Origin of the sequence: Aeromonas sp. Prich7-2 (assembly GCF_017939255.1) — a bacterium.
GTDB classification, from domain to species: Bacteria; Pseudomonadota; Gammaproteobacteria; order Enterobacterales; family Aeromonadaceae; genus Aeromonas; species Aeromonas caviae.
This window is the reverse complement of record NZ_JAGKRI010000012.1, coordinates 1-55,573: the sequence shown is the minus strand read 5'-3', so window position 1 is coordinate 55,573 and position 55,573 is coordinate 1. Positions and strand designations below refer to the sequence as shown.

Genomic DNA, 55,573 nt, shown 5'->3' with positions numbered 1-55,573 from the left:
GAGCTGGAGCGTGAAACCGTGCGCTGGTGCCGCGAGATGCTGCAACACAGCCCCATGGCCCTGCGCTGCCTGAAGGCGGCCCTCAACGCCGACTGCGACGGCCAGGCCGGTTTGCAGGAGCTGGCAGGCAATGCCACCATGCTGTTCTACATGACCGAAGAGGGTCAGGAAGGGCGCAACGCATTCAACGAGAAACGCCGTCCCGACTTCTCCAAATACAAGCGGAATCCCTGATGACACTCGCCCTCTACCGCTACCAACTGCCCTTTACCCAGCCCCTGGCCTTTCACGGTCAGTTGCAGGTAGCGCGCGAGGGCCTGCTGGTACGCATCGACGATGGCTGGGGGGAGATAGCCCCCCTGCCAGGATTTTCCAAAGAGACCCTGGCCGACGCCCAGGCCGAGGCCCTCGACTGTCTGGCGCAGCTGGCGCGGGGACAGACCCCGACGCCACAGCTGCCCTCGGTGCAGTTCGGGCTCGACTGCGCCCGTCGTAGCTGGCCCGAGCAGGGTGCCCCCCTGCCCGAGCCCTATCCGCTGATCCAGGGCTCCCCCCAGGAGCTGCTCAAGAACTGGAAGCAGTGGCTGCACGAGACCCCCCTCAAGGCCAAGCTGAAGGTGGCCCGCTACCCCATGCGCGACGAGCTGGCGCTAATCCGGCTACTGCTCGATCGGCGCCCCAACCTCAAGCTGGTCCTGGACGCCAACCAGGGCTGGACCCGCGAGGAGGCCTGGGCCTTTTGCGGCCACCTGGATCCGAATCGCATCGAATACCTCGAAGATCTGTGCGCCGACTTCGAGGACATCGCCTTCGTCGCCAGCCGCACCGGCATGCCGGTGGCGCTGGACGAACTGCTGGCCCAGGGCAAGCCCTGGGAGCCCATCCCGCAACTGCGCGCCCTGGTGCTCAAGCCGACCCTGCTCGGCGCCCTGGCCAACAGCGAGGCCCTGGTGGCCCGCGCTCGCGAACTGAAGCTCAAGGTGATCGTCTCCTCCTGTTTCGAGTCCGGTCTCGGCCTCGGTCAGCTCGCCCGCCTCGCGGGGGAGTGGGCGCCGGATCAGGCCCCTGGCCTCGATACCCGCCGCTGGCTGGCCAGGGATCTGCTGGACAAGCAGGGACAACCCGATCCGAGCAGGATGGACCCCCTGTTTCACCGAGACTGATCCATGGTGACCCGTCAGATCCCACGGCAGGAAACCTGCCCGGTACGACGCTGGGCGACACTGGCCCCTCATCGTATTGCCATCCACAGCGGGGAGCCTCTTAGCTACCAGCGCCTCGACCTGCGCCTCAACAGCCTGTGCAATCAGCTCGCCCGGGCCGGGCTGGAACGGGGAGATCATCTCGCCGCCGTGGTGCGCGGCGCTCTGGAGGATGTGTTGCTGGCCTGGGCCTGCGTGCGCAGCGGTATCGTCTTCTGCCCCCTCAATCCCGCCTTTCCGGCAACCAGACACAGCGAACTGGCGAGCCAGCTCGAGGCCCGGGCATTCTGGTCGGCAGGCGAGATCCCGGCGGGCGACTGGCAAGCCCTCAGCCTCGACTTCACGGGCGAGCTGGCCGCAGATGGGGAGTCCCCGCTGGTACCCGACCAGCCGAACAACATGATCCTCACCTCGGGATCCAGCGGTACCCCCAAGGCGGTGGTCCACCGCCTCGCCAACCACCTCGCCTCGGCCCGGGGTTCCGCCACCCTGATCCCCCTGGACGAAGCCTGCGGCTGGCTGCTCTCCCTGCCACTGTTTCACGTCGGCGGTTACGCTATCCTGTTCCGGGTCTTCCTGGCAGGAGCCGCCCTGGTGCTGGACGATCGCACCCGGCCCCTCAAGGCGCGGCTCGAGGATCAGCCCATCACCCACCTCTCGCTGGTGCCGACCCAGCTCTGGCGCCTGCTGGCACAGGGGTTCGACCCATCCCGCACCCGGGTGCGAGAGCTGCTGCTCGGGGGCGCCGCCATCCCGGCGCCCCTGGTCAACCGGCTGACCGCTCTGGGGCTGGAGCCCAAGGTGAGCTATGGACTCTCCGAGATGGGCAGCCAGGTCTGCACCGGGCAACCCTGCGCCGCCGGCGTGGTGGGTCGCCCGCTGCCGGGGCGGGAGGTCTGCATCCGCCAGGGGGAGATCTGCGTGCGCGGTGAGACCCTGTTTGCCGGCTATTTCAGGGAGGGCGAGCTGGTGCGCCCCCTCGATGAAGAGGGCTGGTTCCACACCCGGGACAAGGGCCGCCTCACTCCGGGGGGCGATCTGGTGGTGGAGGGTCGGCTCGACAACCTCTTCATCTCGGGGGGGGAGAACATCCAGCCCGAGACCATAGAGCAGCGGCTGGTGGATCACCCCGCCGTGGCCCAGGCCCTGGTGGTGCCGGTGCCGAGCGACGAGTGGGGGCATAGGCCCGCCGCCTTCATCGACTGGCATGGCGAACCTGTCCCCCCTGCCGAACTGGCCGCCTGGATCAGGCTGTCGTTACCCGGCTTCATGGTGCCGGACCAGTGGCATCCCTGGCCGGATCTCGGCGGCAATCTGAAACCCTCCCGCACCCTGCTCGCCCGCAGCTTGCGACAAGAGGAGTGACGCCTCCCCCATATGGGGCGGAGTCCTTGCTATCAACACAGCCCCCTTTGGGGCTGTTTTTATGTTGTTTGCTCCCGAATGCATCATTTCGCTGCGCCATCTGGCCAATTGATATTCCTTTGGAGCCCAATACCCTCTCTGGTCCCCACGCCTCTCCATCCACCAAAGGGATCATGATGAAGCACCTCTCTCCCCGGCTGCTGCTCCTGGCAGCCCCAAGCCTGCTCGCCACTTCGGCGCTGGCCAACTACTCCCCCTCCGACTGGCAACAGTATCAACTCAACGGTGAATCCAGCCGTCAGCTGGGGGATCGTCTCACCGAAGTGACCTTTGAACTGAGCGCCCACAGCAGCGACGCCCCTTATCAGCAGTTGAGGGTGTATCGCCGCTTCGACTGGCGCGATGCCAACCTGGCCGCGCTGGCAGAGCAGCAGTGCGGCGAGCCGCAACTCAAGATCGAGCAGGGCTGGCAGATCCGCTACCTCAGCTGTGAAGAGGTGGTACCGGCCGGCAAGGCCGTCCCGGCCAGCAGCTATGACTATGGCTACGGCATGAAGCAGGGCCGCTGGGAGCCGCTGGCGGGCACCCCGACCGCGCCGCGTCAGGATCGTCTGCCGCTGGCTGAACGGGTCATTCTGGGTCACAGCGAGCAGGAGCTGGATCGCTGTGAGCTCAACGCCGAAGGTCGCTGCGCCGAGCAGGCATGGCAGTACCAGCCGCAAAACTGGCAGCAATTGAAGGCGCTGGAAGAGACCCCCAACGAACGGGATGGTCGCCTCGAGCAGATCTTCTTCCGCCTGCAGCCCATCGCGGGCAGCCAGGCCGCCAAACAGGTGAGCGAGCTGCACGTCTGGCGCCAGTACACCTGGCTGCTGGACGAGATCAAGGCCCAGCAGGAGTGCGATGAACCCCAGACCCACCAGGAAGGGGACAAGACCATCAGCTACCGGGTATGCCGTCAGACCCTGCCCGCCGGCAGCGAAGTGCAGGTGGTCTTGAAGGACACAGGCTATCAATACCCGGTGGGGGGCAGCGAATGGCAGACCCTGCCGGAAACAACCGAGTGGCAGGAGAGCCGGGTGCTCAACCGCCCCATCGTGCTGGCCAGCAAGGAAGAGCAGATCGACTGTCGCCGTGCCGACGGCCGCACCTGCTCCGAGCCGGATCTGCCGGGCACCGAACTGCTGGACGCCGAAGCGGCCAAGATAGTGCAGGATGCCAGTGGCCAGCCCGCGCCGGTCTGGCAGGAGAACTATGGTCACGATGACACCAAGCTGCTGGCCGTGTCGCGCGGCATCCAGAGCCTGCTGGCGGCCAATCAGCCGGCCCATCCGGCCATGAAGCTGCTGCTGGAATACGTGCGCGCCCACAACTACCACAACTACGGCAAGCACAAGGAAGACGGCCCGGCCGCCGCCGAGGCGCTGGCCGAGGCGTTGACGGCGCTGGGTGCCCATCCGCTGCTCTTCCCGGAGCAGGCCAGCGACGAGATAGGCGCCGTCATGGGTGCCTGGAGCATCGCCCTGCACGGCCAGTTCAAGAGCCCGGCAGTGCAGAGCCGCTTTGGCACCCTGCTCGGCGAGTTCAACCAGATGCTGGCCTACAGCACCCGCCATGCCAGCGAGATCAACGGTCAGCACGCCTGGGCAACCGGCCTGTTCGATCTGCTCAACTTCCTCGACTTCGCCAGCGACTACAGCGACCCCTTCGCCAACGACTTTCGCCAGCAGGATGGCGAGCTGCGCAAGCAGCTGCACGCCCTCGCCATGAGCGAACTCGCGTTGTGGCAAGGAAGGGATGGCGCCGATCTGTTCCTGCTCAACAACGTGCTGGATGCCTACACCCGTCTCTACCGGGTCGCCCGCTATACCCGCCCGGACGAGCTCGACGGCTACCGCAAGCTGCTGGATGACTCCGTCATCGCCCTTGTTCGCCACCACGACCTGATCCCCGGTGGTCAGCAGAGCCAGGATCTGCTGGAAGACATGTCACTGACCCTCTCCACCTACTACCTGACCTACACGGACCGCACCAGCGAAGCCTGCATCAGCGGCGACTTCGCCGGTCTCTGCACCCCTGTCCGGGTGGAGGACGTGCTGCCGTTCGAGCATACCTGCTCGCCGACCCTGCGCCTGCGGGCCCAGGATCTGACCATGAGCCAGGCCGAGGGGATCTGCCGTGAACTGGGAGCCGAAGAGCAGCAGTTCCACCAGCAGATGGAGACCGGCTGGCAGCCGGTGGCGGACGATCACAACGAGGCGCTGGAACTGGTGATCTTCAACTCCTCCGCCGACTGGAAACGCTACGGCAGTGCTCTGTTTGGCGGCGTCTCCACCGACAACGGCGGTATCTACCTCGAAGGGGATCCGACGCGCCCCGGCAACCAGGCCCGCTTCTTCGCCTACGAGGCGGAGTGGAAGCGCCCAGCATTCCAGGTGTGGAACCTGCGCCACGAGTACGTGCACTACCTGGACGGCCGCTTCAACCAGTACGGCAGCTTCGGCCACTACCCGCTCAACCGCACCACCTGGTGGTCGGAAGGGCTGGCGGAGTTCGTCGCCCACGGCCAGTGCTTCGCCCGCGGTCTGGACAACGTCGCCGGCCGCCCGGCCAACGACCGTCCGACCCTGGCCGACATCCTGCATCTGGATTACGACAAGGGCGGCGAGATGGTCTACTCCTGGTCCTACACTGTGCACCGCTTCCTGAATGAGACCGGTCGCAGCGCCAGCTGGCTGGCCATGGCCCGGGCCCTGCGAGGCCCGGATCGAGAGCAGGCCATGAGCGCCTTCGAAGCCGAGCTGGACCAGCTGATTGCCAATGACAGCGAGGCCTACCAGCAGTGGCTCGGCCGCGAGCTGCTGCCCTGGTGGGAAGCCAACAAGGACTCCGACGAGTGCAAGGCCAACGACTCTTCCCACTGAGAACGAGACGGCTATGACAAGGGGCGGCCATGGCCGCCCCTTGTTTATGGCGCCGTTTGATAAGCCCGGGATCCTGGCGCGCGCTGCGACAACCTCTGCCCGAGTGAGCCCCTGCGCCGCCATCAAACCTGACGCGCCACAACAACTTGTAATAGAATGACCCCCTGTCTTCTCTTACTTCAGACCCGAACCGCACCGCGCATGAAGAAGTTTGCCAAGATCCTGCTCGCCTGCCTCTGCCTGTTGCTGGCCTCCATCGCCGCCCTGCTTGGCTACAGCGAGTGGACCGTCTCGGACGCCCGTCACTACACCTACGACGACGTCAACGCGGTGCCCTACAACCGGGTCGCCCTGGTGCTCGGCACCTCCAAATACCTGATTGGCGGCAGCCCGAACCACTACTTCAAATACCGGATCAAGGCCGCCGCCGAGCTCTACAACAACGGCAAGGTGGACTACATCCTGGTCTCCGGCGACAACGCCACCGTGCAGTACAACGAACCGCGCCAGATGCGGCGAGCCCTGATCCAGGCCGGCATTCCGGCCAACGCCATCTACAGCGACTACGCCGGCTTTCGGACTCTGGACTCCATCGTGCGGGCAAAGGAGGTGTTCGGTCAGGCCCACTTCACCGTGGTCTCCCAGGCCTTTCACAACGAGCGCGCCATCTTCATCGCCCGCCATTTCGGCATCGAGGCGGTCGGCTTCAACGCCGTGGATCCCAGCGCCTATCAGGGCATCAAGACCCGGGTGCGCGAGGTGTTCGCCCGCCTGATGGGGCTGCTGGACCTCTACGTGCTGGACAAGGGTCCCAAGTTCCTCGGCGAGCCCATCGTCATCGGCGGCCCGGTCCCCTGCCAGGCGTTGAGCACCATAGGGGCAAGCCAGCCCTGCCTGCCCATTGCACCGCCCCCTCATCAGCCGAAGGCCAAGCAGGCAACGGCCGTGAGCGCGGCAACAGCCACCAGTGCAGCGGCTGCAACCAGCGGTGCACCAGCCACCAGCGCAGCCGTGCCGAGCGAAGCAACACCCGTGGATAATCCGGCTGCCAGCAGCGCGCCGACCCCTCAATAGCAGAGACCCGCCAACAGGCGGGTCTCTTTCATCAGGTGAAATGGGGCGTCAGGCCAGCGCTGCCACATAACGCCGTGCCACCTCATCCCAGTCGATCACGTTGTAAAACGCGGCTATGTAGTCGGGACGCTTGTTCTGGTACTTGAGGTAGTAGGCATGCTCCCACACATCCAGCCCGAGTATGGGGGTGAGCCCCTCCATCAGGGGGCTGTCCTGGTTCGCGCTGCTCACCACCTGCAACTTGCCGCGCCCATCGACCACCAGCCAGGCCCAGCCGCTACCAAAACGGCTCAGCGCCGCCTGAGTAAAGGCCTGCTTGAAGGCCTCCAGCCCACCCAGATCCCGCTCCATCGCTGCGGCCAGCTCGCCGTCCGGCTCGCCGCCGCCCTGTGGACTCATCACCTGCCAGAACAGGCTGTGGTTGGCGTGGCCGCCGCCGTGATTGCGCACCGCCCCCTGAACCTGGGCCGGCAGGCTGTCGATACGGGCAAGCAGCGCCTCCAGCGGCAGAGCAGCCAGCTCCGGCAGATCGGCCAGGGCTGCATTGAGGTTGGTGACATAGGTCTGATGGTGACGGCTGTGATGGATCTCCATGGTCTTTGCATCGATATGGGGTTCCAGTGCGTCATAGGCGTAAGGAAGGGCTGGCAGGGTATGGCTCATGTTCATTGTCTCTCCTGTTGGGCTCAATGCAGTTGATGGGCAGAGCCGGTCTGACACAGACATTGACCCAGGCTGCGCTGGATGCCGTCGTGATGACCGTGTTTGCCCAGAAAGGCGAGCAGCTCGGTACGGGTGCTGCGGGCGTGGCGAACAGCCGCCTCCCGCAGGGCAGCGGAACTGGTGGGGGACTGGCTGGTGGCTAGCAGGCAGTCGTGGATGTGACACAGCAGGTCGGCGGCCCGATCCGGCAGGGTCATGGCCACTAGCAGATCCGCCAGGTTGTGATGGGCCACCACCAGGGCCGCCACCGCTTCGTCGGCATCGTGCCAGTCGGCAAACTGCTGGCGGGCAAGCCACAGCGCCTGCTGATAGCAGTCGAGCGCCCTGGCGTACTCCCCCGCATCGAAATGACGGTTGCCACTCAGGGTCTGCGCCTTCCAGTGCGCCATGCTGCTGTCCGCTCCGGTGGTACCGACCCACCCCTTCACCCAGGTTCCCGTCATGACTCGATCACTCAAATGATAATAATTATTATTTAACTTATTTAATGAGCAGACACAAGGAATAGTTGGTGCCGCCTTTTTTGCCCATATGGGTAGGGTTTTTCTGCAATCCCCGGTTTAGTGATCCCACCCACAGATACATTTGAGTTCAGCCACCATGCTGCCGGTACTGGCATGAGGCCGGTGGCTGCCCCGGTGACGACCCCCGGTGACGACCAGAGTGCAGCCGGTTTTTTCACAAGGACGGTGAAGATGAAAAGATGGCTATTGATGCTGTTGTGCGCCCTGCCCATGCTGGGTCAGGGCGCCGGTTATACCCAGACCCGCTACCCCATAGTGCTGGTGCACGGTCTGTTCGGTTTCGACAAACTGCTCGGAGTCGATTACTTCTACGGCATCCCCCAGGCCCTGACCCGGGATGGCGCCAAGGTTTACGTGGCCCAGGTCTCCGCCACCCAGAGCTCGGAGCTGCGCGGTGAACAGCTGCTCAAGCAGGTGCAGCAGGTGCTCGCCATCACGGGGGCGGAGAAGGTGAACCTCATCGGCCACTCTCACGGTGGCCCCACCATTCGCTACGTCGCTTCGGTCGCCCCCGAGCTGGTCGCCTCCGCCACCAGCGTGGGCGGGGTCAACCATGGCTCGGAGATCGCCGACCTGGTGCGGGCCAAGGTGACGCCGGGCTCGGCGGCCGAAGGTCTGGCGGTGGCCGCCGCCTCGGCCCTGTCCGGGGTCATCTCGCTGCTCTCCGGGGGCAGCCAGCTGCCGCAGGATCCCCTCGCAGCCCTCGACGCCCTCACCAGCACCGGCGCCCAGCGCTTCAACCAGCGCTATCCGGAAGGGCTGCCGAGCCAGCATTGCGGCGAGGGGCCGCTCCTGGCCGACAACGGCGTCTACTACTTCTCCTGGAGCGGACGCGGCACCATGACCAACATCCTGGATCCGGTGGATCCGGCGCTGGCGCTGACCGGCAGCTTCTTCAAGGAGCCCAGTGACGGCCTGGTCGGGGTGTGCAGCAGCCACCTCGGCAAGGTGATCGGCACCCACTACCGCATGAACCATCTGGACGAGGTGAACCAGTCGTTCGGCATTCGCCACCTGCTCGAGACCGACCCGGTCAACCTCTATCGCCAGCACGCCAACCGCCTGCAGAGGCTGGGACTATGAACAGGGCATGGCTGATGGCCGTTCCGATGGCGGCGGCCCTGCTGCTGGGGGGCTGGCAGTATTGGACCTCCGCTGACGCAACCGCCCCTTCGCCGCAACATGCCGGGCCCGCTTCCCCTCTGGTCAGGCAGGCCGCACCGCCGTCGGACAAGGGCTCGCTGCAGGCCCGCCATAAAGCCTTTCTCGCGGCCGAGGGCAACCTGACGGTGCCGGCGGATCCGGGCCTGGCCAGCTTGCAGAAGCTGTTCGACGAGCGCGAACATTTGCGCAGGCAGCGCTTCACCCCGGTCGAGCAGGAGCAGCTGTTTGCCGAGGACAGGCTGATGGAGCAGTGGACCCTGCGCCGCAAGGCGCTGGCGGAGGCCAGCGATGCCGACAAGCCGCTGCTGGCGAGCGAGCTGGAACTCTGGCTGGCGGAGCAGCCCCAGTGGTTTCGGGAGGCGGAGGCCAACAGCCGCCTGCTCGGCGATCTGCAGGCTCTGGAACAACTCCCCGCAGCCGGGCGTGACGCCGCACTGCGCGAACAGTTGGGACCGGAGGCGGCAGATCGATTGCACCAGCTGGCAGAGAGCCAGCAGGGGTTCGAGCAGCAGCTGGCCGGCTATCTGGCCGAGATCAGGCCCCTGCCTGCCGAGGCCCGTGCCAGCCAGCAGCCGGAGATCCTGGCACGCTGGTTCGAGCCCGGTCAGTGGCGACGGGTGGAGGCCCTCACCCGGCTCACCCTGGGCGAGCAGTAACCGGCATGAAAAAGGGGCCCGCAAGTGGGCCCCCATTCTTTGACGCTGCCGCCCTTACTGCGGCTTGTTGGCACCCGGCAGCGGCTGCCAGGTGAGACGAGTCACCCGGTTGCCCTGCACCTCGCAGGTGAGGCAGAGATCCTGCCACCCCTTCTCCTGGCGCAGGGAGACCTCTCCCTTGATGCCCTCTGCACTCCTCTTGAGTTTGGCCGGCTCGAAGGTCACCTTGTCACCTCCGGCGAGCGCCATCAGCTTGCCATTGCAGAGCCACTGGGCGAGCTCGGCCCCCTTGAGCTTGACGCCCCCCTTGTCAGCCTTCTCCTCGGCGGTGCTCGGTGCAAACAACCCGCCCAGCTCGGCCGCCCGTCTGGTCAGCCAGGCTTCCCGCTGCTGCATGCTCATCTTGCTGACAAACTCCGCAGGCTGCCCCTTGTCGTCCAGCCATTGGGTCAGCTTGCCACTGTCATCGAAGGCGAACTGAGCGGCGGGCTCCTTCACCCCGAACAGCTTGCCGCCCTTGAAGTAGTAACGGCTCTCCCCTTCCTGTTTGCCCTGCTCGTTCAGGATGGGCACGGCGATGATGACGGGCGTGCCGTCGACCCAGGCCTTGATGTCAACGCCATCGTGGCTGAACAAGCGGGTATCGAGGGCGCTGTCGGCCCCCTTCTCCATCAGGGTGAACTGCTCGGCCAGGGAGGCGGCGAATGAAGGCAGGGAGCAGAGTCCCAGTCCCAAGCCGAGGCTCAGGGCGATCGCGGTTGTGCGCATAAGTGTCCTGTGGTGGGCCCGAAGGCCGGATTAACTCTCTACCAGCCAGACCCTCAGTCCCTCCCGGTGAGCCTCGCTCAAAGGGATGGACTGCCGGGTCCGGTAGTCAAAATGGATCAGGGTCGTCTCGGCGGTCACCGCCAGCTCGCCGCCCTGCCAGGCTTCCTGCCAGAGCGTGAAGGAGCTGGTACCGATACGCCGCACGCCGGTCTTGATCGACACCATCTGGCCATACAACAGCTCCCGTTTGAATTGCACCGTGTAGCCCGCGATGATCAGATGCCAGTCATGCACATCCAGCTCAGGCGAGAAGAGGCGAAACAGGGGATCACGGGCCGATTCAAACCAGACCGCCGGCACCGTGTTGTTGATGTGGCCGAGGGCGTCCGTCTCTTGAAAACGGGGTTGGATCTGCATTTCCAGCATGGATGTCGACTCCTTGTCGTAGGACCGCGCACAGGCTAGCGCGCCAACCCGTCCGACTCAAGCGTCCCTGCCTGGGGGTGAGAGCCACCGCCGGTTTCCGGCTCCTGCGCCACCTGCTCGGGCTTTAACCAGGCGCAGCGAAAATCGAACCAGCCAAGGGCCGTCATGCGCACACCGTGCACGCCGACCCGGCTCTCCAGCTCCAGCCAGTGATGAAACAGCGGCACGAACCAGCTCTGGCGCTGCACCTCGGCCAGCAGGGCGCGGGGGCCGGGCTCTTCACCATGGGCGCGCCACTGCGTCAATCCCTGCCACAGGGCCTGCTGGCCGCCCCACACCCGGCGCAGCAAGGGGGTGCCCTGAAGCCAGGCGTAAGGGGCGAAGGCGTGCTCATGCTCCAGGTTGAGGGTGCCGAACCAGAGATCCACATCTTCATCCTCCCCGCTCACCCAGCGCCCGTAGTCCAGGGTACGCACCTCGAGCTGGATCCCCTGCTCTGCCAGCAGGCTGCTCATGGCGCTGGCGCACTCGTTGAACTCCAGATGCTGGTTGAAGCAGGCCAGTACCAGCCGCGCTGGCAGGCTGACCGGGCCGGGCTCGGGAAGAGGCAGGCTCTCGCGCCAGTGGGGCAGGAGACCCAGCGCGCTGGTCCAGCCCCGCTGCAGCTCGGGCGCCACCCGGGCCATCAGGGCGATGGGGTTGAGCAGCCGGGTCAGCCACTGGCGCAGGGCCGGGTCCTGCAGGGGGGCCGATCTGTCGTCCTGCAGCAGGAAGTAGCAACCGGATTCCAGTTCTGACTCCCCGCGCATGGAGCCAAGCTCCGGGGTGTCGCTGCCCAGCCTGACGTGGCTCTCCAGCCGCTCCGCCAGCTCCGGCAGCATCCAGATGTCGATCTCGTCGAGCAGGGCCCGGAGCCCGAAGTAGTCGTCAAATGCTTCGAGGCACAGGTGCAGGGGATCGTTGGCGCTCACCCGATAGGGGCCGGTGCCCACCGGCTGCAGGGCGAAATTCGCCTCCCCCTTGAGCTCCCGTGGCAGGATGGCCGCCACCGGCTCGGCCAGCAGGTGCGGCAGCAGAGGATCCGGGCTGTCGAGATGGATGTCCAGGGTGCGCGGCCAGCGGCTCTCCAGCCGTGCCAGATGGGCGAACAGCGGGCGATCCCGCAAGGCCTGCAGGCTCTCCATCACATCCTCCACCACCAGTTCGCGGCCATGGTGAAAACGCACCACGGGGCGCAGATAGAAGCGCCAGTGACAGGGGGCCAGACACTCCCAGTAGTGGGCGAGATCCCCCTCGATTTCCCCATTTTCCTCGTTTCGCCGGGTCAGACCGTTGAAGATCTGGCGGCTCAGGTGAATTTCGGAGCGACGCAAGGGCGCGGTGGGCAACAGACCGGGCAGGGGCCGGTAGTAGGGCACCCGCAGGATCTGGCGCCCCTCCCGGGTGGCCTGGCCGAGCTGCTCGATGAGCAGCGGGGTGAGCAGATCCAGGCGATCTTCGGCCAGCCGCACCGCCTGCGCCAGCTGGCCCTGACTCAGCAGATCCCGCAATCGGCGCCGGGTCAGGCTCTCCTGGTTGTCCAGCAGGGTGAGGCGGGAGCGCCGCCCCCGCCCTGCCTCCGCCGTCCAGCACAGCCAGCCCTGCCCTTCCATGCGGCGCAGCAGCAGGCGGGCGTTGCGCGGGGTGCAGCAGAGCAGGTCCGCCACCTCGGCGAGGCTGATTTCCCGCTCGTCGCAGCCAAGCTGCTGGGCGAGCCGTTGAAATTGCTGATAAAGGCGGCTAGTAGGCATAAAAGAGGAAATCCTGTCTCTGAAAGTCATCAGTTTTTACTTCCGTATTTTAGCTCAATACTGCTGGCGAACGTGAGAACCACTGCACAGGAGCACCATCATGAGCCACGCCAACCCCCTCAAACCGAACCGGATCCAGCAAACCCTTCGTCGCTACTTCCTGAGGATCCTGCCCCGCCCTCTGACGCTGGTCGAAGATCCCATGGTGCAGCTCAACCGCCTGATGCAGTGGGACATGCACCAGATAGACGACAGGGAGTATCGCCGCCGTCTCTGAGGTCGCCGTCACAGGCTCCATCCGGTCACCGCCATCCCCCGGCATTGCTTTGCCGGATTGGGTGGTTTACATCGGCGCTGGGCCTGATAGATTGGACGTCTATCCATCCATAATGGTGACATCCAACAAGGAGTGTGTGATGAAAGATGCGACCCTGGCCCTGCACCACGGCTTTGCCAACGACCCCACCACCAAGGCCGTTGCCGTGCCCATCTACCAGACGGTGGCCTACGAGTTCGAGAGCGCCCAGCACGGGGCGGACTTGTTCAATCTGGCGGTGCCGGGGAACATCTACACCCGCATCATGAACCCCACCAACGATGTGCTGGAGCAGCGGATGGCCGCGCTGGAAGGGGGCATCGCCGGCCTGGTGGTCTCGGCGGGCTCCGCCGCCATCACCTACGCCATCCAGGCGCTGACCGCCGCCGGTGACAACATCGTCTCCACCCCCCAACTCTATGGCGGCACCTACACCTTGTTCGCCCACATGCTGCCGAGCTTCGGGGTCGAGGTACGCTTCGCCAAGGATGACAGCGCCGAGGCCATCGCCGCCCTCATCGATGACAAAACCAAGGCGGTCTACTGCGAGAGCATCGGCAACCCGGCCGGCAACATCGTCGACATCGCCGCCCTGGCCAAGGCCGCCCACGCCCGCGGCGTGCCGCTCATCGTCGACAACACGGTCGCCACTCCGGTCTTGTGCAAACCCATCGAACACGGCGCCGACATCGTGGTGCACAGCCTGACCAAATATGTCGGCGGCCACGGCAACTCCCTGGGGGGCGTCATCGTCGACTCGGGCAAGTTCCCCTGGGCGGATCACGCCGAGCGCTTCCCCCAACTGACCCAACCCGAGCCTTCTTATCACGGGGTGGTCTACACCGAGGCCTTCGGCCCGGCGGCCTTCATCGGCCGGGTGCGCACCGTGCCGCTGCGCAATACCGGCGCGGCGCTGGCGCCCATGAACGCCTTCCTGCTGCTGCAGGGGCTGGAGACCCTGAGCCTGCGCATGGAGCGCCACGTGGACAACGCCCTGCGGGTCGCCCATCACCTCAGGCATCACCCCAAGGTGGCCTGGGTCAGCTACGCCGGTCTGCCGGGTCACCCCCACTACCCGCTGGCGGAGAAGTACATGGCCGGTCGCCCCTCGGCCATCCTCTCCTTCGGCCTGAAGGACGGCTACGAGGCGGGCGTGCGCTTCTACGATGCCCTCAAGATCTTCAAGCGGCTGGTCAACATCGGCGACGCCAAGTCCCTGGCCTGCCACCCCGCCTCCACCACCCATCGCCAGTTGAGCGAAGAGGAGCAGGCCAAGGCTGGAGTGAAACCTGAGATGATCCGGCTGTCGGTGGGGATCGAAGCCATCGAGGACATACTGGCGGATCTGGATCAGGCGCTGGAGGCCTGAGTCAATCGACGAAGGAGCGGGCACCACGCCCGCTCTTTTTCATCCATAAGTGAACCTGCTGCCGGGGCGCTGCGTATCACCGCCTTCCGTCACTGCGTCGAGGTTTTCATGATAGTCCTGCACCACCTGAACAAATCCCGCTCCCAGCGCATCATCTGGCTGCTTGAAGAGCTGGGCCTGCCCTACCAGATCAAGGCCTACCAGCGCGATGCCGCCACCTTTCTGGCGCCGCCCGAGCTCAAGGCCGTCCACCCCCTCGGCAAGTCGCCGGTCATCGAGTTTGACGGGCGGGTGCTGGCGGAATCCGGTGCCATCACAGAGTACCTGATCGCCCGCCACGCCCCGGACCGGCTGGCACCGGCCGCCGACAGCCCGGAGTATCCCGAATACCTGCAGTGGCTCCACTTCGCCGAGAGCTCCGGCATTCTGCCGCTGCTGCTCGACATGTTCGTGCGCAAGGATGGCAGCCCGATGCGCTTCCTGCCGGACTACGCCAAAGCCGAGTGCGCCAAGGTGCTGGGTTATCTCGATGAGGTGCTGGCAAACCGCCGTTACCTGGTGGCCGATCGCCTCACCGGCGCCGACATCCTGAACTCCTTCCTGGTGGATCTGCTGGCCCAGAGCGGCCAGCTGGCCCAGTTCCCCCACCTTGAGGCCTACTGGCAGCGACTCAACACTCATCCGGCACGCCAGAAGGCGGCGGCGCTGGAGCGCGAGCTGGACCGCAGCGCCGAATAAACGGCGGTGCCCCGGTGACACCCTGCAAAACGCCCCGATGATCGGGGCGTTCTCTTTTCCAGCCGTCAGCCAGATGATCAGAGTGCGTGAGAGAGGATCCTGGCCGCACTTATTGTCCAGATCGCCCCTTGGCCAAGGGCCTCAGGCCTAGAGGGCGTGAGAGAGGATCCGCGCTACCTTGTCGGGGTCGATGTCCTGCTGCTCCCCGAGGGCGGTCAGCCCGAAACGCTTGAGGTTGGAGCAGATACCGGGGATGCAGCCCTCGCTCAGGCCGTAGTCGGCAAGCCGGGTACCCACCCCCATCTGCTGGAAGAACTGCTCGGTGCGGATGATCGCCTCCTCGATGCGCAGCGCCTTGTCCTCCCGGCTGGAGTGCCACACCCGCTCGGCAAACTGGGCCAGCTTCTCCTGCTTCTGGGCCGCTTGCTCCCGCAGCAGGGAGGGCAGCACCACCGCCAGACTCTGGGCATGATCCAGCCCGTGCAGGGCGGTGAGCTGGTGACCGATGGCGTGGGTGGACCAGTCCTGGGGCACGCCGCGACCGATGAGGCCGTTGAGGGCCAGGCTGGCCGCCCACATCAGGTTGGCACGCACCTGGTAGTTGGTGGGCTCCGCCAGCGCCCGCGGACCGTTGTCCACCAGCACCTGCAGCAGCCCTTCCGCCAGCCGGTCCTGCACCTCTCCCCCCACCGGGAAGGTGAGGTACTGCTCGAGGATGTGGACGAAGGCATCCACCACGCCATTGCCCACCTGGCGCGGCGGCAGGCTGTAGGTGGTGGCGGGATCCAGCACCGCAAACACCGGTTGCACCAGCGGATTGTAGAAGGAGAGCTTGGCCTCCCCCCGGCTCACCACGGCGGCGGGGTTGCTCTCCGAACCGGTGGCCGGCAGGGTCAGCACACAGCCGAGCGGCAGCGCTGCCTTGATGGGGGCCTTGTCCCGCAGGATCTCCCAGGGATCGTCCCTCTCGAAGCAGGCCGCGGCGGCCACGAACTTGGTACCATCCACCACGGAACCGCCACCCACCGCCAGCAGGAAGTCGATGCGCTCGCGCTTGACCAGAGCCACCGCCTCCATCAGCTGATCGTACTGGGGGTTGGCGCCGATGCCGGGAAACTCCAGCCACTCCCGGCCCGCCAGCGCCTGGGTCAACTGCTCATAGACCCCGTTCTGCTTGATGCTGCCCCCCCCGTAGAGCACCAGCAGACGGCTGCCGGCCGGGATCAGCTCGGGCAGCCTGGCGATCTGGCCTTCACCAAAACAGATGCGGGTGGGATTGGCATATTGGAAGTTGTACACGGCAGAGCCCTCGGTTGATTGCATGCCGGGGAATTGTGCGCCTGCCGTGCCATCAGGTCAAAAACGGGAGCCTGTCGTCAAAAATACGATGCCAGCCTGCCGATGCCGGGCGCTCCTGCCCGGCTTTGCTATGGTGATAGCGGGCAGACGAGTTCGTCGCCCCCTCAAACCCCTCCCGGGGTCCCTTTCCCACTCACAGGGTCTCTATCATGAAACTGAAGCACGCCTGGATTGCGGGTGCCCTCACCCTCTGTGCCCCTCCCCTGCTCTATGCCGCAGAGGTCACCACCCATGTGGCCGTGGCCCCCGGACAAGCCAGTCTGGCCGAAGAACTGACGGCCAGGGCAACCGTCACCGCCATCGACCTGGCCACCCGCAAGGTCAGCCTGAAAAATGCCGAAGGGCAGACCCTGGATCTGATCGCCGGGGAGGAGGTGACCAACCTTCCCCAGCTCAAGGTGGGAGATGTCGTGGCCTTGAGATATCTGCAACTGCTGGACCTGACCCTGCTCAAGGGCACCGCCGGGGTGAGAAAACGGGTGGTGGAAGTAGAAGGGGGCAAGGCGGCCGCCGGAGAGAAACCCGCTGCCGGCGCCGGCATGCAGGTAACCATCTATGCCGACGTCATCGACGTGGACAAGGCGCACCAGACCATCCGGGTCAAGGGGGTCGACCATACCCTGACCCTCAAGGTGCAGGATCCGGCCCAGTTCGCCCTCATCGCCCAGGGGGACCAGATCAAGGCCGTGCAGACCACCGCCATCGCCATCGGCATCACCCCCCAGAGTCCCTGAGCCCTGACCACGGCCTGCCAGCCCCGTGGCAAGGGGGCAACCCCTTGCCTTTAACGCCAAAAGATTGCCGTTTGAATCACATCATGCCTGGGAGGCGGATTTGCCGGTGAGGCGATCCATGGCCTCCTTGAGCATGGCATCGCGCTGCGCGGCCAGGTCCTTGCTCTGCGTTTCGCGCTCCTCGGCAGAGAGCGTCTTGTCATCCGCTATCCCCTTGAGCTGACGCTCGAGATCGTCAAATTTTTTGCGATCAAAGCCCAGGGCCTTGTCCACCATCTGCTGCACCCGCGCATCCTTGACGCCACCGGTCAGGACTGTGTTCTTGCCGTTCCTGGCCAGATGCTCGTAGGTCAACGCCTGCTGCGCCTTGCCGGTCAGCACCTGACTGGAGAGGCTGACCTGCTGAGACCAGCCGCTCTGCTTGTCGTCGCTGTCGCTGAGGGTCGCCAGGGCACGGTTCTGGGACGCGCTCTGGGCGAGTTGATGACCATAGGGTTTGATATCCATGAAGGCTCCACGCTCACTGCCGGCCTCGCCGGCTCCGGGGATGGTTTCCCCGCCATGGGCCTAAGACAGCAAAATGCAGGCCAACTTGAGTACCCCCCTCTTTCGACGGTTCAGCACGGGGTCACAGCACGCCTCCTTCTGCACTCCATGACGAGTGCGACCAGACCCATCAAAAAAAGGCGCCCGAAGGCGCCTCTTGTGGACAGAAGTCGGCTCGTCATGACATCAGCGACGGCTGATGTGGAGCGGGCCGAAGGTCTGGGCCACCGGCATGATCTCGATGCTGTTGATGTTGACGTGGGCGGGCTGCTCGCTGATCCAGAGTACGGTATTGGCGATGTCTTCCGGCAGGATGGCCTGCACCCCCTGATAGACGGTGGCCGCCTTGGCGTCGTCACCGTGGAAGCGCACGTTGGAGAACTCGGTGCCGCCACACAGGCCGGGCTCCACGTTGGTGACACGCACCGCCGTGCCCGCCAGATCGGCACGCAGGTTGAGGCTGAACTGCTTCACGAACGCCTTGGTCGCGCCGTAGACGTTGCCGCCCGGATAGGGATAGGTCCCTGCGATGGAGCCGATATTGATGACGTGGCCGCAGTTGCGCGCCACCATGCCCGGCAGCAGCAACCGGGTGATCAGGGTCAGGCCGCTGATGTTGGTGGCGATCATCTGCTCCCAGTCCTCAAGGTCTGCCTTGTGGGCAGGCTCCAGCCCCAGTGCCAGGCCGGCGTTGTTGACCAGCAGGTCCACCTGTTGCCATTCGGTCGGCAGCCCCTCGATGGCGGCGCGGGTGGCGGCCTTGTCCTGGACATCGAACACCAGAGGCAGGAACTGCTCGCCCAGCTCCTCGGACAGGGCGGCCAGCCGTTCGCCGCGGCGCCCGGTGCCGATCACCCGGTGGCCAGCGCTCACCAGCAGGCGGCTGATGGCCTCACCAAAGCCGGACGAGGCGCCCGTTACCATTGCAATCATGTGAACCTCCATTGTTATTTGTCTTCTTGAAAAATCAGCACGTTATATGTCGCGTTTGCCCAGCTTTCGCCATGCGAACACCGCCAGATGCAGCAGGAAGAGACCCGAGCCCCCCAGCGCAAACAGCAGGCCGGTCAGGGCGTTGACCGAGGTATCGGCGCCGCACCACCACCAGACCAGCCAGCCGACGATCCCGATGAGAAAGGTCTGGGCGGCGCAGACCGGGCAGCGCCCGAGCTTGGCCCTGATGGCCGTAGCCAGGCAATCTTCGCAACTCATGATGGCTCCTGCCGCTCATTGCCCAGCGCCAGCACCAGGCGGTGGGCATGCTGGCCGGGCCCGTAATAATCGGGCAGCCGTACCCCGGGGCGAAACCCCAGCCCCTGATAGAGGGTCCTGGCTTCTGGGTTGGCGTCGGCGACCTCGAGGCGAATCGCCCCCCAGCCGGCCTCGCGCCCTTCCCGGATCACCTGCTCCAGCAGGCGGCGTGCCCACCCCTGACGGCGGACGGTCCAGCGGATGGCGAGGGTCTGGATGATGAGACGATCCCAGCCTTTGTGCTCCAGCACGCTCACATAGCCCATCACCTGCGCCTTCTCGTCTTGCAGCAGCAGGGTGCGCCCCTTGGCCTGATTGAGCAGATAGTGCCAGCGGCTGCGGCCGAAGGCGACCTCGGGGGGAAAACAGTAGCGTTCCAGCTTCACGATGGCGCCCAAATCATCGGCTCGGGCGGCGCGCACGGTCAACACGGGGAGTCCTTGTTCGGTTATTTATCCTCAGCACCAGAAATGCGACTTGTATCACAAGTTACCAAGGCAGAATATTAGGCACTGTAACCTCTTGTTTCCCCTCGCGCCATTGTCGTGCTTGTCGGTGCATCGAAGCCCACTGGGGATCCTGCCGTTTCTGGCAGTCCTTTCTGTGGAGCCTGAAAATATGAGTACCTATGTCATCGTCGAGGAGCCGGGCGACTGGCCCTGCCATGCCGACTATCTGCTGACCGCCCGCACCTACCTGCAACACGGTCTGCCCACCACAGGGGGGCGTCCGCGCATCATCAACCTCTGCCGCAGCCTGGAACACCTGGGGGCCGGTTATTACTGCTCCCTGCTGGCCCAGGCCCGCGGCCACCACTGCCTGCCGGGATTGCAGGCCATCAGCCGGCTGCAACCCCAGCAGCCCCCCGCCAAACTGTGGCGCAAATTGCAGGGCTGGCTGGCCCAGCAGAGCGAAGACAGGATCCGGGTGCGCGCCATCTTCGGCCAGTGCGAACAGAGCGAGCTGGCGGGACTCGCCCGCTATTACTACGGCCTGAGCCAGTTGCCGCTGCAGGAGCTGACCCTCAAGCGCGGTCGCCACGGCTGGTCGGTGCGCCAGCAGGAGAGCCTGTCACCGCTGGCGCTGAGCCCGAGCGAGAAGGCGCTGATGGTGCAGCACGCCCAGGCGCTGGTGGGCACGGGGGACGAGGAGCAGACGGCACCACGCTACCAGCTCGCCATCCTGGTCGACCCCAACGACGGCCGCGCCAGCAGCGATGCCCTGGCGCTGGAGCGTTTCATCAAGGCGGCCGCTGCCCAGGGGATCCAGGCCGAGATCCTGCCTCCCTCGGCCATCGAACGGTTGCCGGAGTTCGACACCCTCTGGCTGCGCGCCGAGACCGCGGTCGGCCACTACACCTTCGAGTTTGCCCGCCGTGCCGAGCAGCTCAAGATGCCGGTCATCGACAGCTCCCGTGCCATCCTCGCCTGCAGCAACAAGCTCTATCTCTACGAGCTGATGGTGCGCAGCGGCGTGCCCATGCCCCCCACCACCGTCGTGACCCGCCGCGGCCGCCAGCATGTGGACGAACTGGTGCAGCGCCTCGGTCTGCCACTGATGGTGAAAATCCCCGACGGCGCCCAGGGGCGCGACCTCGCCATGGCCGGCGATGACATCCAGCTCGCCCGCCTGCTGGATGAGGGGCTGGCCCGCTCCGCCCTGCTGCTGGTCCAGAGCCGGATCCCTGCCGAGTTCGACTGGCGCATCGGCTTTCTCGACGGCTCGCCGCTGTTCGCCTGCCGCCGTTACCGACCCGAACCCGGCAACCGCATCCGTCGCCGCAAACACCCCCTCGACATGAGCCGCATCGAGGCGCTGCCCCTCAGCGACGTGCCGGAGCGGGTGCTGCAAACCGCCCGCCGCGCCGTGCACCAGCTCGGCAACGGCCTGTTCGGGGTGGATCTGCGCCAGCAGGGTCAGGGCTGCGTGTTGCTGGAAATCATCGACAACCCCTGGATACGTGGCGATATTGAAGACAGGGAGGCAAAGGACCTCTACGAGCGCCTCGCCCGGGCCTTCCGCCAGCGGCTGGAGAACCGGGGGCAGAGCGCGACAGGATAACAAGCATCGCGAGCAGAGGTGGATATGATGACAATGCAGTGGTGGGACATCGCGCCCCTTGGCTGGGAGAACATCCTGGTCTGTCTGGTGTGTGGCACCCTGGTGGGGCTGGAGCGGCAGCTTCGCGGCAAGCCGGTGGGGATCCGCACCTCTTCCCTCATCGTGCTCGGCACCTACTGTTTTCTCGCCATCGGCGCCGCCGTCAGTCCTCAGGGCGCCGATCAGGCGCGGGTGCTGGGTCAGCTCATCACCGGGGTCGGCTTTCTCGGGGCCGGGGTCATGATGACCCGGGATGGTCAGGTGCTGGGGGTGACCTCCGCCGCCGCCATCTGGATGCTGGCCGCCCTCGGCGCCCTCATCGGCATGGACATGCTGCATCAGGCGCTGCTGCTCACCGGCGTCACCCTCTCCATCCTGGTGGGGGTGGACTACTTGGAAGCCAGCTTCAAGAGCCTGCGCCGCGGGGTGCACAATCGGCTGGAACACTGGCGCCACGGGGCCGAGCCCTCGGTCTCTTCCCGCCGGGACGATCTGGGCAGCGGCATCGAGAAGTAAGCCGCCACCATGAAAAAGGGCTCCACTATGGAGCCCTTTCTGTTGTCTGCCTCCCTCAGCGCACCAGCAGGAAGCGGCCGGTGAGGGGCGGCAAGTCCACCGTCACGCTGCTGCCACCGATGGCCAGGTTCTCGCCGCTCTGCAGATCCACCAGGGCGCTGCCGCTGCGCAGCTTGCCGACCGGCACGGCGTAGCTCTGAGGCGTGGTGGAGACATTGAGCAGGTAGACTACTTGCTCGCCCGCCGTCTGCTTGATGTCGCCATAGACGCTCCCCTCGGCCACCAGCTTGACCCGCTCCCCCTGATAGAGGGCGGGGTGGGCGGCGCGCAGGGCCAGCAGAGCGCTCAGCCACTGCTTGAGCTCGGCCTGCTCGCTGCTCGGCACGAAGCCGGTGACACCGGGGACCTTGCCATCGCTGCGGGCCACGTGATCATCGCAGAGCCCCTGGGCCGCACAGTCGCCCCCCACCTGACTGGCAAAGCCAGGCACCTCGTCGCCAAACTCCTCGCCATAGTAGAAGGTAATGGGACCGGAGCGGGCGGCCATGAAGCTGAAGGCCGCCTTGTGGCGCTGCCAGTAGTCCGCCCCATTGAAGTTGCCCCGCTCCAGCAGATCGCCGAAGCGCACCAGATCGTGGTTGCCCAGCATCAGGTTGGGCATGGCATGGTCCGGGTAGTTCTCCACCTTGTTCCAGCTGGCGTCGAGCACGCTGGCCCCCTGCCCGCCCTTGCCGGACTCTTCCACCGCCAGCGCCTGTACCAGGCCGTAGCGCAGGGGGAAGTCGAACGCCGAAGAGAGCGCCGGGTTGTCGCTCGGGCCATAGGCCTGGGCGCGGATCTCGTCGGCGCCCTTCCACACTTCCCCCACCATGTAGCCGAGGGTGCCCCACTGCTGGCCGGCGGCCTTGCGCGCCGCGCTGGCCTGGGCCACCTCGCTGCGAATGGCGCGCCAGTCATCCAGCCCCAACTGATAAGCCTGATCGAGGCGCCAGCCGTCGATGCCGTACTGCTCGACCCAGTAACGGGCCACCTCCTTGAAGTAGGCCAGACTCTCGGGCTGGCCGTAATCCACCAGCTGACCCGGGTAGCCTGCGCCGCCGCTCTTGAGGGCTGGCAGCCGCCCCTCTGGTGAAGGCTTGCTCACCCCCACCTTGTTGACGTGGCCGAACACCCCGTCGAGGAAGACATAGAGCCCGCGCTGGTGCGCCCCGTCCACCAGTTTTTTAAGCTGGGCGTTGCTGCCGAAGTTGGGATCCACGTTGAAGAAGTCACAGGCGAAGTAGCCGGTGGCATCCAGCCGGTCGTCCCCGGCCTGGCCGGCGCAGGAGTCAAACACCGGCGTGAGCCAGATGGCGTTGACGTTGAGGCTCTTGATGTGGTCGAGGCTGTCGATGATCCCCTGCAGATCGCCGTTGTGCCGGGAGGGGCCGTAACCGACGCCGTAGTTGGCGCTGCCATCGCCGTCGACGAAGGACTCCACCATCACCTGGTAGGTGCGCAGGTTGCAGGCTGGCTGATCATTGCCGTAGCAGGCGCGGCTGGCCGACGCGGGGGGCGGATTGACCACCGGGGGCTGGGGGTCACTGCTGCCACCGCCTCCCCCGCTGCCGCAAGCCGTCAGTAACAGGGCGGCCCCGATGAGGCCGCCACGACGCAACGTTCCTTGTTTCATTGTTATGTTCCCGCTGTGGTGGATGGGCGCCCAAAGCGCCGCACTGGGGTCATAATAACGACCTGACCGACGCGGGTCTGTGACTGAAAACGTTACCTGACTCAACGAGTTAGCATGTCAGAAGCGATGCATGTTGCGATCGGGGAAGGCGGCGCGCTCGTCGATGGGCAGGATCAGGTGGTAGACCTCGTGGGCCGCCAGGGTGAAGCCCGAGGGCCACGCCAGTTGATGGCGATCATCGATGAAGACACGGGCGAAGCGACGCTCGGTCTCCATGGCCGCAAACAGCGGCTGGCCGCGCCAGGGGGTGAGATCCAGCACGCCTGTGGTGCCGTCGGAGAGCACCACGAACAGAGACCAGCCCTGCATATATTCCACATCGATGAAGACCGGCATCCCTTCGGCTCCGATTGAGAAATCCGGCGCCATTATAGGCACGACCATTGTCTTGATGTGCCAGCAGGATCACAGTTTCCCCAGCGTTTTATGCTCTCTTCGAACCCTGCATCCCGTCACAAAAAAATCATAAAACGTGCCAGCTTCTCCATTTATACCTCCCCCCCATGCAACCTTTGCCAGGCGCCACTGTCATACTCCTGCACCATAACAACAATGCGTCCGGGGACTGGGCGCAAACAGGTTTGCAGGAACAATATGACCACCATCAGACAATGGCTGGGACCGGTTTGGCCCATCGCCGTCTTTGCATTGATCGCGCTCATCTCCCTGACCGTCAGCCGCCTTGGCCTGGGGCTCTGGCAACTGGAACGGGTGGATGCCGTCTCTGGCTGGCAGGAGATGCTGCTGCAAGGCATTCGGGTCGACGTCGCCACCCTCTGCTGGGTCTGGGGCGTACCCGCCGTCTTGACCCAGTTGCTGGCCGGACCCCACGCGCCGGGGCGGCTCTGGATGCAGCTTATCCGGATCTGGCTCACCCTGGGGCTCTGGCTGATGCTCTTTCTCGAGATCTCCACTCCCGCCTTCGTCACCGAATACGGGGTGCGCCCCAACCGTCTCTATGTGGAGTACCTCATCTATCCGAAGGAGGTGCTCTCCATGCTGTGGGCTGGCCGCAAGGGCGAGCTGCTGCTGGCCGTGATCTTCAGCGGCGCCGTGCTGGGCGGTGGCTGGTGGCTGAGCGGCCGCCTGGTGCGTGACCTAAGCTTTCCCCGCTGGTACTGGCGCCCCGCCTTCGCCCTGCTGATCCTCGCCGTCGGCTTCCTCGGCGCCCGCTCCAGTCTCGGCCATCGAGCCCTGAATCCGGCCATGGTGGCCTTTGCCGACGATCCCCTGGTCAACGCCCTCACCGTCAACTCCGCCTACTCCCTCTTCTTTGCCATCAAGCAGATGGGGGCCGAGGAGGACGCCAGCCAGTTTTACGGCAAGATGGCTGACCATCAGGTACTCGACATAGTCCGCGAGGAGAGCGGTCGTCCTCTCGGCGATTTCACCTCTGCCGATCTGCCGAGCCAGACTTTCAACACGGCCAGCTACCAGGGCAAGCCCAAAAACCTGGTGATCCTGCTGCAGGAGAGCCTAGGGGCCCAGTTCGTCGGCTCCCTCGGCGGCCTGCCGCTAACCCCGAACATCGATGCCTTGTCGAAAGAGGGTTGGGCGTTCGAGCAGCTCTACGCCACCGGTACCCGTTCGGTACGCGGCATCGAGGCGGTGCTCACCGGCTTCACGCCGACCCCGGCCCAGGCCGTGGTCAAGCTCGGCAAGAGCCAGACCAACTTCTTCACCATCGCCGACCTGCTCAAGCAGCGAGGCTATGACACCAGCTTCATCTATGGCGGCGAGAGCCACTTCGACAACATGCGCAGCTTCTTCCTCGGCAATGGCTTCACCACCATCGTCGAGCAGAAGGACTTCAAGAACCCGGTGTTCGAGGGATCCTGGGGCGCCTCGGATGAAGATCTGATGGCCAAGGCCAACGAGACCTTCGTGGCGCTGCACAAGGAGGGTAAACCCTTCTTCAGCCTGGTGTTCAGCTCCAGCAACCACGATCCCTTCGAGTTCCCCGACAACCGCATCGCCCTGTACGAGCAGCCCAAGCAGACCCGCAACAACGCCGCCAAGTACGCGGACTACGCCGTCGGCGAGTTCTTCAAGAAGGCCAGGGCATCGGACTACTGGAAGGACACCCTGTTCCTGGTCATCGCCGATCACGACAGCCGGGTCGGGGGAGCCAGCCTGGTGCCCATCCCCCGCTTCCACATCCCGGGGGTCATCCTGGGGGACGGCATAGCACCGAGAAAGGACCCCCGCATCGTCAGCCAGATCGACATGGCCCCGACCCTGCTCTCCCTCATGGGCATCAGTGCCGACTACCCCATGCTGGGCAAGGATCTCACCCGCATGCCCGCCGACTGGCCTGGACGCGCCATCATGCAGTACGACAAGAACTTCGCCCTGATGCGTGGCAGGGATGTGGTGATCCAGCAGCCCGAGCGGGCGCCGGAAGGCTTCATCTACGAGGATGCGACCGAAACGCTCACCCCGGCGCAGCAGCCGGACACCATGAAGGATACCGCCCTGGGGCTGGTCCTGTGGGGCAGCCTGGCCTATCAGCAGGGGCTCTACCGGACGGCGCAGGACAGCCGGCTGGCTCTCAACTGAGGAATCGCCCACAAAAAAACCGCCCTCGGGCGGTTTTTTCTTGCGGCTAGCCCCGTCAGGGGTGGGGGAAGCAGGGGAGCGAGCGGCTGAACCTGTGCTCGAACACCAGGGAGGTCTCGAGGTGCACCACCTCTTCCCGGGAGGTGAAGTGATCGAAGACGAAATTGCGCAGGTGTTCGGTATCGGAGACGCACAGGTGCACCAGGAAATCATCCTTGCCGCCCATGTGGAACAGGCTGATCACCTCGGGCAGGGCCAGGATGGCGTCGCGAAACGCATCGATGATCTGGCGGCTGTGACGGGCCAGTTGCAGGGAGACCATGGCCTGGATGTGACCGCCCAGGGCCTGGTAATCCACCTCGCAGTGCGCCCCCTTGAGCACGCCATCCTGCTGCAGCTTGCGCACCCGCTCCAGACAGGTGGACGGCGCCACCCCGACCAAGGCCGCCAAATCCTTGTTGGTCATGCCCGCATCGCGAAACAGATGGGCCAGGATGTCCAAGTCCAGTTGATCCAGGTTTCTCATCTTTACTCCTTGCATCGCTCGATTTTTTTAGACTCTGCCCGTAAACCGGGCCGAACACAACGCAGATTGACATCGCCTCCGGCCCCTCTATGCTGTGCCGCACCCGCAGGATGCCGATCCCGTTGACCCCGACCACCACGAGGAACCCCATGCTCAGTGCCCATCCCTTCTGGAGCCTGGACGTTCCACGGCTCGACGGCCAGCTCCTGCTCACCCCCTGCCCCGGCAGCCAGCAGGTCCCCATGGCCGACGCCCTTGCCCAGTTGCAGTTGGCCGGTGCCGGCGGGGTGCTGACCCTGATGACGGTGGAGGAGCTGGCCCTGTGCGGGTCCCTCTCTCTCGGGCAGCTGGTGCAGGCCAGAGGCATGAGCTGGTTCCATCTGCCCATTGCGGATGACGAGGCACCGGATGCCGCCTTCGAACAGGCCTGGCCCGGGGTGCAACCCCGACTGCTCGCCCTGCTACGCGAGGGACGGCACCTTGCCATTCACTGTCACGGCGGAAGCGGGCGTACCGGGCTGGCGGCCGCCCTGCTGCTGATGACCCAGGGGCTGCCCCAGCAGGAGGCCATGACCCTCATCCGGGCCAGACGGCCACGTGCCTTCACCCTGGCCTGCCACCGTCACTGGCTCGATACCCGTGGGCGGCGGCTGGCCGGAGCGGACTGATGGGCTCTATCCCTTGGGCTGCTGGTAGGTAAAGACCTTGCCGATGTCTTCCACCTTGTAGCTGGTCAACTGGTAGACGTAATAGTTGAGCCAGTTGGAAAACAGCAGGTGACCGTGGCTTCGCCAGGTGGCGCGCGGGGTCTGGCTTGGGTCGTTGTTCGGGTAATAGTTGACCGGAATGACGGGGGTGAGCCCGGCCGCCAGATCCCGCCGGTATTCCCCATCCAGGGTCAGGGCGTCATATTCCGGATGGCCGGTGACGAACACCTGGCGACAATCCTTGGTGGCGGCCAGATAGACGCCCGCCTCTTCCGACTCGGCGAAGATCTGCAGATCGGTGTGGGCGCGGATGAGATCCCCGTCGAAGGCCGCATAGCGGGAGTGGGGCGCCACGAATTCGTCATCGAAGCCGCGCAGCAGCGCCTCGTGCTCGTCGAGGCGGTGGTGGCGATAGACCCCGGAGAGCTTCTCGCCGTGGGTCTGTTTCTCCATGCCGTACAAGGCTTTCAGCGCCGCCTGCACCGCCCAGCAGAGGAAGAGGGTGGAGGTGACATGCTGATGGGACCACTCGATGATCTCGACGATGCGGGGCCAATAGACCACCTCCTCGAACTCCACCAGCCCGAGCGGCGCCCCCGTGATGATCATGCCGTCGTAGTTGTTGCCTCTCACCTGCTCGAAGTCGTGATAGAAGTTCTCCAGGTGCGCCTGGGGCGTGTTTTTCGACTCCCGATCGTCGATGCGCAACAGATCCACGTCCACCTGCAAGGGCGAGTTGGAGAGCATCCGCATCAGCTGGATCTCGGTTTCTATCTTCTTGGGCATCAGATTGAGGATGAGCACCCGCAGCGGGCGGATGTTCTGGGTGACGGCCCGGGATTCCGTCATCACGAAGATGTTCTCCTGCCCCAGCACTTCGGCGGCGGGCAACTGGTCCGGGATCTTGATCGGCATGCTGACTCCCTGTACTGCATCGGTAAATATGTCTGGACATCTAGAAGCCTATAATAAAGCGCTCCCGCTGTCATCAGATACCTTTTGTATTCACCCCGCCCTTTGACTAGCATACGGCTCAGTGTGTCCCTCGTGCCCAACCCCATGACAGGAATCAAGATCTCCGTAGAACGGCTGCAAGTCGGCAATTATGTCTCCCTGCCTTTGGGATGGCGTGAGCACCCGTTTCTGTTCTCCAGCTTCAAGCTCAAGAGCGAGGAGGAGATCGAGCTCATTCGTCGCCTTGGCCTCAAGCTGGTGACCATCATTCCCGACAAGAGCGATGCGCCGCCCAAACCGCTGAACCAGATCCAGGCCCAGCCGGTAGAGGCGCCGGATACCTCCCAGCGTCAGGCCGAGATGCAGCTGGAGAAGGAGCGCCGCATCGAGCAGCTGCAGCAGTATCGCCGCGATCTGCAGCAGTGCGAGAAGCAGTTCCAGCAGTCGCTGGCCCAGGTGCGCAACGTGATGAGCAAGATCCAGTCCCGCCCCCTCAATGCCATCGGCGAGGCGCAGGAGCTGATCAACGCCATGACCGAGCAGCTGCTGTCGGTGGACGAGATGGTGCTGCACCTGGTCTCCGACAGCGAGGACGGCAACAACCTCTACTTCCACTCCCTCAACGTCAGCGTGCTCAGCATGCTGCTGGCCAAGGAGTGCAACATGTCGGCCGACGAGATCCGCCAGGTCGGCATAGGAGCCCTGTTCCACGACATCGGCAAGCTGAAGATCCCGAGCCAGATCCTGCGCAAGACCGAGCCGCTCACCAAGCCGGAGCAGAACCTGATGGCCCAGCACCCGCGCTACGGGCTGGATCTGCTCAATCTGGCCAAGGACTTCCCGGCCGAGGCGAAGGGAATCGTGCTGCACCACCACGAATACCTGGACGGCAGCGGGCCGGAGGGGCTCAAGAAGGGGCAGCTCGATCCGCTCACCCAGATTGTGTCGCTGATCAACGAGTACGATAACCTCTGCCACATGCAGGCCAAGGTACCCTACTCGGCCCTGAGCGGCCTCTACAAGCAGCGCAAGGCCCAGTTCAACCCGGACTACCTCGGCATGCTGATCCGGCTGATGGGGATCTACCCGCCCGGCAGCGTGGTGCAGCTCTCCAACGGCCAGGTGGGGCTGGTGATGTCGGTCAACGCCTCCCGCCTGCTCTACCCCTCGGTGCTGGTGTACGATCCGCGCATCCCGCGCCAGGAGGCGGCCATCATCGACCTCGACGCGGCCGAGCTCTCCATCGCCAAGGTGATCCATCCCAAACGGCTGCCGCCGGCGGTGTTTGAGTACCTCAACCCGCGCACCCGCATCAGCTACTACTTCGAACACACCAAGCCCTGATCGACCCGGCCACCCAGGTGGCCCCCCCAGCCCAGCCGTCAGCCCCGAGGAGCCCGCCATGCGCATCGAAATCATCAGCACCGGAGACGAGATAGTGACGGGTCTGGTGGTGGACACCAACGCCGCCTGGCTGAGCGCCCTGTTGCTGGAGCAGGGCTGGCAGGTGCGCCGCCGCGTCACCGTGGGGGACAACCTCAAGGACTTGAAGGCCGTGCTGGCAGAGAGCGCCAGCCGCGCCGAGGTGGTACTGGTGTGCGGCGGGCTCGGCCCCACCGCCGATGATCTCACCGCCCAGGCGGCAGCCGAAGCCTTCGACCAGCCGCTCACCCTGTTCCCGGACTGGCTCGCCACCATCGAAGCGCGTTACGCCAACCGCGGCAGGCCCATGCCCGCCAGCAACGCCAAGCAGGCCTGGCTGCCGCAGGGGTGCGAGATCCTCGACAACCCGGTCGGCACCGCCTGCGGCTTTGTGGTCACCCACACAGGCCACCAGGGCCCAAGCCGGCTCTTCTTCACCCCGGGCGTGCCGTTCGAATTCAAGCAGATGGTGCGCGAGCAGATCATGCCGCGCCTCAAGGCGCTGGCTGGCGAGCAGACCGACACCGAACTGCGCCGTTTTTATACCTTCGGCGTCTCGGAGTCAGCCCTCAGCGACATGTTGGATGCCGCGCCCTGGCCCGCCGGCATCGAGCTCGGCTACCGCTCCTCCATGCCGCTCATCGAGCTGAAGCTTATTGGCCACGGCGCCAGCACGGCGGACATGGACGCCGCCGAGGCGCGGCTGCTCGCGGCCATCGAGCCCTGGCTGGTAGGACGGGGCGATGAGGAGCCGGCGCAGCAGATCCTGGATCTGCTGGGGGAGCGGTCGCTGCACTTGCAGGAAGGGGAGAGCCGGGGCGCCCTGCTGGCCATGTGCCATTCCCACCCCGGGCTGGAGGCGCACTTCAGCCACAGCCTCCCCGCCGACCTGATGCAGCTGGCAGTGCCCGCCGCCCCCCTGAGCCTCACCATAGGCCGTGCCGGGCCGGACGGCGTGCCCCTGCTGCTGTGCGCCGACGGGCGGCAGTTTGGCCAGACCCTCAAGGTCAGCCACCCGGATCCCGAGAGCGGGCACCGGATCCTCGCCTTCGCCGCCCTCGACATGCTGCGCCGCCACCTGCTGGGGCTGCCGGTGCTCGCCGACTACCTCACCCTGACCCGAACGGCCAGGTACCAGGAGGGCGCCCGGGACTAGAAGTGAGCCAAGCCTGCACCGCCATGGACCCAGTACCCGGCGAGCGCCAGGGTCAGCAGGCAGAAGGCCCTCTCGTAACCCCCGCCGCTCTTGAGGGGCAGGCCGGGCAGGCGAAAGCGCCGACGCCAGGGCCAGAGCAGGGGAATGCCCATGGGGGTGAGCCAGTCCCCCAGCAGATGGCTGAGATAGCCCACGATGAGGGCATCCTTCACCGCCCCCGACAGCAACCAGGGGGCTTCCACCTGGGCCAGCCCCCAGACCCCCATCCCCACCGCCAGCAGGCTGTGGGTGAAGCCGCGATGGCCGAACAGCCGGGAGAGCGGCCCCGAGATCCAGGGCAGTTGCCGCCCGAGCAGGGAGCGGGGGTGATCGAGATCCGGCAGCAGGGCGCTCGCCAGGGCCATGGGAACGATATGCCACAGGCTGGCATCGGCCAGGGCCGGAGTCAGTTCAACCTTGTGGGCAAGCAGGACGCAGGTGACGGAAAACAGCAGGTGGCCTTGGGCGGTCATGGGGCTCGTTCGGTTGGACAGAAAAAGGGGCTGATCGATGGCGCCAGGGTCCTCGCCCTGAGGCGGCAGCAGATTAAAATCCTTCTCTTCCTGCCTGGCAAGGTGATTTGCATCGCCTCCCTCAACGTGATGGACACTCTGGATAGCGAAAGCATAAAACATCAGCATATTGCGCTAAAAAACTGCAATGGAACCCACGACATGGCCGGCTCTGCCCCTCTCCCGTCAGCCGATATTTCCTCAACCCGGCTCACCCATTTGCATTCAGATCGTTGACCCGGAAGGAAAAATACCCGAATACTGCGCGTTGGATCCGCCCCGGCGGCATTGGATGCCGGCAAGGAGAGGCCCCGGCATGGGGCAAACCGGACAGGGACAACGAAGGAGGGCCCGGTGTTAAGCAAAGCGTGGTTTCAGCTGTCGGCCGACATGAGCTATGTCTGCCTGCGCATCACCCCGGGCCTCACCGAGCCCATCCAGGAAAGCGACGTCCTGGCCCTGCTGCGACTCTCCAACTGTCGGCGCTACGAACCCCTCGGCGAGGGGATCCGCGAAGCCGTCACCCTGCTCAACGCCCTCATCGCAGAGCCGGATGCCCCCGCGCATCCGCCAGTCCCCATTGCCCGGCGCCAGGATGCCAGGCTGCTCATCCAGGTGGACAAGGACCAGATGAGCGCCAGGGCGCAGATCACCGCGGACTGGGGTGGCCAGCCCCTGACCCTGGCCCAGTTGCAGGAGGCCCTGGCGGCCAGCACGGTCAAGCAGGGGGTGAGCGAGCGGCTGCTTGCCGCCGCCATCCAGGCAGCGGGTGAGGCGGCACCCGGTGTCCAGCTCAATCCCGTCATCGCCCTCGGCAAGGCCGCCAGGCACGGCCTGGATACCCGCCTGGAGCGGCTGGTGGAGACCGCAGCCGAGCGGATCCTAAAACCCCAGGAGCGGGATCACGGCAAGGTGGACATGCGCGACCTCGGTACCCTGCTCACCGTCAAGGCGGGGGCGTTGCTGATGCGCAGGCACCCCGCCACCCAGGGCATCGACGGCTTCACCGTGACGGGCCAGACCCTGACCGCCCGCCACGGCAAGGAGAGCGCCATGACGCCGGGTGATGGCACCTGCCTCTCCCCCGAGGATCCGGACCTGCTGCTGGCGACCCGCCCGGGGCTCCCCTGTCAGGAGCGTGCCGGGATGCGGGTCGACGAGGTACTCAACGTCAAGCAGGTCGACATCCGCCACGGCCACGTCGAGTTCGAGGGATCCCTGTTGGTCACCGGGGACGTCATGCCCGGCATGCGCGTCAAGACCAGCGGGGACGTGGTGATCGGCGGCTTCGTCGAGGGCGGCTACATCGAATCCGGCGGCACCATCACGGTGCGCAACGGCATCATAGGGCGCAAGCTGGCGGACGACGAATACCTCTGCCACCTCAACGCCGGGGGGGAGATCCACGCCAGCTATGCCCAGTACGCCAGGCTGGAGGCCGATGGCGACATCCATATCCTGAGCCAGCTCAGTCACTGCTATTGCCGCAGCGGCCAGGATCTCAAGGTGGGGGACAGCGCCATGCGCAAGGGGCACCTCATCGGCGGCATCAACATCGCCAACCGGCTCATCATGGCACCGGTGCTCGGAGCCTCGGCGGCCAATCGGACCCGGTTGCAGATCCTCGGTGGCTATTTCAGCCAGAAGGAACAGGAGCTGGCGCTGCGCCAGCGCAAACAGACCTGCGCCGAGCAGATAGACAAGCTGCAGGATCTCATCCTGCGGCTGCTGCAACTGCCCCGTGACAAGCGCAATCCCGAGACCCTGCAGAAGATCAAGGCGCTGCGCACCCGCCAGTTCGACGAGAGCAAGAGCCTGGACGAGCAGCTCGCCGAGGCGCAGCGGGAGCTGCAGGCGCTCATGGCCAACATGGACATCATCGCCACCCAGCGCCTCTTCCCCGGCGTCGAGGTGGAGATGGCCCATCACCACAACAGGGTCGACATCGAGCACGGCCCCATCCACTTCGCCATCCGGGAAGATCAGCTGCAACTGACCCCCTACCAGGGCCAGCGCTGAGGGGCAACGTGCCCCCGCTTCGGCAGGCGGCGTGATCCCGGCGGCGATTTTCGCTACACTCGGCCTCCCCATGGCCCCATCGGGCGGGCCGGCCAGACTCAGGTAGTGAGAAGATGTACAAGCTGATCGCATTGGATATGGATGGCACCCTGCTGACCCCAGAGGGCCGAATCTCCCCCCGCACCCAGGCCGCCATCGCGGCAGCCCGCGCCAGGGGCGTGACCGTGGTGCTGGCCTCCGGCCGCCCGCTGGAAGGCATGACCGCCGCCCTGACCGAGCTGGGCCTCACCGGCCAGGATGACTACGTCATCTGCTACAACGGCGCCCTGGTGCAGCAGGTGTCCGAGCAACGCATCATCCGCAGCCAGTTGCTGACCGGCAGCGATGCCCGTGCCATCGCCCACCTGGCCTGTGAGCTGGGGGTGAACATCCACGGCTTCTCCGTCCGCCAGGGGCTCATCAGCCCCAGGATCAGCCCCTACACCGAGCACGAATCCCGCCTCATCGGTCAACCCATCAACCTGGTGGACTTCGCCACCCTGCCCGACGACGAGCAGATCATGAAGGTGATGATGATTGACCCCGAGCCCCTGCTCTCCCGTGCCATCGCCCAGCTGCCCGCCGAACTCCACGAGCGCTATACCGTGGTGCGCAGCGCACCCTATTTCCTCGAGTTCATGAACAAGCGCAGCAACAAGGGCACCGGCGTCGCCGCCCTGGCCGAGCACCTGGGGCTGGATGCCTCCCAGGTGATCGCGGTGGGAGATGCGGGCAACGATCACCACATGATCGCCTACGCCGGACTCGGGGTCGCCATGGGCAACGCCACCGACGAGATCAAGGCGCTGGCACAGCACACCACGGGGCGCAACGATGAAGACGGGGTCGCCCAGGTGATCGAACGTTTCATCCTGAACGCCTGAGTCGACAAGGGGCCCTGTGGGCCCCTTCTGCTATCCGGCCGCCCGGCCAGATGTTTAATATATCCACCATCAAATCTCTCTCCGCACCATGTATCCCCCCTCAAGCCCCTTTAAATGGGACTCATAGCCGTATCCCGGCATCAACGGTTAACATAATCGCATCATTTTGTTTGACATATTGAACGGCCTTGGCAGACTGGAGGCAGGATCCAGGCTGTCGTTGCCAAGGCTGACCGACGATTCTGGCACGCTGGCGCGACCCTGATCCCACGACCATGCCTTGAGGCATGCCCTTGCGAGCCGAGGCGGCAAGGGCCTTCCCAAGGCGCAGGATGAGACCGCCAAGGATAGCCAAGGTGACCTATGCCCAACCCCAGTTCCCATAACAAACCCGTCGTGCTGATGACCATGGGGGCCCAGACCCGCAGTGGCCACGCCTACCAGGTCATGACCCACAAATACATCAAGCCTCTGGTGGAGATCAGCGGCTGCGTGCCGCTGCTGGTGCCCACCTGCTGTGGCACCGAGGATCTGGAGCAGTATCTGGACCTCGCCGACGGGGTCTATCTGAGCGGTGCTGGCTCCAACATCGATCCTGCCCTCTATGGCCAGGAGAACCTCACCCCGGAAAAGCCCCAGGACAGGGACAGGGATCTGTTTGATATTCCCCTGGTGCGCGCCGCCCTCGACCGTGGCCTGCCGATCCTCGGGATCTGCCGCGGCATGCAGGAGATCAACGTGGCCCTGGGAGGCGACATTCACCAGAAGGTCTATTGCGAGCCGGGTTATGACGATCATCGGGAGGATGCGGATGACCCGGTGGACGAGCAGTATGGCGAGAGCCATCAGGTCGAGCTGGTGCCCGGTACCTGGCTGGCCGAGCTGATGGGGCAGCCGTCGATTCCGGTCAACTCCCTCCACGGGCAGGGGATCAAGACGCTGGCCAAGGGGCTGGCCCCCCTGGCCCATGCCGAAGACGGGCTGATCGAGGCGATCCACGCACCCGCCCTCTCCCCCTTCCTGCTGGCGGTGCAGTGGCACCCGGAGTGGAAAGCCAGCGAGAACCCCCACTCCATCAAGCTCTTCACCGCCTTTGGCGACGCCTGCCGCCGGTTCAGGCAGCAGGTCGGCTAGTCGCCGACCCCTTGCCCTTGAGCCTGGACAGGGCCCCGTACATCGGGGGCTGCCCAGAGGCATCCGACGTGGCGGGCCTGTGAAACCCACACGCCATCAAGCTGCCCACTGCCTTCGGCGACGCCTGCCGCCCGCTCAGGCAGCAGACGGGCTAGTCGCCAAATCCCTTGCCCTTGAGCTTGGGCAGGGCCCCGCGATCAGGGCGCAGGGTTCGGCAGACATCCAGCCCCTTGAGGCCCCGCTGGATATGGTCCGGGGCCTGCCCGAGCACCATGCCGTTGCCGCGATAGAGACGGGCATCCTCCAGCTCGAACAGCTCGCCGCCGATGAGCAGTTGCTCCCGGCCATTCACCACCTTGCCCCGTTTCAGGGGCAGGGTCATGTCCACCTGGATCTCGCCGGTGGCACACCCCTCGCGCCAGCGCGCCTCGTCGGAAAACGGGGAGATGGCGATCTCCCGCCAGGATCCGTCCCTGAACTCCATCCGGTAACGGTCTTGCACCAGATCGCATCCCGCCAGCATCATGGGGATCGCCAGCCAGATGACACCCTTCATTCCCTTCACGCCCTTGCTCCCTTGTTGTTATTGCCAGATATAGATCACGGAATCTGTCCCTCACCCCCAGCTCAGAGCAGCAGGGTGGCCAGATCCTGCAGCTGCCCCAGCTCCACATCCGGCAGCAGCGACAACGACTGCCAGGACTGACCGCTCTCGTTGAGCCAGGCGGCCCGAAAGCCGTGCAGCCTGGCCCCCAGTACGTCGGTCACCGGGTGATCCCCCACATGAAGGATGCGGCCGGGGGCCAGCCCCAGGGCCTCTTGCACCTGCACGAACATGTCGGGCGCCGGTTTCATTCTGGCTCCCGCTCCCGCCTTGCAGACCAGGGTGAAGTAGCCAACCAGACCCGCCTGCTCCAGATCCAGGTTGCCGTTGGTGATCACCGCCAGCGGGTAGCGCGCCGCCAGACGAGCCAGCAGGGCGTGAGTCGCCTCGCTCACCTCTATCTTCGAGCGCTCGGCCATGAAGCCGGTGAACACCGCCCGGGCCTGCTGCTCCGCCAGCCCGGGCTCCATGCCCCCCTGCACCAGGGCCTCGCGAATGCCCCACTGGCGCGCCAGGCTGACGTCGTGGCTCAGCGCCGGGTGGTCCAGCAGCAACTGGCGCTTGAGCGCGAGCCAGCGCGGCTTGTCCAGCATGGCGGTAGCCAGGTATTCGCTGCGCAGGTGGTCCAGCATCCACTGTTCCGCCCGCGCGATGGCGGGGCCGTTGTCATAGAGGGTGTCGTCCAGATCGAACGAGATGGCGGCCACCGGCTGCCAGCGACGGTAAAACTGCATGGCTGTTCCTCTTTACTCCTCATCCTCTGGCGTTGCGAGCTCCCGCCTGACCGGGGCGACGCGGAGATTGTCATCCCCGCAGATCGCACACCACATCACTCATCCTCCGGCGTTTCCGGATCCCGCTTCGCCCGCGGGTGGGCACTGTCATATACCTTGGCCAGATGCTGGAAGTCGAGGTGGGTATAGATCTGGGTGGTGGAGAGATCCGCATGCCCCAGCAGCTCCTGCACCGCCCGCAGATCGCCGGAGGATTCCAGCATGTGGGTGGCGAAGCTGTGGCGCAGCTTGTGGGGATGCACGTGGGCATTGAGCGCCTGCTTGTTGCCCCAGCCGTCGAGCCGCTCCTGTACAGAGCGGGCCGAGAGCCGCTGCCTGCGCTTGGAGACGAACAATGCCTCCCCCTCGTCACCGGCCAGCAGGGGGCGTACCTTGAGCCACTTGTGCAACCACTCCACCGCCATCCGCCCGATGGGCAGCACCCGCTCCCGCGAGCCCTTGCCGATCACCCTGAGCTGGCGCTCGTCGAGCTTCACGTCCGCGAGGTTGAGCCCCACCAGCTCGGCAAGGCGCAGGCCGGAGGAGTACATCAGCTCCATGATGGCGCGATCCCGCACCGCCAGCGGATCCTGCTCGTCGGTGATGTTGAGCAGCTGGTACATCTCGTCCACGTCCAGGTTCTTGGGCAGGGGCCGCCCCTGCTTGGGGGTGACGATGCCCCGCGCCGGGTTGGCGGTGAGCCGCCCCTGGCGAACCTGCCAGTCGCAGAAGCTGCGCAGGGCCGACACCTTGGTGGCAAGGGAACGGGGCGCCAGCCCCCCCTTGTGCATCCGGGTCACCAGACTGCGCACCTGGCTCGCCTCGAGCCGGGCCCAGTCGTCGACCCCGAGCTTCACCAGCTCGGCGGTCATGGCTTCCAGGTGGGCCTGATAGTTGCTGCGGGTGTGGGGGCTGAGCTGGCGCTCGACCCGCAGGTATTCGATAAAGGCGTTCAGCTCCCCCGCCAGTGCGACCGGCAGGGGGTCGGCGGCAGGGGGCGTCCTGGCAGCGGATCGGGTCGTTGCCTTAGCCACGGGCCAGCTCGGGCAGACGCAGCTGCAGCAGACGCCCCAGCTGACCCAGCAGCAGGGTGTCGTTGTGGGGGGTGAAGTGGCTGGGATCCGAGCTCGCGAAGGCCAGCACGCCGAGCTCCCCGAGCCGCATCAGGGCCACCGAGTTGACCAGCACATCATTGCCAAACAGCGCCTGCTTCTCGCTCTGGTTGAGGCGGCCGAAATAGTAGTCCGTGCCGGGCAGGCGCTGCCCCAGCAGTTGTTCGAGCTGTTTGCCCTGCGCCAGGAAACGCTGCTCGGGGCCGCTCAGCTGGAAATGCCTGGGATTGAGCCAGAGCCGCAGGCCGGTGAGTCGCAGCCGCTGGACGAAGGCCTTGCCCATCACGGCGCTCAGCTCGAACAAGGTCTGGCAGCCGTAGATCTCCCCGTAGAGATCCGCGTAAACCCGAAAGATCCGCTCGTTCTCGCTGGCGACCCCCATCAGTTCGGTGATCTCCTGCTCCAGCTGCTCGATGCGCTCCCGCTGTCTGTCCAGCTGGCGCTCCACCAGGGAGATGGTGCCCTTTTGCCCATGGGGAATGCGGATCTTGTCCAGCATGGCCCCGTGACGCAGGAAAAACTCGGGATAACGGGCCAGGTACTCCAGCACTGTGGCTTCATCCACCAGTGATTCCTGCCGTTTGAGTTCGCTCATAACTTGGTTGATCCATCCGAAAAAGGGGCCAAGGGCCCCGATATGATCCGTTGATGGAGCGGGATCACCCGCTCCTTGTCTACAACTCTATCTGGCCGTCAAAGACGTGCTCGGCCGGTCCCGTCATGTAGACGGGCTGACCCGGTCCCTTCCAGGCGATGGTCAGCTTGCCACCCGGCAGGGTGACGGTGACCCGCTCCTTGAGCTTGCCCTGGCTGATGCCTATCACCACGGCCGCACAGGCCCCGGTCCCGCAGGCCAGGGTCTCGCCCACCCCGCGCTCGAAGACCCGCAGCTTGATCTCGCTGGCGTTGACCATCTCCATGAAGCCGACGTTGACCCGCTCGGGGAAGCGCTCGTGGCGCTCCATGATGGGTCCCAGGGTCTCCACCGGCGCATCGGCCACCGAGGGCACCTCGATGACGCAGTGAGGGTTGCCCATGGAGACGGCACCGCACATCACGGTGTGATCCTGGGCCCGCAGCAGATACGTCTTCTCCGCCTTCTGGGCACGGAACGGGATCTTGCCCGGCTCGAACTGGGGCACCCCCATGTTGACCGTGACCTGGTTCTCCCCTTCCAGCTGCAGGGTGATGCGGCCCCGGGCGGTGCTGACCGCGATGCGATCCCGGTTGACCAGCCCCTTGAGACGCACGAAACGGGCGAAGCAACGGGCCCCGTTGCCGCACTGTTCCACCTCGCTGCCGTCGGCATTGAAGATGCGGTAGTGGAAGTCGAGCTCGGGGTCATAGGGCGGCTCCACCAGCAACAGCTGGTCGAAGCCGATACCGAAGTGACGATCCGCCAGCTTCTTGATGATGTCGTTGCTGAAGAACACCTTCTGGGTGACGCCATCCACCACCATGAAGTCGTTACCGAGGCCGTGCATTTTGGAAAACTCAATCAACATCGCGCGTTCCTGTCTCACCGTTAATCACGCTCTCACATGGAGGAACGCTGAAAATCCATCCATCACGGCAGCAGGTGCTCGCCACGCCAGAGATCCGCCAACTGCTCCCGCTCACGGATGAGGTGCGCCTGGTCACCGTCCACCAGCACCTCGGCCGCACGGGGTCGGGTGTTGTAGTTGGAGGACATGGTAAAGCCGTAGGCGCCAGCGGAACGCACCGCCAGCAGGGAGCCCTCGGCAATCGCCAGGGTACGCTCCTTGCCGAGGAAGTCGCCGGTCTCGCACACCGGGCCCACCACGTCATAGAGTGCCTTCTCGTGGGTCGCCCGGCTGTCCACCTCGATGATGTTCATCCAGGCGCCGTAGAGGGAGGGGCGCAGCAGATCGTTCATGCCGGCGTCGATCAGGGCGAAGTTGCGAGTCTCGCCGGGTTTGAGGAACTCGACCCGGGTCAACAGCACACCGGCGTTGGCGACGATGGCGCGGCCCGGTTCGAACAAGAGGGTCAGATCCCGGCCCGCCAGCTTCTGCTTGAGCGCCTCGGCATACTCGGTGGGGTGCGGCGGCTGCTCGGCGCCGTAGTTGACCCCCAGACCGCCGCCCACGTCCAGGTGATGGATGTGGATGCCTTCCGCCGCCAGCTCGTCGATGAGCTTGAGCAGCTTGTCCGCCGCCTCCATAAAGGGATTCAATTCAGTGAGTTGCGAGCCGATGTGGCAATCCACCCCCTTGATCTCGATGTGGGCCATGGTCGCCGCCTTGCGGTAGATGGCGGGCGCCTGTTCGATGGGGATGCCGAACTTGTTCTGCTTGAGGCCGGTGGAGATATAGGGGTGCGTGCCTGCGTCGATGTCCGGGTTGACCCGCACCGAGACCCGCGCCTTCTTGCCCATGCTGCCTGCGACCCGGTTGAGGCGCTCCAGCTCGGCTTCGGACTCCAGGTTGAAGCAGAGGATCTCTTTTTCCAGCGCAAGGCGCATCTCGGCTTCGCTCTTGGCGACACCGGAGAAGACCACCTTGGCCGGATCACCGCCCGCCGCCAGCACCCGGGACAGCTCGCCGCCGGAGACGATGTCAAAGCCCGAACCGAGACGTGCCAGCAGATTGAGCAGGGCCAGGTTGGAGTTGGCCTTGACCGCGTAGCAGATCAGGTGGGGAATGTCGCCAGCCGCCTGGTCGAAGGCATGCCAGTGGCGTTCCAGGGTGGCGCGGGAGTAGACATAGAGCGGAGTGCCGTACTGGTCGGCAAGCTGTTGCAGGGGAAGCTGTTCGGCCTGAAGCTGACCGTCTGCGTCGTAGTTAAAGTGATCCAAGGGGGCGGTTCCTTCCTAGATTATTGCGGCGCGGCCTCTGAGGCCGGTGTAGCGGTCGCAGGCGAGGCGGCTTGCGGTGTACTCTCTGTCTTGGGCGGTGTCTGCTCTGCAGGTGCGGGCTGTTCGGCCGGCGGCATGTAGAGCGGCCCCGTCAGGCCACAGGCGGCCAACCCGAGCGACAGCGACGCGGCAAACAGGCACTTGGTGAACTGGGTAATCATAATGGTTCGCTGCGAAAAAATTTTTGGCCCTCTATAATCGCACTCACATTGTTAAAAGCAACAGGATAAACCGATGAAGGATCACGAGTATCACGCCCTGACCGACGCCTTTTTCCAGTATGTGGAAGACACCATCGACGAGGGGTATCCGGATATCGACTGCGAACGCGCCGGCGGGGTGCTGACCCTGAGCTTCGAGAACAAGACCAAGGTCATCATCAACAAGCAGGAGCCCCTGCACCAGATCTGGGTCGCTACCCGGGAAAACGGCTTCCACTTCGAGCTGCGCGGTGACAGCTGGATCGACAACCGCTTCGGCGACGAGCTCAAGGCCCTGCTGACTCGGGCCTGCACCACCCAGGCCGGCGAGCCCGTGGTCTTCTCATGACGGATCTGCATCCCGAAGGTGCCCGCCATGCGGTGATCTGGCTGCACGGGCTGGGGGACTCCGGCGCCGGCCTCGCCCCCCTGGTGGAGGCGCTGGCCCTGCCCGCCGACCTGCCCGTCCGCCATCTGCTGCCCGATGCGCCCGAGCGCCCCATCACCATCAACATGGGCTACAGGATGCGCGGCTGGTACGACATCAAGAGCTTCGAGGATCCGGCGGATCGCGCCGTGGAGTCCCATGTCAGGGAGTCAGCGGCCCGTATCGCCGCGCTGATCGAACAGTTGGTGGCCGAGGGTTTCCCCCCCGAGCGCATCGTGCTGGCCGGCTTCTCCCAGGGGGGCGTCATCGCCTCTTTCACCGCCCTGCGCCATCCGGTGCCACTGGCTGGCCTGCTCTGCATGTCCACCTATCTGGCGGTACCCGATGCCCTGCAAGCAGAGATGAGCGAGGCGGCCCGCGCCCTGCCCATCTGCTACATGCACGGCATCTATGACGACGTGGTGAACCTCTCCATGGGCTGGGACGCCAAGAACCGGCTGGAAGCGGCGGGACTCAGCCCCGAGTGGCACGAGTACCCCATGCGCCACGAGATCTGCCGCCCCCAGCTGGGCGACATTCGCAGCTGGTTGCTGGCCCGCCTCGGCGCCTGATTGTCGGCTCACGGGTAAGACAACGGCCTGCATCAGCAGGCCGTTTGCTTTCATCCCTGACGGCGATGCTCGACGGCATCCCCCCACTGGCTGCGCCCCCTCCACGCCTGATTCCCGCACCACGGATACGACAACGGCCTGCATCATGCAGGCCGTTTGCCATCTTGCCGGTGCTGTTATCAGCGCATCATCCTACTTCCCGCGCCGCTCCTGGGGTGTCCCGCTGCGGGCTCTGGCTGCGGTAGGGGATCACATCGAGTTTGTCACCCACCTGCACGATTTCGTAGTACTGGGGCAGGTTGAAGTTGCTGAACTGACCCGCATTGCTGAATCGCTCGTGACCCGAGGTGTAAAACCGGTTCACCCCCTGTACCAGTTCGTCCTTGTTGCCGGCGAAGTGCTGGTAGATCTCCACCCGATTCGCCTCGTCCAGGATATAGATGTTGGTGCCTGCATCCCGGGTATCGAAGAAGAACTGCACCAGCCCTTCGCTGGCGTAGGCGTCGACGATGCCGGGCAGATGCTGGCTGTGAGTCTTGTCGAGGCGCAGCGGCAGGTGATCCAGCTTGTTGTGGGAGATGTGGCGGTAGAAGTCGATGGCGTTTTCCAGCTTCTTGACCGACACCCCGCGCCGCTCGAAGAAGATGCCGTACTTCTCCTTGCCGAGCGCCAGCGTCTTGACCAGCTGCTGCTTGTCCCGGGCCAGGCGCAACTCGATGCATTCAGCCACAAGCTGCTGGAAGCGGGTGCGCACCAGGGAGCGGAAGTGCTGGCTGTAGCAGAACACCTCGATCATCTCGGGGGCCGCGGCATCCTGGTGCATCTTGCCGAGGATGGTGGTGAGGGCGTCCACCACGGCTTCCTCCCCCTCGAAGTGCAGGGTGCGGATCTCGCTCCAGGAGTTGCGATAGACGAGATCCACGGATCCCACCAGACACTCCTGGTTGCGACCGAACGAGAAGACATCGGCGGCGTTGGCATCGAACTCGATCACCTGCCCCACCCAGTGGCTGGACGGGTCCGTCTCCAGGTTCAGGAAGATGGAGAGCTGGCGGATCTCGCACGGCCGGCTCAGGGCTAGGTTGGTCGCACGGGGATACTTGACCGGGAAGGTCCCGGAGAGATCGCGACAGAACTGATGCAGGTTGTCGATGTGCAGATCCGAGCCCTGGTTGAACAGGTGTACCCGGGACTGGGGCGTCAGCAGGCCGTTGAAATAGGCCCAGGCCACCAGCTTGCTGATGTAGCCGTTATATTCGAGCGGCGCCCGGCCAATGATGTCGGCGGGTTCGAGGGAATGCTTGTAGAGATACCAGCCGGCGCGATTCAGGCGGCCGTGGGGTACCTGTACCAGGCTGAGATCCGGCTCGCCGAGATCCGGCGCAATCTTGAGGTTGATGCGCTGCACCTTGCCCGGCAGGCTCTCGAATGCGGCATAGAGCTTGCGCGACAGGATGCCGATGTCTTCCGGGTTGATGGACTCGCTGATGTTGTTGCGCCGGGCGAACTGGATGAGATTGCGGTAGCTCTGCATCAGAGCCTCCAGCAACTCGGCGTAGGCCACCTTGACGTCCTCGACCTTCCACTCCTGGCGGTGATCAAGGTGGTAAAGGCGCTCCGGACTCCAGCCCCAGTAGGCTACCAGCTGGGCCATCTGCTCCCGGCGCCAGTCCGGGGAGTGATCTTCCTTGGGATGGCTCAGCCCGTCGCACACCTTCAGATAGAAGCAGCGACGCACCAGATCGAGGCGCTGCATGTCGCCGATGGACTTGAGGTAGTTGGTCACCTTGTCCAGCATCAGGCAGTAGTTGTCGAGGCGGTAGTGCATCCCCTCGTTGTGCTGGAACCAGTCGCGACTGGTAACCGACAGCAGCCGGGTGTTGGGATACTCGTGGGAGTAGGCCTCCATCAGCACCGACTTGAGCACCGCCTTGTAGGGGGAGTCGATCCCCTTGTAGAGCTGCCACAGGGCGGAGCCGAAATACTCCTCGGCAGGAATGCGATCAAAGCCCCCCAGATCGAGCCAGTCATCCTGGCTCAACTTACCGTGGGCAAACAGGCCGTTGACGTAGTCGTCGTAGTGATCGTCATATTCGGCCGGCACCAGATACCAAAGCAGCCGCTTGCCGGCGATATGCATGGCGCTGCGGTAGAACTCGTCGAGCAGCAGCAGGTGCTGGGCGCTGCCGCAGCTCTCCCCCTGCATCTGGGCATCGTTACGCTGACGGAACTTGTCTTCGGGGATCAGGAAGAAGTTGAGATCGACCCCCCGCTGCTCGGCCCACATGGAGAGGTGCTGGCACTTCTGTTCCAGCAGGGCGAGGCGCTCGCTCGACAGACCGGCCACGTGACAGACCCAGATGTCGAGATCCGAGTGGCAGCACTGACCGATGGAGGAGGTGCTCCCCATGGAGTAGAGGCCCTGGATGGACTTGTCGTGGGTACTGAGACCGCCCTGGCAGTTGGCGTTCTGGCAGAGATCCTGGATGAAGGCCTGCTGGGCCTCGTTGGCGACAAAACTCCAGATACCATGAGGCACATCCCCTGCCACATAACCGGGCAACAGGGGGTGATTGAAGTGCAGCATGACAGGCAGCAAGTGGAAAACCTGCTGCCCGTAGCGACTCATGAGATCCAGCGCTCGTTGCGTCTTGAGACGATTGAGTTCGTCGTAGCGCGCCACCAGCGTGTCGAGTTTAACCAGCAATGCCCTACCTATGGGGAAGAGAAATGACGCACCAAAACGGGGAGACGTCAAAAAAGTGTGATCATGTTAACAATACAAACAGCAGTGGTAAACAAGCCCGCACACAATCACCGGATTATTTCTGACCCCGTTCGTAACGGTATCAGCGGAAAGCAATAAAATTGCTTATTTTCAATGATTTAAAATCAATTGTTGGCTGAATGAAAATAATTTTCAGCCCCCGTTTTTGAGCTTGGCCCCGCTTTTGCGGGCTGCGCCATGAAAGCCCCTGCAAAGGGTGGTAAGATCGTTTTCCTCTCAAAAGATGAAACAACTGATTGATATGGCAGCCCGAACCCTGAAAATTGCCACTCGAAAGAGCCCACTGGCCCTGTGGCAGGCCAATTTTGTGAAAGATCGGCTGGAGGCACTCCATCCGGATCTGCAGGTCGAACTGGTGCCCATGAGCACCCAGGGTGACAAGATCCTCGACACCCCCCTCGCCAAGGTCGGCGGCAAGGGGTTGTTCGTCAAGGAGCTGGAGACTGCCATGCTGGAAGGGCGTGCCGACATCGCTGTCCACTCCATGAAAGACGTACCGGTGGAGTTCCCCGATGGACTCGGCCTGCACACCATCTGCGAGCGGGAAGACCCGCGCGATGCCTTCGTCTCCAACCGGTTCAAGCTGATAGACGAGCTGCCTCAAGGGGCCGTGGTCGGCACCTCCAGCCTGCGCCGTCAGTGCCAGCTGCGCGCTGCCCGCCCTGATCTCGTGATCCGCGACCTTCGGGGCAACGTCAACACCCGCCTCGCCAAGCTGGATGCCGGTGAATATGACGCCATCATCCTGGCCGCCGCCGGCCTGAAACGACTGGAGATGGCCCATCGCATCGCCGCCTTCATCGAGCCCGAGCAGAGCCTGCCCGCCAACGGCCAGGGGGCGGTCGGCATCGAATGCCGCCTCGACGATCACGAGCTGCACGCCCTGCTGGCGCCGCTCGAACACCCCGAGACCCGCATCCGGGTGCTGACCGAGCGCGCCATGAACCGCGCCCTGCAAGGGGGCTGTCAGGTTCCTATCGGGGCCTATGCCCTGGTACAGGGAGAAGAGGTATGGCTGCGCGGCCTGGTGGGCAGCCCGGACGGTGCCCGCGTCATTCGCGACGAGATCCGCGGCCCCCTGGCAGAGGGCGAGGCACTGGGCCACACCCTGGCCCAGCGCCTGCTGGCCGCTGGCGCCGACGTCATCCTCGCCGAGGTCTACCGGGCATGAGTGCAGCACGGGCCGGTTCGCGGTCATCTGCCCGGAGCACCGCCTGATGATCCCCCTGGTGGTGCGCCCGGCCGCCCAGGCCAACCAGCTGGTGCAGATGCTTCGCCAGCTGGGTCATGCACCGCTCTGCTGTCCGTTGCTGGAAACCCGGCCGGGATGCGACCTCCCTCACCTGGGTGACATGCTGCGAGAGGCGGACCTCGTTATCGCCGTCAGCATGCATGCCGTTCATTTTGCACATTATTTTCTGTTGCAAACTGGTCAGACCTGGCCGCATATTGATTACTTTGCAGTCGGCCAGGCGAGTGCGGATGCCTTTGCCGAGGTTGGCATCCAGGCCCTGTGCCCGGCCGATCCCCGCAGCGAAGGGCTGCTGGCCCTGCCGGCACTGCAAGGGGTGAGTGGCCGCCGGGTGCTGATCCTGCGCGGCAACGACGGGCGGGATCTCATCGCCCGGACGCTGGCCTCACGGGGCGCACTGGTGCACTATTGTGCCACCTACGAGCGCCACTACCCCGATCTTGACGGGGACGCATTGACCCGCCACTGGCAGGCAGCCGGGCTCGACAGCCTGCTCATCACCAGTGGCGAACTGTTGCAGCGGTTGCTGGCCCTGGTGCCCGGCCCGCAGCACCCCTGGCTTTATGACCGCCTGCTGGTGGTGCCCAGTCCCCGGGTGGCCGAGATGGCAGAAGGGGCTGGTTTTACCCGTATCGTGATTGCCCAAGGTGCATCCAACCAGGCTCTGGTGGCCGCCCTGGAACTGAGGAAGATGGAATGACTGAACAGCAAGAAGTCCAGCCGAGTGCCGCGGCCACCGTGGCCGACAACAACAAGCCCGCGCCCGGAACGACAGGGAGCAAGAAGGGCAGCTCTGGCACCGTGCTTGGCGGCATCGCCATCCTGCTGGCCCTGGGGCTGGCCGGTGGTCTCTATGTGCACGGACACCAGAACGCCGTTGCCCAGCAGGCCGAACTGGTAGCCCTCAAGCAGCAACTGGCCGACGCCATGACCAGAATTGATCAGGGCAGCAGCAAGGATGCCGAACAGATCGGTGCCCTCGGCAAGAGCCAGCAGCAGTTGCAGGAGGCGCTGGACGCCTTGCAGACCAAGGTGCTGGATCTGGACGACAAGCGCCCCAATGACTGGATGCTGGCGGAATCCGAATACCTGGTGCGCATGGCGGGCCGCAAGCTGTGGCTCGAACACGACATCGTCTCCGCCATCACATTGCTCGGCAACGCCGACGAGCGCATCAAGGCGCTCAACGACCCCAGCCTGATGCCCATTCGCAAGGCGCTGGCGGAAGACATCGCCAAGCTCAAGGGGATGCCGCGGGTCGATCGCGAAGGGTTGACCCTGAAGCTGGCCGCCCTCTCGGACCAGATCGAGCTGCTGCCCCTCTCCACCGTCAGCATGCCGGAAGCCAAGAGCGAGCCCGACCAGACCGTCAGCACCAACCCGGACGAGTGGCAGAGCAACCTGAAGAAGAACTGGGTCAAGTTCACCGAAAACTTCATCACCATCCGTCGTCGCGATGGCGCCGTGGAAGCCCTGCTCTCCCCGCAGCAGGAGATCTTCCTGCGGGAGAACCTCAAGACCAAGCTGCTGCAGGCCCAGCTCGCCGTCTATCGCGAACAGCAGTCCCTCTATGTCGACAGCCTGGAGAAGGCCCAGCGCTGGCTGACCCAGTATTTCGATGCCGACAACAGCGCCACCCAGTACATGCAGTCCGAGCTCGACAAGCTCAAAGGCGAGCAGATCCAGTTTGACTACCCGGATCAGTTCAAGACCCAGACCATGCTGGAACAGGTGCTGACCGAACGCCTGCAACGCATCCTGGCCGGCAACTGAGGAGGAGACCATGATTCGTCTGATCGTCATAGTCGCCGTGATGGTGGCGGGCCTCATCTTCGGTCCCGAAGCCTCCGGCAACAAGGGTTATGTGCTCATCTCGCTGGGCAACTACACGGTGGAATCCTCGGTCACCAGCGCGGTGATCCTGGCGGTGCTGTTCTACGGCGCCCTGCTCATCGTGGAATGGGTGCTGGCCCGCCTGTTCGGCCTGCGCCGCAAGACCCAGGGCTGGTTCGGCTCCCGCCGCCGCCGCAAGGCCAACCTGCAAACCGTCAATGCCACCCTGGCCATGGCAGAGGGGCACTACAACCAGGCCGAGAAGCTCCTCATCAAGGGCGCCGACAACAGCGACACCCCGCTACTCAACTACCTGAGCGCCGCCCGGGTGGCCCAGGCCCGGGGCGATGACGTGCGCCGGGATCACTACCTGCAGAAAGCTCAGGAAGAGAACCCCAAGGCAGAGCTGGCACTGACCCTGATCCAGACCCAGTTGCAGATTGAGCAGGGCCAGTACGACAGCGCCCTCGGTCGCCTCGAGTCCATCTATGCCCTCAACCCGCGCCACCCCATGGTGCTGGATCAGCTGCGTCAGGTGTATCTGGCCCGTGAAGACTGGGCGGCCCTCATCGATCTCGCCCCTGCCCTGCGCAAGGTGGGCAAGCTGACCGCCCAGCAGGAAGAGACCCTGCTGCACCAGGCGTGGTGCGGTCGTCTGGAGGCCGCCAGCGGCTCCCTCGACACCCTGCGCACGGTCTGGCAGGGTCTGCCCCGCAAACAGCGCCAGGATCCCGTGCTGCTGGCCAGTTACGGGGATCGCCTGCGCCGATTGGGGGCCGATGCCGAAGCCGCCGATCTCTGGCTGGAGGCCCTGCGCAAGGATCCCTCCCCCGAGCTGTTCGCCCGCCTGCCCAAGCTCAAACTGGACGACTACCAGCCCATGCTGACCCTGCTCAGAAAGATCCAGGATCAGCCTGGCGCCGAAGCCGCGCTGGCCCGGGTCTGCCTGCTGGCCGGTCAACTGGACGAAGCCCAGCGCCTGCTGGAGCAGGAAGTGGCGAAGGCGCCTGATGCCGCCCTCTACCACGCCCTCGGCCAGGTGATGGACAAGCGCCGCCTGACCAACAAGGCCAACGAGTACTACCGCCAGGCATTGCAGCTGGCCGACGTCTGATCGGCGCATCTGCCTGAATATGGTTTGCATCTTCTCCTCCGAATAGATGGAGATCTCGATGGGACAGGGCGTAAACGAACACAACACAATTACTCTGATTTTTAAACTGGCCCTGGTCGAGCAGATTGAAGAAGGCAAGCTCACCTATAAACAGACGCAGACGCGTTATGACACTCAGGGCCGCTCTACCTGAGCTAGGTGACGGACACCTGCTCACGCAAAATAGTGGCAACTAAGAGATGAATGCCGAGTCGATGGTGATCGAGAAAACACTGAAGCAACAACGTGACCACGGAGAGCTTATTCATCATTCGGACCACCAGGTGCAGTATTGTTCGGGGTTGTATCAGTCATTGCATGAACAACACGGGGTCAAATGCTTGATGACAGATACTCATAACTGTCACCAAAATGCACTGAGATCTTGAAAAGAGAGTCACTGCTGCAAAGCCTGCAGAGGCTGGCGCAGGCGGGGAAAAGTGCGAAAGGCAGTGGATACTTATAACCTGGAGCAACCGCATCAGGCATTGAAATACAGAACCCCTGATGTGACGCATCGGGGGTTCTGAGTGCTAAAAGCTAGCTGAAAATGTGTAGACCTATCTCAGGACTAGACACCATATTCCAGATCGGACGGAGGGGGATCAGTGCCCCGCCAGTTTCATCTGCTCGACCAGTACGGAGCCGGTCTTGAGGCTGGAACGCTCATCCTCATCACTGCCCACCGCCACGATATGGCTGAACATGTCGGCTAGATTGCCTGCAATGGTGATCTCCTCCACAGGATAGAGGATCTCGCCATTTTCAACCCAGAAACCGGCTGCGCCGCGGGAGTAATCACCATTGACGATGTTGACCCCCTGCCCCATCAGCTCGGTCACCAGCAGCCCGGTACCCATCTCTTTGAGCATGCCCTGGAAGTCCTGGCCGGTATTGGAAACCTGCCAGTTATGGATACCCCCGGCATGGCCCGTGGTGGTCAGGCCCAGTTTGCGGGCGGAGTAGGAGGTGAGCAGCCAGCTCATCAGCTCGCCGTTGCGGATGATGTCCATGTCGCGGGTGCGAACCCCTTCCCCGTCGAACGGGGTGCTGGCAAGTCCTCCCGGCAAGTGGGGGAACTCCTGGATGGTGAGCCACTCGGGCAGGATCTGCTTGCCCAGTTTGTCCAGCAGGAAGCTCGACTTGCGATAGAGGTTCCCCCCACTGATGGCCATCACCAGATGGCCCCACAGACCGGCAGCGGTATCGGGGTGGAACAGCACAGGGGCATGGCGGGTGCTGATCTTGCGAGCCCCCAGGCGGGAAACAGTGCGCTCCACCGCCTCGTCAGCGATGCGCTGGGGACTCCACAGCCCGTTCAGGGAGCGGCTGGAGGAGTAACCGTAGTCGCGCTGCATGTCGCCATCCTGCTCGCCGATCAGTACGCAGCTCAGGGAGTTGCGCGATGCAGCATAGCCTTTTACGAAGCCGTGGCTGTTGCCATAGACCTTGACGCCCAGGTGGCTGGAGAAACTGGCTCCGTCAGAGTGCTTGATGCGGGCATCCCGCCCCAGGGCCAGCCGCTCGCACTCGATGGCCAGCGCGATGCCACGCTGGGGATCCAGCTCGATTTGGTGGCACAGTTGCAGGTCCGGGGCATCCCAGGCCAGCAGATCCGCATCCGCAAGACCGGCGCAGTCATCGGGAGAGGTGTGGCGGGCGATCTCCATGGCCGCTTCCACAGCGGCGCGAATGGCCGGCTTGGTCAGATCCGTGGTGGAGGAGGACCCCTTGCAACCGTCGCGATAGACGGCGATGCCGAGTGCGCCATCCTTGTTGAATTCGATGCTTTCCAGCTCGCAGCCCCGGGTGTTCACCGAGAGGCCGGTCTGTTTGCTGATGGAGACTTCGGCAAGCCCGGCGCCCAGCCCTTTCGCTATCTCAAGGGCCTCGGCGACCACGGCCTCGAGATGGGATTGATCCTGGCGGATTTGATCTTGCTGGTCCATAACTCACATCTGTATGAAGGGAAGGAAAGGGGCTAAGCATATCAGACCCCTGCGCCCAGCGGGAGAAGCTGGTAACATATCCGCCAAACGTGAATGACAGGAATACAGAGACCGATGAGTCAATATCAAGACGACAACGAGTGGGAAGACTGGGGCCCCAGCAAGAGCCAGCTCAAGCGTGATGCCGAGGCATTGCAGAAGATGGGGGAAGAGATCGTCTCCCTGAGTCACAGCGAGCTGGAGAAGATCCCCCTGGATGAAGAGCTTGCCGAAGCGGTCGAGCTGGGCCGCAAGCTCAAGCCGAAGAAGGATGAGTCCTTCCGCCGCCATCTCCAGTTCATCGGCCGTCTGATGCGTAGCCGCGATGTCGCCCCCATCGAAGAGGCCCTCTCCATCATCAAGATGCGTCACTCCACCGTGAACGCCCGCCTGCACCGCCTCGAACAGTGGCGCGAGCGGCTGATCACCGAAGGCGACAGCGCCCTCAACGAGCTGATGTCCCAGTTCCACGAGCTGGATCGCCAGAAGCTGCGTCAGCTGATCCGCACCGCCAACAAGGAGCGGGAGCTGAACAAGCCGCCGGTAGCCTATCGCGAGATGTACCAGTACCTGCGCGGTGAAATTGAAGATCTGTTGTAAGTGATGACTCACGTCCGCCTTATGGCGGCGTGCAGTACACAATCAAACGGGGCCGAAATGGCCCCGTTTTTTCATGCGATTTCCGCTCAGCTGCCTGCCATGCACTGGGTATGAGTAGCAGGTTGCAGATAGGGGACCAGCAGGGGTGCCATCCCCTTGAGCACCTGTACAGGCAGCGCCGACGTGAAGCGGAACTTGTCGGACTGGCTGCCGGGTACATAGGCCGTCAGCGTGCCGAAGTGATCATCCCCGATGTAGAAGACGAACGTCGCAGTTCGGTTGCGAGCCAGTGAACTGGTCACATTGCCGTAGCGACCGACCGTCTCGATCCGGTTGTCCCCGGTCCCCGTCTTGCCCCCCAGGGCCAGGACAGTACCATCCTGCAAGGCGAAGGCCCCGGCGATGCGCCGCGCCGTCCCCCCTTCCACCACCTTGGAGAGTGCATTGCGCAAGGCGTTGGCCACCTCGGCAGGCATCACCCGTTCCCCCTGGGTGTTCGCCGGCTCAAAGACGGTGGCGAAGGGGGTCCCCTTGGCAAAGGAGAGGTGCTCGATGCGCAGGGTCGGCGCACGAATACCGCCGTTCTGGATGATCCCCATCAGCTCGGCCAACGCAGCAGGACGATCGCCCGAGCTGCCCAGTGCGGTCGCCAGGGACGGAACCAGGTGATCGAACGGGTAACCCAGGCGAGCCCAGCGCTGATGGATGTCGAGGAAGGCCTCAACCTCCAGCATGGTGCGGATCCGGCTATCCCGGGCACTGCGATGACGGGTCTTGAACAGCCAGCTGTAGACCTCCTGACGCTCGTCACGGCTGGCGGTTACCGCATCGGTAAAGGTGGCCTTGTCAAACTCCTTGAGATAGGCAAGCAACCACAGCTCAAGTGGATGCACCCGTGCGATATAACCTTGATCCGGCAGAGAATATTTGCCAGGGCCGTAATTGGTATAGAGCTGCTCTATGCGCTTCTCGGTCAATTTCTCCCGCGGCAGGCGCTTGGCCAGGAAAGCGGCAAAATCGGCCTGGGAGGCTTCCGGCATCAGATAGCGATGCACGGCGGCGAGACGCACCGCGCTGGGTTTGAGACCATCGAGGAAGGTATCGAGCTGCTCTTCTGCACTCTTGCCACGATATTTGCGCCAGAACCTCAGCAGATAGGTCTGGCCCTCCTTGTCGGCAAACTTGGCCAGATACTCGGTACGGCGAGGATCCCTGTCATCTTTCAACAACTGGGCACGATTTCCCTCCTTGTAGAGGCTGTAGCGGACGATGTCCCGCATCAAGCGCACGAAGGGCAGGTTGATGGATTCCCGCAGCGCATCGCGAATGGGCGGGATGCGACCGTTGTCTTCCTTGCGGAAGTTGTTGAAGGTGTGCATGCCACCGCCGGTAAAGAAGCCTTCATAGGGACTTGCGGAATACTTGCGGTCCAGTGCGGCCTCCAGCATCACCGGCAGGCTTCTGTCCTTGGCACTCATCAGATAGGCGATGGCCCAGCGGCTGATGTTGTCCTGATCGGACACTTCGATCTTTCGCAGGCTCTCCACCGGCATGTTGCCGTAGCTGTCATGCAACTCGGTGACAATTTCGAGATAGGTCGTCAGTACCCGCAACTTGGCGGTGGATCCCAGTTCAAGCTTGCTGCCCTCATTGATGTCGAACGGCTGGTCCGTGTTGTCGGTCTGCACCCTCACCTTGACCCCTTCCGGCGTCTTCTCGAACAGGGTAAAGCTGTACTTCACATCACCCGTCTTCTCCGGCGAGAGCAGGCGCTCACCAAACAGACCCACCTGGGCTGCGAATGCAGGGTCTGCCAGTTGCTGCAGATACCGTGACACCTCGTTCTGCAGCGGCATATTGAGGGTGGTGTTGGCCGTCAGATCCATGCGGTCCAAATCATAAAGCTGCACCCCGAGCTGACGACTGAGACGAGTGCGAGCCACCTGCAGTCCCTTGTTGTTGTTGACTCGAGTGATGGCAGGTGCCTGCAGGAAATCGCGGAAGACCAGCTTGGCCTTGAGAGCCGACTCCATCAGGGGGGGCGTGATCATTCCCTCCTGCACGAAGAGTCGCAGATAGCTGTCTGTCAGGGTAGACAGTGCTTCTCTACCCTGCGCCAGGTAATAGGAAGGACGGCGGTGGGCGATCATCAGGGAGACAACCTGGCGCAAGGCAAGCCCCTGCTCGGCCAGGGTAGAATCCTGGTTGCGAGCGGGATCCAGCAGTCGATTCACCTCATCAACATTGGCGCCAAACCAGACCCAGAGGCCATCACCGAGACCGTGCACCTCGCCATAACCGGGCGCTGCAGAGAGCGGGACCGAGTTGAGGTAGGCCCAGGCAACCAGCTTGCGGGCCTCCAGGGTCTCGGGCCCCAGCCGATAGGCACGAACGCTGGCCGAGACCATCTGGCGGATCTTCTCGGTCGGCGAAACGGTCAGTCCATCGGGAGAATGACGATACTTCTCCACCTGGGTCGCCAGAGTGCTGCCGCCAGCAGATTGATCCTGCATATCCAGCGCCTTGCCCACCTGAGACAGCGCCGCCTTGGCAAATCGCGGCCAGTCTACGGCCGGGTTGGCCAGCGGTTCCTTGTTGCTCAGGAGTTCACGGTTCTCGATAAACAGCAGAGACTGGATGACCAGGGGCGGTATGGCATTGAAATCCGGATAGTAATGAGTCGGATACTTGTACTGGTAGAAAGGCTCGGCACGGCAGTCATAGAGTGTCAATCCTGCCTGGACCTTCTCGGTATAAGGCACGAAGAAACCGTGGCTGGCGTAGTTGTAGAGCGCATCGGAAAAACGGACCTGTTCGCTCACCTGGTAGCCACGCTGAACGAGACGTTCCTGGATCATGGGCATCAGCACATAACCGAGTCGCTTGTCGAACGGGCCGTCGTCGGGGAAGGCAATTTGCTTGCTGGGGCCGGGTTCGATCTGATAGGTCAGGGTGGCCGCATAGCGGGAGATCTCCTGTGACTGCAGTCGGGAGGTCTTCATTTCATAACCCACCAGGGCGATCACGGCAGCCAGGCAAAGCAAGAAGATAAAACAGAACAACCAGCGCCACCAGGGTCGGCGTTTACGCTGCTGTTGCCCGTCCGCATTAGGTACGGATGAATCCTGAGATGCCACTTTATTTGAATCCGTCTGTTTTGATGCGCCCATATCAGCCCCACCATGGTTGCGCAATTTATTGTCTTTCAATCAAGCTTAGTCGTTTCAAGTCAAGGGCTTGAAATCTATTGACCGCTTTGCAGCGATGTTAACAGGGCGATTGTGAAAATGGGAGCCGATTGTTGCAACGCGGCAAGAGATCCGAGCTGCGGCATGAAAATGAAACACCGGCCAGAGGCCGGTGTTAACGAGAGCGGGGCGGTATTATTTGCTGGTGCTCATACTCTTCAGCTTGGTACTCAGCTCCTTGCGCTCCTTGGAAAGCTCGGCATTTTTGATGATATGGTCATCTACACGCTCTTCATAATCGGTCCGCATGTTGGCGATGATGGCCTGAACCTCGTCAATGCTCATGCCGGGCTTGATATAGTCACTCAGGTTGTCGAGCAACAGTACCCGCTTCTGGTTGTCACGGATCTTTTTCTCGTTGTCCGCGATTTCACGCTTGAGCTTGTTCTGACGGCGGGACATACGCACATATTCCAGCACATCGTTGAAGGTTGACTTGTTTACTTGTTCCATATCGGTACCACTGAGTGAAGGTGAATAAAAACAGGCGGAGAGTCCCATACCAGAAAAAAAACCGAAACCATGGCACGGGCAAACCCGGAATGCCCCTTACTCTACCGAGTTATGATTCAGATACAACCCCAATCGCAGCGCGGGCGGCGGGTTTAGACAGAACGGCTCCGACTGGGTTATTACGCTAAAAATGATGAAAACGGAGAGAGCCAACATGTGGGTTCAATGCGGCCAGAGCAGCCGCAACTTTTTCCGGTACAGGCAGGCAACAAGTGAACGACGAACAGCACCATAGTGCCCGCTTGCCTTCCAGTGAGTGCTGAATTTCAGGCAATAAAAAACCCCGCTCGAGTGAGCGGGGTTTCTTGTATTGGGTGCCTGGCAGTGTCCTACTCTCGCATGGCGAATGCCACACTACCATCGGCGCTACAGCGTTTCACTTCTGAGTTCGGCATGGGGTCAGG

At 64.0% G+C, this 55,573-nt stretch carries 54 protein-coding genes and 1 pseudogene (1 of these 55 cut by a window edge); 29 read left to right on the top strand and 26 right to left on the bottom strand.

The window, feature by feature from the left end; translation table 11 throughout:
- The 5 genes from menB to J9892_RS03545 form a co-directional block, all read left to right on the top strand.
- On the top strand, nucleotides 1–234 hold the 3' end of the coding sequence (menB, locus tag J9892_RS03565) for a 1,4-dihydroxy-2-naphthoyl-CoA synthase (RefSeq protein ID WP_010672740.1). Its footprint begins 615 nt before the window's first position; 234 of the gene's 849 nt are visible here — the last part of the coding sequence; its start codon lies beyond the left edge, outside the window; the stop codon is at nucleotides 232–234.
- A complete protein-coding gene (gene menC, locus J9892_RS03560) occupies nucleotides 234–1,163 on the top strand; it encodes an o-succinylbenzoate synthase (protein ID WP_201872059.1) in 930 nt (309 codons plus the stop codon). Before menB ends, menC begins: the two co-directional genes overlap by 1 nt.
- 3 nt (nucleotides 1,164–1,166) lie before the next feature.
- The gene (gene menE / locus J9892_RS03555; RefSeq protein ID WP_161470170.1) at nucleotides 1,167–2,567 is read left to right on the top strand and encodes an o-succinylbenzoate--CoA ligase; all 1,401 of its coding nucleotides are present in this window, start codon (nucleotides 1,167–1,169) and stop codon (nucleotides 2,565–2,567) included.
- Between the two features lie 176 nt (nucleotides 2,568–2,743).
- A complete protein-coding gene (locus tag J9892_RS03550; RefSeq protein ID WP_052815627.1) occupies nucleotides 2,744–5,491 on the top strand; it encodes a collagenase in 2,748 nt (915 codons plus the stop codon).
- Between the two features lie 156 nt (nucleotides 5,492–5,647).
- On the top strand, nucleotides 5,648–6,565 hold the full coding sequence (locus J9892_RS03545) for an ElyC/SanA/YdcF family protein (protein WP_039039782.1): 918 nt from the start codon (nucleotides 5,648–5,650) through the stop codon (nucleotides 6,563–6,565).
- Between the two features lie 48 nt (nucleotides 6,566–6,613).
- Here J9892_RS03545 and J9892_RS03540 read toward each other — a convergent pair whose 3' ends face one another.
- Both J9892_RS03540 and J9892_RS03535 read right to left on the bottom strand, forming a co-directional pair.
- Complete coding sequence (locus J9892_RS03540; RefSeq protein ID WP_069785467.1) at nucleotides 6,614–7,228, bottom strand: superoxide dismutase; 615 nt, start codon at nucleotides 7,226–7,228, stop codon at nucleotides 6,614–6,616.
- A gap of 23 nt (nucleotides 7,229–7,251) precedes the next feature.
- Entirely contained in the window at nucleotides 7,252–7,677 is a 426-nt protein-coding gene (locus tag J9892_RS03535) for a hypothetical protein (RefSeq protein ID WP_029313599.1), read from the bottom strand.
- Between the two features lie 306 nt (nucleotides 7,678–7,983).
- Here J9892_RS03535 and J9892_RS03530 point away from each other — a divergent pair, with 306 nt between their 5' ends.
- Nucleotides 7,984–8,895, top strand: a complete 912-nt coding sequence (locus J9892_RS03530) for a triacylglycerol lipase (RefSeq protein WP_161470169.1) — start codon at nucleotides 7,984–7,986, stop codon at nucleotides 8,893–8,895.
- On the top strand, nucleotides 8,892–9,632 hold the full coding sequence (locus J9892_RS03525; protein WP_161470168.1) for a lipase secretion chaperone: 741 nt from the start codon (nucleotides 8,892–8,894) through the stop codon (nucleotides 9,630–9,632). Before J9892_RS03530 ends, J9892_RS03525 begins: the two co-directional genes overlap by 4 nt.
- Nucleotides 9,633–9,686: 54 nt before the next feature.
- On the opposite strand, the gene J9892_RS03520 is transcribed toward J9892_RS03525, so the two are convergent.
- From J9892_RS03520 to sgrR, 3 genes are read right to left on the bottom strand one after another with little or no spacing between them, the layout of a single operon-like run.
- Entirely contained in the window at nucleotides 9,687–10,400 is a 714-nt protein-coding gene (locus J9892_RS03520; RefSeq protein ID WP_010672732.1) for a hypothetical protein, read from the bottom strand.
- Nucleotides 10,401–10,430: 30 nt separating this feature from the next.
- Nucleotides 10,431–10,826 (bottom strand): thioesterase family protein, encoded by a 396-nt coding sequence (locus J9892_RS03515; RefSeq protein ID WP_210537989.1) that lies wholly within the window; start codon nucleotides 10,824–10,826, stop codon nucleotides 10,431–10,433.
- Between the two features lie 35 nt (nucleotides 10,827–10,861).
- Nucleotides 10,862–12,616 carry an HTH-type transcriptional regulator SgrR gene (gene sgrR, locus J9892_RS03510; protein WP_210537988.1) on the bottom strand — a complete coding sequence of 585 codons (1,755 nt, stop codon included), beginning with the start codon at nucleotides 12,614–12,616 and terminating at the stop codon, nucleotides 10,862–10,864.
- A gap of 100 nt (nucleotides 12,617–12,716) precedes the next feature.
- Here sgrR and J9892_RS03505 point away from each other — a divergent pair, with 100 nt between their 5' ends.
- The 3 genes from J9892_RS03505 to J9892_RS03495 all read left to right on the top strand — a co-directional run bounded on the left by J9892_RS03505 (nucleotide 12,717) and on the right by J9892_RS03495 (nucleotide 15,039).
- Nucleotides 12,717–12,893 (top strand): hypothetical protein, encoded by a 177-nt coding sequence (locus J9892_RS03505; RefSeq protein WP_080988754.1) that lies wholly within the window; start codon nucleotides 12,717–12,719, stop codon nucleotides 12,891–12,893.
- Nucleotides 12,894–13,032: 139 nt separating this feature from the next.
- The gene (locus tag J9892_RS03500; RefSeq protein ID WP_210537987.1) at nucleotides 13,033–14,301 is read left to right on the top strand and encodes an O-acetylhomoserine aminocarboxypropyltransferase/cysteine synthase; all 1,269 of its coding nucleotides are present in this window, start codon (nucleotides 13,033–13,035) and stop codon (nucleotides 14,299–14,301) included.
- 108 nt (nucleotides 14,302–14,409) lie between these two features.
- Nucleotides 14,410–15,039 (top strand): glutathione S-transferase, encoded by a 630-nt coding sequence (locus J9892_RS03495; protein ID WP_042864523.1) that lies wholly within the window; start codon nucleotides 14,410–14,412, stop codon nucleotides 15,037–15,039.
- A 147-nt stretch (nucleotides 15,040–15,186) separates the two neighbouring features.
- Here the strand turns inward: J9892_RS03495 and J9892_RS03490 are convergent, their stop codons facing one another.
- A complete protein-coding gene (locus J9892_RS03490; RefSeq protein WP_161470166.1) occupies nucleotides 15,187–16,362 on the bottom strand; it encodes an iron-containing alcohol dehydrogenase in 1,176 nt (391 codons plus the stop codon).
- Between the two features lie 185 nt (nucleotides 16,363–16,547).
- Here J9892_RS03490 and J9892_RS03485 point away from each other — a divergent pair, with 185 nt between their 5' ends.
- Entirely contained in the window at nucleotides 16,548–17,132 is a 585-nt protein-coding gene (locus tag J9892_RS03485) for a hypothetical protein (protein ID WP_119197228.1), read from the top strand.
- Nucleotides 17,133–17,213: 81 nt separating this feature from the next.
- On the opposite strand, the gene J9892_RS03480 is transcribed toward J9892_RS03485, so the two are convergent.
- From J9892_RS03480 to J9892_RS03465, 4 genes are all read right to left on the bottom strand, one after another.
- Nucleotides 17,214–17,639, bottom strand: coding sequence for a hypothetical protein (locus J9892_RS03480; RefSeq protein WP_029313593.1), 426 nt, complete (start codon nucleotides 17,637–17,639; stop codon nucleotides 17,214–17,216).
- Between the two features lie 225 nt (nucleotides 17,640–17,864).
- Nucleotides 17,865–18,611, bottom strand: a complete 747-nt coding sequence (locus tag J9892_RS03475) for an SDR family oxidoreductase (RefSeq protein WP_161470165.1) — start codon at nucleotides 18,609–18,611, stop codon at nucleotides 17,865–17,867.
- A 42-nt stretch (nucleotides 18,612–18,653) separates the two neighbouring features.
- Nucleotides 18,654–18,890, bottom strand: a complete 237-nt coding sequence (locus J9892_RS03470) for a DUF3624 domain-containing protein (RefSeq protein WP_128296369.1) — start codon at nucleotides 18,888–18,890, stop codon at nucleotides 18,654–18,656.
- Nucleotides 18,887–19,360: an N-acetyltransferase gene (locus J9892_RS03465; protein ID WP_161470164.1), complete on the bottom strand. Its 474-nt coding sequence runs from the start codon at nucleotides 19,358–19,360 to the stop codon at nucleotides 18,887–18,889. The genes J9892_RS03470 and J9892_RS03465 overlap by 4 nt, the downstream gene beginning before the upstream one ends.
- Nucleotides 19,361–19,547: 187 nt before the next feature.
- On the opposite strand from J9892_RS03465, the gene J9892_RS03460 reads away from it, so the two are divergent.
- The gene (locus J9892_RS03460) at nucleotides 19,548–20,990 is read left to right on the top strand and encodes a RimK family protein (protein WP_043154036.1); all 1,443 of its coding nucleotides are present in this window, start codon (nucleotides 19,548–19,550) and stop codon (nucleotides 20,988–20,990) included.
- A 24-nt stretch (nucleotides 20,991–21,014) separates the two neighbouring features.
- Nucleotides 21,015–21,545, top strand: a complete 531-nt coding sequence (locus J9892_RS03455; protein ID WP_160836811.1) for an MgtC/SapB family protein — start codon at nucleotides 21,015–21,017, stop codon at nucleotides 21,543–21,545.
- Between the two features lie 55 nt (nucleotides 21,546–21,600).
- On the opposite strand, the gene J9892_RS03450 is transcribed toward J9892_RS03455, so the two are convergent.
- Nucleotides 21,601–23,217, bottom strand: coding sequence for an alpha-amylase family protein (locus J9892_RS03450; RefSeq protein ID WP_052815612.1), 1,617 nt, complete (start codon nucleotides 23,215–23,217; stop codon nucleotides 21,601–21,603).
- Nucleotides 23,218–23,334: 117 nt separating this feature from the next.
- Nucleotides 23,335–23,613, bottom strand: a complete 279-nt coding sequence (locus J9892_RS03445) for a DUF2442 domain-containing protein (RefSeq protein WP_039039795.1) — start codon at nucleotides 23,611–23,613, stop codon at nucleotides 23,335–23,337.
- A 258-nt stretch (nucleotides 23,614–23,871) separates the two neighbouring features.
- Here J9892_RS03445 and J9892_RS03440 point away from each other — a divergent pair, with 258 nt between their 5' ends.
- A complete protein-coding gene (locus J9892_RS03440; protein WP_052815611.1) occupies nucleotides 23,872–25,836 on the top strand; it encodes an LTA synthase family protein in 1,965 nt (654 codons plus the stop codon).
- Nucleotides 25,837–25,891: 55 nt separating this feature from the next.
- Here the strand turns inward: J9892_RS03440 and J9892_RS03435 are convergent, their stop codons facing one another.
- Nucleotides 25,892–26,362 carry an Lrp/AsnC family transcriptional regulator gene (locus tag J9892_RS03435; protein ID WP_010672715.1) on the bottom strand — a complete coding sequence of 157 codons (471 nt, stop codon included), beginning with the start codon at nucleotides 26,360–26,362 and terminating at the stop codon, nucleotides 25,892–25,894.
- A 149-nt stretch (nucleotides 26,363–26,511) separates the two neighbouring features.
- On the opposite strand from J9892_RS03435, the gene J9892_RS03430 reads away from it, so the two are divergent.
- On the top strand, nucleotides 26,512–27,030 hold the full coding sequence (locus tag J9892_RS03430) for a tyrosine-protein phosphatase (protein ID WP_069652013.1): 519 nt from the start codon (nucleotides 26,512–26,514) through the stop codon (nucleotides 27,028–27,030).
- Between the two features lie 6 nt (nucleotides 27,031–27,036).
- Here J9892_RS03430 and metA read toward each other — a convergent pair whose 3' ends face one another.
- Nucleotides 27,037–27,984, bottom strand: a complete 948-nt coding sequence (metA, locus tag J9892_RS03425) for a homoserine O-succinyltransferase (RefSeq protein WP_010672713.1) — start codon at nucleotides 27,982–27,984, stop codon at nucleotides 27,037–27,039.
- Between the two features lie 144 nt (nucleotides 27,985–28,128).
- Here metA and J9892_RS03420 point away from each other — a divergent pair, with 144 nt between their 5' ends.
- Both J9892_RS03420 and J9892_RS03415 read left to right on the top strand, forming a co-directional pair.
- Nucleotides 28,129–29,367 carry an HD-GYP domain-containing protein gene (locus J9892_RS03420; RefSeq protein ID WP_200163891.1) on the top strand — a complete coding sequence of 413 codons (1,239 nt, stop codon included), beginning with the start codon at nucleotides 28,129–28,131 and terminating at the stop codon, nucleotides 29,365–29,367.
- A 58-nt stretch (nucleotides 29,368–29,425) separates the two neighbouring features.
- On the top strand, nucleotides 29,426–30,601 hold the full coding sequence (locus J9892_RS03415; RefSeq protein ID WP_200163890.1) for a CinA family nicotinamide mononucleotide deamidase-related protein: 1,176 nt from the start codon (nucleotides 29,426–29,428) through the stop codon (nucleotides 30,599–30,601).
- Here J9892_RS03415 and J9892_RS03410 read toward each other — a convergent pair.
- The gene (locus J9892_RS03410) at nucleotides 30,598–31,113 is read right to left on the bottom strand and encodes a metal-dependent hydrolase (RefSeq protein ID WP_010672710.1); all 516 of its coding nucleotides are present in this window, start codon (nucleotides 31,111–31,113) and stop codon (nucleotides 30,598–30,600) included. The genes J9892_RS03415 and J9892_RS03410 overlap by 4 nt on opposite strands.
- A 393-nt stretch (nucleotides 31,114–31,506) precedes the next feature.
- Between J9892_RS03410 and J9892_RS03405 the strand changes: the two genes are divergently transcribed.
- From J9892_RS03405 to J9892_RS03395, 3 genes are all read left to right on the top strand, one after another.
- A complete protein-coding gene (locus J9892_RS03405) occupies nucleotides 31,507–33,171 on the top strand; it encodes a FapA family protein (protein WP_328705959.1) in 1,665 nt (554 codons plus the stop codon).
- A gap of 113 nt (nucleotides 33,172–33,284) precedes the next feature.
- Complete coding sequence (gene yidA, locus J9892_RS03400) at nucleotides 33,285–34,094, top strand: sugar-phosphatase (protein ID WP_041214347.1); 810 nt, start codon at nucleotides 33,285–33,287, stop codon at nucleotides 34,092–34,094.
- A 363-nt stretch (nucleotides 34,095–34,457) separates the two neighbouring features.
- Nucleotides 34,458–35,228: a gamma-glutamyl-gamma-aminobutyrate hydrolase family protein gene (locus J9892_RS03395; RefSeq protein WP_010672706.1), complete on the top strand. Its 771-nt coding sequence runs from the start codon at nucleotides 34,458–34,460 to the stop codon at nucleotides 35,226–35,228.
- 151 nt (nucleotides 35,229–35,379) lie between these two features.
- Here the strand turns inward: J9892_RS03395 and J9892_RS03390 are convergent, their stop codons facing one another.
- From J9892_RS03390 to J9892_RS03360, 7 genes are all read right to left on the bottom strand, one after another.
- Complete coding sequence (locus tag J9892_RS03390; RefSeq protein ID WP_103858871.1) at nucleotides 35,380–35,784, bottom strand: hypothetical protein; 405 nt, start codon at nucleotides 35,782–35,784, stop codon at nucleotides 35,380–35,382.
- A gap of 71 nt (nucleotides 35,785–35,855) precedes the next feature.
- Nucleotides 35,856–36,566: an HAD-IA family hydrolase gene (locus J9892_RS03385; protein WP_210537986.1), complete on the bottom strand. Its 711-nt coding sequence runs from the start codon at nucleotides 36,564–36,566 to the stop codon at nucleotides 35,856–35,858.
- Between the two features lie 95 nt (nucleotides 36,567–36,661).
- On the bottom strand, nucleotides 36,662–37,639 hold the full coding sequence (xerC, locus tag J9892_RS03380) for a tyrosine recombinase XerC (RefSeq protein ID WP_200163889.1): 978 nt from the start codon (nucleotides 37,637–37,639) through the stop codon (nucleotides 36,662–36,664).
- Nucleotides 37,632–38,312 carry a DUF484 family protein gene (locus J9892_RS03375; RefSeq protein WP_041212252.1) on the bottom strand — a complete coding sequence of 227 codons (681 nt, stop codon included), beginning with the start codon at nucleotides 38,310–38,312 and terminating at the stop codon, nucleotides 37,632–37,634. The genes xerC and J9892_RS03375 overlap by 8 nt, the downstream gene beginning before the upstream one ends.
- Nucleotides 38,313–38,391: 79 nt before the next feature.
- Nucleotides 38,392–39,222, bottom strand: a complete 831-nt coding sequence (dapF, locus tag J9892_RS03370; protein ID WP_029313578.1) for a diaminopimelate epimerase — start codon at nucleotides 39,220–39,222, stop codon at nucleotides 38,392–38,394.
- Nucleotides 39,223–39,284: 62 nt separating this feature from the next.
- Nucleotides 39,285–40,535 carry a diaminopimelate decarboxylase gene (gene lysA, locus J9892_RS03365; RefSeq protein ID WP_010672700.1) on the bottom strand — a complete coding sequence of 417 codons (1,251 nt, stop codon included), beginning with the start codon at nucleotides 40,533–40,535 and terminating at the stop codon, nucleotides 39,285–39,287.
- 20 nt (nucleotides 40,536–40,555) lie between these two features.
- On the bottom strand, nucleotides 40,556–40,756 hold the full coding sequence (locus J9892_RS03360) for a lipoprotein (protein ID WP_082180910.1): 201 nt from the start codon (nucleotides 40,754–40,756) through the stop codon (nucleotides 40,556–40,558).
- Nucleotides 40,757–40,829: 73 nt separating this feature from the next.
- Here J9892_RS03360 and cyaY point away from each other — a divergent pair, with 73 nt between their 5' ends.
- Nucleotides 40,830–41,144, top strand: a complete 315-nt coding sequence (gene cyaY, locus J9892_RS03355; protein ID WP_010672698.1) for an iron donor protein CyaY — start codon at nucleotides 40,830–40,832, stop codon at nucleotides 41,142–41,144.
- Nucleotides 41,141–41,794, top strand: a complete 654-nt coding sequence (locus J9892_RS03350; protein ID WP_200163888.1) for an alpha/beta fold hydrolase — start codon at nucleotides 41,141–41,143, stop codon at nucleotides 41,792–41,794. Before cyaY ends, J9892_RS03350 begins: the two co-directional genes overlap by 4 nt.
- Nucleotides 41,795–41,981: 187 nt before the next feature.
- Here the strand turns inward: J9892_RS03350 and J9892_RS03345 are convergent, their stop codons facing one another.
- Complete coding sequence (locus J9892_RS03345; RefSeq protein ID WP_042879398.1) at nucleotides 41,982–44,501, bottom strand: class I adenylate cyclase; 2,520 nt, start codon at nucleotides 44,499–44,501, stop codon at nucleotides 41,982–41,984.
- Between the two features lie 322 nt (nucleotides 44,502–44,823).
- Here J9892_RS03345 and hemC point away from each other — a divergent pair, with 322 nt between their 5' ends.
- The 6 genes and pseudogenes from hemC to J9892_RS24560 form a co-directional block, all read left to right on the top strand.
- The gene (hemC, locus tag J9892_RS03340; protein WP_155418873.1) at nucleotides 44,824–45,753 is read left to right on the top strand and encodes a hydroxymethylbilane synthase; all 930 of its coding nucleotides are present in this window, start codon (nucleotides 44,824–44,826) and stop codon (nucleotides 45,751–45,753) included.
- A 46-nt stretch (nucleotides 45,754–45,799) separates the two neighbouring features.
- Entirely contained in the window at nucleotides 45,800–46,534 is a 735-nt protein-coding gene (locus tag J9892_RS03335) for a uroporphyrinogen-III synthase (RefSeq protein WP_049637246.1), read from the top strand.
- Entirely contained in the window at nucleotides 46,531–47,607 is a 1,077-nt protein-coding gene (locus J9892_RS03330; protein WP_039039811.1) for a uroporphyrinogen-III C-methyltransferase, read from the top strand. Before J9892_RS03335 ends, J9892_RS03330 begins: the two co-directional genes overlap by 4 nt.
- Nucleotides 47,608–47,617: 10 nt before the next feature.
- Complete coding sequence (locus J9892_RS03325) at nucleotides 47,618–48,781, top strand: heme biosynthesis HemY N-terminal domain-containing protein (protein WP_010672692.1); 1,164 nt, start codon at nucleotides 47,618–47,620, stop codon at nucleotides 48,779–48,781.
- A gap of 58 nt (nucleotides 48,782–48,839) precedes the next feature.
- A complete protein-coding gene (locus tag J9892_RS24990; RefSeq protein WP_010672691.1) occupies nucleotides 48,840–48,974 on the top strand; it encodes a hypothetical protein in 135 nt (44 codons plus the stop codon).
- Nucleotides 48,956–49,350, top strand: a pseudogene (locus J9892_RS24560) (DDE-type integrase/transposase/recombinase); the annotation flags it as partial. The gene J9892_RS24990 and the pseudogene J9892_RS24560, both read left to right, overlap by 19 nt.
- Before the next feature lie 75 nt (nucleotides 49,351–49,425).
- On the opposite strand, the gene pmbA reads toward J9892_RS24560, so the two are convergent.
- The gene (pmbA, locus tag J9892_RS03320; protein ID WP_043154058.1) at nucleotides 49,426–50,769 is read right to left on the bottom strand and encodes a metalloprotease PmbA; all 1,344 of its coding nucleotides are present in this window, start codon (nucleotides 50,767–50,769) and stop codon (nucleotides 49,426–49,428) included.
- Between the two features lie 114 nt (nucleotides 50,770–50,883).
- Between pmbA and yjgA the strand changes: the two genes are divergently transcribed.
- Nucleotides 50,884–51,408, top strand: coding sequence for a ribosome biogenesis factor YjgA (gene yjgA, locus J9892_RS03315; RefSeq protein WP_010672689.1), 525 nt, complete (start codon nucleotides 50,884–50,886; stop codon nucleotides 51,406–51,408).
- Nucleotides 51,409–51,494: 86 nt separating this feature from the next.
- Here yjgA and J9892_RS03310 read toward each other — a convergent pair whose 3' ends face one another.
- Both J9892_RS03310 and tmaR read right to left on the bottom strand, forming a co-directional pair.
- Nucleotides 51,495–54,578, bottom strand: coding sequence for a transglycosylase domain-containing protein (locus J9892_RS03310; protein ID WP_103858865.1), 3,084 nt, complete (start codon nucleotides 54,576–54,578; stop codon nucleotides 51,495–51,497).
- A 213-nt stretch (nucleotides 54,579–54,791) separates the two neighbouring features.
- The gene (gene tmaR, locus J9892_RS03305; protein ID WP_010672687.1) at nucleotides 54,792–55,109 is read right to left on the bottom strand and encodes a PTS system regulator TmaR; all 318 of its coding nucleotides are present in this window, start codon (nucleotides 55,107–55,109) and stop codon (nucleotides 54,792–54,794) included.
- Nucleotides 55,110–55,573 lie beyond the last annotated feature (464 nt).

Coding starts and splice junctions, on each gene's coding strand:
- menC (WP_201872059.1), top strand. CDS start 234: ATGACACTCGCCCTCTACCGCTACCAACTGCCCTTTACCCAGCCCCTG.
- menE (WP_161470170.1), top strand. CDS start 1,167: ATGGTGACCCGTCAGATCCCACGGCAGGAAACCTGCCCGGTACGACGC.
- J9892_RS03550 (WP_052815627.1), top strand. CDS start 2,744: ATGAAGCACCTCTCTCCCCGGCTGCTGCTCCTGGCAGCCCCAAGCCTG.
- J9892_RS03545 (WP_039039782.1), top strand. CDS start 5,648: ATGACCCCCTGTCTTCTCTTACTTCAGACCCGAACCGCACCGCGCATG.
- J9892_RS03540 (WP_069785467.1), bottom strand. CDS start 7,228: ATGAGCCATACCCTGCCAGCCCTTCCTTACGCCTATGACGCACTGGAA.
- J9892_RS03535 (WP_029313599.1), bottom strand. CDS start 7,677: ATGGCGCACTGGAAGGCGCAGACCCTGAGTGGCAACCGTCATTTCGAT.
- J9892_RS03530 (WP_161470169.1), top strand. CDS start 7,984: ATGAAAAGATGGCTATTGATGCTGTTGTGCGCCCTGCCCATGCTGGGT.
- J9892_RS03525 (WP_161470168.1), top strand. CDS start 8,892: ATGAACAGGGCATGGCTGATGGCCGTTCCGATGGCGGCGGCCCTGCTG.
- J9892_RS03520 (WP_010672732.1), bottom strand. CDS start 10,400: ATGCGCACAACCGCGATCGCCCTGAGCCTCGGCTTGGGACTGGGACTC.
- J9892_RS03515 (WP_210537989.1), bottom strand. CDS start 10,826: ATGCTGGAAATGCAGATCCAACCCCGTTTTCAAGAGACGGACGCCCTC.
- sgrR (WP_210537988.1), bottom strand. CDS start 12,616: ATGCCTACTAGCCGCCTTTATCAGCAATTTCAACGGCTCGCCCAGCAG.
- J9892_RS03505 (WP_080988754.1), top strand. CDS start 12,717: ATGAGCCACGCCAACCCCCTCAAACCGAACCGGATCCAGCAAACCCTT.
- J9892_RS03500 (WP_210537987.1), top strand. CDS start 13,033: ATGAAAGATGCGACCCTGGCCCTGCACCACGGCTTTGCCAACGACCCC.
- J9892_RS03495 (WP_042864523.1), top strand. CDS start 14,410: ATGATAGTCCTGCACCACCTGAACAAATCCCGCTCCCAGCGCATCATC.
- J9892_RS03490 (WP_161470166.1), bottom strand. CDS start 16,362: ATGCAATCAACCGAGGGCTCTGCCGTGTACAACTTCCAATATGCCAAT.
- J9892_RS03485 (WP_119197228.1), top strand. CDS start 16,548: ATGAAACTGAAGCACGCCTGGATTGCGGGTGCCCTCACCCTCTGTGCC.
- J9892_RS03480 (WP_029313593.1), bottom strand. CDS start 17,639: ATGGATATCAAACCCTATGGTCATCAACTCGCCCAGAGCGCGTCCCAG.
- J9892_RS03475 (WP_161470165.1), bottom strand. CDS start 18,611: ATGATTGCAATGGTAACGGGCGCCTCGTCCGGCTTTGGTGAGGCCATC.
- J9892_RS03470 (WP_128296369.1), bottom strand. CDS start 18,890: ATGAGTTGCGAAGATTGCCTGGCTACGGCCATCAGGGCCAAGCTCGGG.
- J9892_RS03460 (WP_043154036.1), top strand. CDS start 19,548: ATGAGTACCTATGTCATCGTCGAGGAGCCGGGCGACTGGCCCTGCCAT.
- J9892_RS03455 (WP_160836811.1), top strand. CDS start 21,015: ATGATGACAATGCAGTGGTGGGACATCGCGCCCCTTGGCTGGGAGAAC.
- J9892_RS03450 (WP_052815612.1), bottom strand. CDS start 23,217: ATGAAACAAGGAACGTTGCGTCGTGGCGGCCTCATCGGGGCCGCCCTG.
- J9892_RS03445 (WP_039039795.1), bottom strand. CDS start 23,613: ATGCCGGTCTTCATCGATGTGGAATATATGCAGGGCTGGTCTCTGTTC.
- J9892_RS03440 (WP_052815611.1), top strand. CDS start 23,872: ATGACCACCATCAGACAATGGCTGGGACCGGTTTGGCCCATCGCCGTC.
- J9892_RS03435 (WP_010672715.1), bottom strand. CDS start 26,362: ATGAGAAACCTGGATCAACTGGACTTGGACATCCTGGCCCATCTGTTT.
- J9892_RS03430 (WP_069652013.1), top strand. CDS start 26,512: ATGCTCAGTGCCCATCCCTTCTGGAGCCTGGACGTTCCACGGCTCGAC.
- metA (WP_010672713.1), bottom strand. CDS start 27,984: ATGCCGATCAAGATCCCGGACCAGTTGCCCGCCGCCGAAGTGCTGGGG.
- J9892_RS03420 (WP_200163891.1), top strand. CDS start 28,129: ATGACAGGAATCAAGATCTCCGTAGAACGGCTGCAAGTCGGCAATTAT.
- J9892_RS03415 (WP_200163890.1), top strand. CDS start 29,426: ATGCGCATCGAAATCATCAGCACCGGAGACGAGATAGTGACGGGTCTG.
- J9892_RS03410 (WP_010672710.1), bottom strand. CDS start 31,113: ATGACCGCCCAAGGCCACCTGCTGTTTTCCGTCACCTGCGTCCTGCTT.
- yidA (WP_041214347.1), top strand. CDS start 33,285: ATGTACAAGCTGATCGCATTGGATATGGATGGCACCCTGCTGACCCCA.
- J9892_RS03395 (WP_010672706.1), top strand. CDS start 34,458: ATGCCCAACCCCAGTTCCCATAACAAACCCGTCGTGCTGATGACCATG.
- J9892_RS03390 (WP_103858871.1), bottom strand. CDS start 35,784: ATGAAGGGTGTCATCTGGCTGGCGATCCCCATGATGCTGGCGGGATGC.
- J9892_RS03385 (WP_210537986.1), bottom strand. CDS start 36,566: ATGCAGTTTTACCGTCGCTGGCAGCCGGTGGCCGCCATCTCGTTCGAT.
- J9892_RS03375 (WP_041212252.1), bottom strand. CDS start 38,312: ATGAGCGAACTCAAACGGCAGGAATCACTGGTGGATGAAGCCACAGTG.
- dapF (WP_029313578.1), bottom strand. CDS start 39,222: ATGTTGATTGAGTTTTCCAAAATGCACGGCCTCGGTAACGACTTCATG.
- J9892_RS03360 (WP_082180910.1), bottom strand. CDS start 40,756: ATGATTACCCAGTTCACCAAGTGCCTGTTTGCCGCGTCGCTGTCGCTC.
- cyaY (WP_010672698.1), top strand. CDS start 40,830: ATGAAGGATCACGAGTATCACGCCCTGACCGACGCCTTTTTCCAGTAT.
- J9892_RS03350 (WP_200163888.1), top strand. CDS start 41,141: ATGACGGATCTGCATCCCGAAGGTGCCCGCCATGCGGTGATCTGGCTG.
- hemC (WP_155418873.1), top strand. CDS start 44,824: ATGGCAGCCCGAACCCTGAAAATTGCCACTCGAAAGAGCCCACTGGCC.
- J9892_RS03335 (WP_049637246.1), top strand. CDS start 45,800: ATGATCCCCCTGGTGGTGCGCCCGGCCGCCCAGGCCAACCAGCTGGTG.
- J9892_RS03330 (WP_039039811.1), top strand. CDS start 46,531: ATGACTGAACAGCAAGAAGTCCAGCCGAGTGCCGCGGCCACCGTGGCC.
- J9892_RS03325 (WP_010672692.1), top strand. CDS start 47,618: ATGATTCGTCTGATCGTCATAGTCGCCGTGATGGTGGCGGGCCTCATC.
- J9892_RS24990 (WP_010672691.1), top strand. CDS start 48,840: ATGGGACAGGGCGTAAACGAACACAACACAATTACTCTGATTTTTAAA.
- pmbA (WP_043154058.1), bottom strand. CDS start 50,769: ATGGACCAGCAAGATCAAATCCGCCAGGATCAATCCCATCTCGAGGCC.
- yjgA (WP_010672689.1), top strand. CDS start 50,884: ATGAGTCAATATCAAGACGACAACGAGTGGGAAGACTGGGGCCCCAGC.
- J9892_RS03310 (WP_103858865.1), bottom strand. CDS start 54,578: ATGGGCGCATCAAAACAGACGGATTCAAATAAAGTGGCATCTCAGGAT.
- tmaR (WP_010672687.1), bottom strand. CDS start 55,109: ATGGAACAAGTAAACAAGTCAACCTTCAACGATGTGCTGGAATATGTG.